Origin of the sequence: Micromonospora sp. URMC 107 (genome assembly GCF_051386315.1) — a bacterium.
Classification (GTDB): domain Bacteria; phylum Actinomycetota; class Actinomycetes; order Mycobacteriales; family Micromonosporaceae; genus Micromonospora.
This window is the reverse complement of sequence record NZ_JBPQTK010000019.1, coordinates 1-56,316: the sequence shown is the minus strand read 5'-3', so window position 1 is coordinate 56,316 and position 56,316 is coordinate 1. Positions and strand designations below refer to the sequence as shown.

At 74.1% G+C, this 56,316-nt stretch carries 57 protein-coding genes and 1 pseudogene (1 of these 58 only partly in view); 40 read left to right on the top strand and 18 right to left on the bottom strand.

Features of this window, described 5'->3' with window-relative positions; genetic code table 11:
* Both ACSNN9_RS07145 and ACSNN9_RS07140 read left to right on the top strand, forming a co-directional pair.
* A protein-coding gene (locus ACSNN9_RS07145; RefSeq protein ID WP_436671961.1) for a transketolase crosses the window boundary here: on the top strand, positions 1-152 show its 3' end. The gene continues 586 nt to the left of window position 1, outside the view; 152 of the gene's 738 nt are visible here — the last part of the coding sequence; the start codon falls outside the window, past its left edge; the stop codon is at positions 150-152.
* Positions 153-154: 2 nt separating this feature from the next.
* The gene (locus ACSNN9_RS07140; RefSeq protein WP_436671960.1) at positions 155-1,057 is read left to right on the top strand and encodes a transketolase family protein; all 903 of its coding nucleotides are present in this window, start codon (positions 155-157) and stop codon (positions 1,055-1,057) included.
* A gap of 65 nt (positions 1,058-1,122) precedes the next feature.
* Here ACSNN9_RS07140 and ACSNN9_RS07135 read toward each other — a convergent pair whose 3' ends face one another.
* Positions 1,123-1,827, bottom strand: coding sequence for a glycosyltransferase family 2 protein (locus ACSNN9_RS07135; protein WP_436671979.1), 705 nt, complete (start codon positions 1,825-1,827; stop codon positions 1,123-1,125).
* 121 nt (positions 1,828-1,948) lie between these two features.
* Between ACSNN9_RS07135 and ACSNN9_RS07130 the strand changes: the two genes are divergently transcribed.
* Together ACSNN9_RS07130 and ACSNN9_RS07125 are read left to right on the top strand one after the other, a co-directional pair.
* Entirely contained in the window at positions 1,949-4,174 is a 2,226-nt protein-coding gene (locus tag ACSNN9_RS07130; protein WP_436671959.1) for a hypothetical protein, read from the top strand.
* A 212-nt stretch (positions 4,175-4,386) separates the two neighbouring features.
* Positions 4,387-5,985 carry a ricin-type beta-trefoil lectin domain protein gene (locus ACSNN9_RS07125; protein ID WP_436671958.1) on the top strand — a complete coding sequence of 533 codons (1,599 nt, stop codon included), beginning with the start codon at positions 4,387-4,389 and terminating at the stop codon, positions 5,983-5,985.
* 52 nt (positions 5,986-6,037) lie between these two features.
* On the opposite strand, the gene ACSNN9_RS07120 is transcribed toward ACSNN9_RS07125, so the two are convergent.
* From ACSNN9_RS07120 to ACSNN9_RS07095, 6 genes are all read right to left on the bottom strand, one after another.
* Positions 6,038-6,628 carry a hypothetical protein gene (locus tag ACSNN9_RS07120; RefSeq protein ID WP_436671956.1) on the bottom strand — a complete coding sequence of 197 codons (591 nt, stop codon included), beginning with the start codon at positions 6,626-6,628 and terminating at the stop codon, positions 6,038-6,040.
* A 55-nt stretch (positions 6,629-6,683) separates the two neighbouring features.
* A complete protein-coding gene (locus ACSNN9_RS07115) occupies positions 6,684-8,105 on the bottom strand; it encodes a sensor histidine kinase (protein ID WP_436671955.1) in 1,422 nt (473 codons plus the stop codon).
* Positions 8,098-8,790 (bottom strand): response regulator transcription factor, encoded by a 693-nt coding sequence (locus ACSNN9_RS07110; RefSeq protein WP_436671954.1) that lies wholly within the window; start codon positions 8,788-8,790, stop codon positions 8,098-8,100. The genes ACSNN9_RS07115 and ACSNN9_RS07110 overlap by 8 nt, the downstream gene beginning before the upstream one ends.
* Positions 8,791-8,857: 67 nt before the next feature.
* Positions 8,858-9,370, bottom strand: coding sequence for a hypothetical protein (locus tag ACSNN9_RS07105; protein WP_358086599.1), 513 nt, complete (start codon positions 9,368-9,370; stop codon positions 8,858-8,860).
* A gap of 138 nt (positions 9,371-9,508) precedes the next feature.
* A complete protein-coding gene (locus tag ACSNN9_RS07100) occupies positions 9,509-10,510 on the bottom strand; it encodes a phosphotransferase (RefSeq protein WP_436671952.1) in 1,002 nt (333 codons plus the stop codon).
* A 52-nt stretch (positions 10,511-10,562) separates the two neighbouring features.
* Positions 10,563-11,735: a thiolase family protein gene (locus ACSNN9_RS07095; protein WP_357875144.1), complete on the bottom strand. Its 1,173-nt coding sequence runs from the start codon at positions 11,733-11,735 to the stop codon at positions 10,563-10,565.
* Between the two features lie 88 nt (positions 11,736-11,823).
* On the opposite strand from ACSNN9_RS07095, the gene ACSNN9_RS07090 reads away from it, so the two are divergent.
* Positions 11,824-12,252, top strand: coding sequence for a PH domain-containing protein (locus ACSNN9_RS07090; protein ID WP_436671949.1), 429 nt, complete (start codon positions 11,824-11,826; stop codon positions 12,250-12,252).
* 57 nt (positions 12,253-12,309) lie between these two features.
* On the opposite strand, the gene ACSNN9_RS07085 is transcribed toward ACSNN9_RS07090, so the two are convergent.
* Positions 12,310-13,224, bottom strand: coding sequence for a rhomboid family intramembrane serine protease (locus ACSNN9_RS07085; protein ID WP_436671947.1), 915 nt, complete (start codon positions 13,222-13,224; stop codon positions 12,310-12,312).
* 94 nt (positions 13,225-13,318) lie between these two features.
* Positions 13,319-13,849 carry a peptidylprolyl isomerase gene (locus ACSNN9_RS07080; protein WP_436671946.1) on the bottom strand — a complete coding sequence of 177 codons (531 nt, stop codon included), beginning with the start codon at positions 13,847-13,849 and terminating at the stop codon, positions 13,319-13,321.
* 84 nt (positions 13,850-13,933) lie between these two features.
* On the opposite strand from ACSNN9_RS07080, the gene ACSNN9_RS07075 reads away from it, so the two are divergent.
* On the top strand, positions 13,934-14,749 hold the full coding sequence (locus ACSNN9_RS07075) for a hypothetical protein (protein WP_436671945.1): 816 nt from the start codon (positions 13,934-13,936) through the stop codon (positions 14,747-14,749).
* 133 nt (positions 14,750-14,882) lie between these two features.
* On the opposite strand, the gene corA is transcribed toward ACSNN9_RS07075, so the two are convergent.
* From corA to ACSNN9_RS07055, 4 genes are all read right to left on the bottom strand, one after another.
* Entirely contained in the window at positions 14,883-16,031 is a 1,149-nt protein-coding gene (corA, locus tag ACSNN9_RS07070) for a magnesium/cobalt transporter CorA (protein ID WP_436671943.1), read from the bottom strand.
* Between the two features lie 354 nt (positions 16,032-16,385).
* Positions 16,386-17,480 carry a PLP-dependent aminotransferase family protein gene (locus tag ACSNN9_RS07065; protein WP_436671942.1) on the bottom strand — a complete coding sequence of 365 codons (1,095 nt, stop codon included), beginning with the start codon at positions 17,478-17,480 and terminating at the stop codon, positions 16,386-16,388.
* A gap of 106 nt (positions 17,481-17,586) precedes the next feature.
* The gene (locus ACSNN9_RS07060) at positions 17,587-18,045 is read right to left on the bottom strand and encodes an ester cyclase (protein ID WP_357875158.1); all 459 of its coding nucleotides are present in this window, start codon (positions 18,043-18,045) and stop codon (positions 17,587-17,589) included.
* Positions 18,046-18,135: 90 nt separating this feature from the next.
* Positions 18,136-18,528, bottom strand: a complete 393-nt coding sequence (locus tag ACSNN9_RS07055; protein WP_436671940.1) for a CBS domain-containing protein — start codon at positions 18,526-18,528, stop codon at positions 18,136-18,138.
* Positions 18,529-18,643: 115 nt separating this feature from the next.
* Between ACSNN9_RS07055 and ACSNN9_RS07050 the strand changes: the two genes are divergently transcribed.
* The 5 genes from ACSNN9_RS07050 to ACSNN9_RS07030 all read left to right on the top strand — a co-directional run bounded on the left by ACSNN9_RS07050 (position 18,644) and on the right by ACSNN9_RS07030 (position 22,423).
* Complete coding sequence (locus ACSNN9_RS07050) at positions 18,644-19,093, top strand: NUDIX domain-containing protein (protein WP_358086615.1); 450 nt, start codon at positions 18,644-18,646, stop codon at positions 19,091-19,093.
* On the top strand, positions 19,090-19,860 hold the full coding sequence (locus ACSNN9_RS07045) for a hypothetical protein (RefSeq protein ID WP_436671939.1): 771 nt from the start codon (positions 19,090-19,092) through the stop codon (positions 19,858-19,860). Before ACSNN9_RS07050 ends, ACSNN9_RS07045 begins: the two co-directional genes overlap by 4 nt.
* Before the next feature lie 79 nt (positions 19,861-19,939).
* Positions 19,940-20,671 (top strand): phosphocholine cytidylyltransferase family protein, encoded by a 732-nt coding sequence (locus tag ACSNN9_RS07040; RefSeq protein ID WP_357875223.1) that lies wholly within the window; start codon positions 19,940-19,942, stop codon positions 20,669-20,671.
* Complete coding sequence (locus ACSNN9_RS07035; protein WP_436671937.1) at positions 20,659-21,726, top strand: iron-containing alcohol dehydrogenase family protein; 1,068 nt, start codon at positions 20,659-20,661, stop codon at positions 21,724-21,726. Before ACSNN9_RS07040 ends, ACSNN9_RS07035 begins: the two co-directional genes overlap by 13 nt.
* Entirely contained in the window at positions 21,701-22,423 is a 723-nt protein-coding gene (locus ACSNN9_RS07030; protein ID WP_436671936.1) for a CDP-alcohol phosphatidyltransferase family protein, read from the top strand. The genes ACSNN9_RS07035 and ACSNN9_RS07030 overlap by 26 nt, the downstream gene beginning before the upstream one ends.
* A gap of 412 nt (positions 22,424-22,835) precedes the next feature.
* On the opposite strand, the gene ACSNN9_RS07025 is transcribed toward ACSNN9_RS07030, so the two are convergent.
* The gene (locus tag ACSNN9_RS07025) at positions 22,836-24,173 is read right to left on the bottom strand and encodes a glycosyltransferase (RefSeq protein WP_436671935.1); all 1,338 of its coding nucleotides are present in this window, start codon (positions 24,171-24,173) and stop codon (positions 22,836-22,838) included.
* A gap of 80 nt (positions 24,174-24,253) precedes the next feature.
* Between ACSNN9_RS07025 and ACSNN9_RS07020 the strand changes: the two genes are divergently transcribed.
* The 5 genes from ACSNN9_RS07020 to ACSNN9_RS07000 all read left to right on the top strand — a co-directional run bounded on the left by ACSNN9_RS07020 (position 24,254) and on the right by ACSNN9_RS07000 (position 29,833).
* Positions 24,254-25,114, top strand: coding sequence for an Fpg/Nei family DNA glycosylase (locus ACSNN9_RS07020; RefSeq protein WP_436671934.1), 861 nt, complete (start codon positions 24,254-24,256; stop codon positions 25,112-25,114).
* A gap of 264 nt (positions 25,115-25,378) precedes the next feature.
* The gene (locus ACSNN9_RS07015) at positions 25,379-26,950 is read left to right on the top strand and encodes a sugar transferase (RefSeq protein ID WP_436671977.1); all 1,572 of its coding nucleotides are present in this window, start codon (positions 25,379-25,381) and stop codon (positions 26,948-26,950) included.
* Between the two features lie 38 nt (positions 26,951-26,988).
* Positions 26,989-28,239: a sensor histidine kinase gene (locus tag ACSNN9_RS07010; RefSeq protein ID WP_436671933.1), complete on the top strand. Its 1,251-nt coding sequence runs from the start codon at positions 26,989-26,991 to the stop codon at positions 28,237-28,239.
* A 67-nt stretch (positions 28,240-28,306) separates the two neighbouring features.
* Entirely contained in the window at positions 28,307-29,068 is a 762-nt protein-coding gene (locus ACSNN9_RS07005) for a LytR/AlgR family response regulator transcription factor (protein ID WP_358086679.1), read from the top strand.
* A gap of 102 nt (positions 29,069-29,170) precedes the next feature.
* Positions 29,171-29,833 carry a DUF5701 family protein gene (locus tag ACSNN9_RS07000; RefSeq protein ID WP_436671931.1) on the top strand — a complete coding sequence of 221 codons (663 nt, stop codon included), beginning with the start codon at positions 29,171-29,173 and terminating at the stop codon, positions 29,831-29,833.
* A 59-nt stretch (positions 29,834-29,892) separates the two neighbouring features.
* Here ACSNN9_RS07000 and ACSNN9_RS06995 read toward each other — a convergent pair whose 3' ends face one another.
* Together ACSNN9_RS06995 and ACSNN9_RS06990 are read right to left on the bottom strand one after the other, a co-directional pair.
* Positions 29,893-31,125 (bottom strand): WD40/YVTN/BNR-like repeat-containing protein, encoded by a 1,233-nt coding sequence (locus tag ACSNN9_RS06995; protein ID WP_436671930.1) that lies wholly within the window; start codon positions 31,123-31,125, stop codon positions 29,893-29,895.
* On the bottom strand, positions 31,112-31,633 hold the full coding sequence (locus tag ACSNN9_RS06990) for an RNA polymerase sigma factor (RefSeq protein WP_436671929.1): 522 nt from the start codon (positions 31,631-31,633) through the stop codon (positions 31,112-31,114). The genes ACSNN9_RS06995 and ACSNN9_RS06990 overlap by 14 nt, the downstream gene beginning before the upstream one ends.
* 208 nt (positions 31,634-31,841) lie before the next feature.
* On the opposite strand from ACSNN9_RS06990, the gene ACSNN9_RS06985 reads away from it, so the two are divergent.
* The 7 genes from ACSNN9_RS06985 to ACSNN9_RS06955 all read left to right on the top strand — a co-directional run bounded on the left by ACSNN9_RS06985 (position 31,842) and on the right by ACSNN9_RS06955 (position 38,904).
* Positions 31,842-32,282, top strand: coding sequence for a hypothetical protein (locus ACSNN9_RS06985; RefSeq protein WP_436671927.1), 441 nt, complete (start codon positions 31,842-31,844; stop codon positions 32,280-32,282).
* A 1-nt stretch (position 32,283) separates the two neighbouring features.
* Complete coding sequence (locus tag ACSNN9_RS06980) at positions 32,284-33,924, top strand: cation acetate symporter (protein ID WP_436671926.1); 1,641 nt, start codon at positions 32,284-32,286, stop codon at positions 33,922-33,924.
* A gap of 73 nt (positions 33,925-33,997) precedes the next feature.
* Positions 33,998-34,762 (top strand): ABC transporter ATP-binding protein, encoded by a 765-nt coding sequence (locus ACSNN9_RS06975; protein WP_436671925.1) that lies wholly within the window; start codon positions 33,998-34,000, stop codon positions 34,760-34,762.
* A complete protein-coding gene (locus tag ACSNN9_RS06970; RefSeq protein WP_436671923.1) occupies positions 34,747-36,447 on the top strand; it encodes an ABC transporter permease in 1,701 nt (566 codons plus the stop codon). Before ACSNN9_RS06975 ends, ACSNN9_RS06970 begins: the two co-directional genes overlap by 16 nt.
* Positions 36,448-36,547: 100 nt before the next feature.
* The gene (locus ACSNN9_RS06965; RefSeq protein WP_357875186.1) at positions 36,548-37,102 is read left to right on the top strand and encodes an RNA polymerase sigma factor; all 555 of its coding nucleotides are present in this window, start codon (positions 36,548-36,550) and stop codon (positions 37,100-37,102) included.
* Positions 37,095-38,318, top strand: a complete 1,224-nt coding sequence (locus ACSNN9_RS06960) for a hypothetical protein (protein WP_436671922.1) — start codon at positions 37,095-37,097, stop codon at positions 38,316-38,318. Before ACSNN9_RS06965 ends, ACSNN9_RS06960 begins: the two co-directional genes overlap by 8 nt.
* 70 nt (positions 38,319-38,388) lie before the next feature.
* Entirely contained in the window at positions 38,389-38,904 is a 516-nt protein-coding gene (locus ACSNN9_RS06955; RefSeq protein ID WP_436671921.1) for an SRPBCC family protein, read from the top strand.
* A gap of 57 nt (positions 38,905-38,961) precedes the next feature.
* Here the strand turns inward: ACSNN9_RS06955 and ACSNN9_RS06950 are convergent, their stop codons facing one another.
* Complete coding sequence (locus tag ACSNN9_RS06950; RefSeq protein ID WP_436671920.1) at positions 38,962-39,216, bottom strand: hypothetical protein; 255 nt, start codon at positions 39,214-39,216, stop codon at positions 38,962-38,964.
* Here ACSNN9_RS06950 and ACSNN9_RS06945 point away from each other — a divergent pair.
* The 12 genes and pseudogenes from ACSNN9_RS06945 to ACSNN9_RS06890 all read left to right on the top strand — a co-directional run bounded on the left by ACSNN9_RS06945 (position 39,208) and on the right by ACSNN9_RS06890 (position 51,164).
* Positions 39,208-39,814 (top strand): annotated as a pseudogene (locus ACSNN9_RS06945) (flavin reductase family protein). The gene ACSNN9_RS06950 and the pseudogene ACSNN9_RS06945 overlap by 9 nt on opposite strands.
* Before the next feature lie 204 nt (positions 39,815-40,018).
* A complete protein-coding gene (locus tag ACSNN9_RS06940) occupies positions 40,019-40,390 on the top strand; it encodes a DUF485 domain-containing protein (RefSeq protein ID WP_436671919.1) in 372 nt (123 codons plus the stop codon).
* Positions 40,368-42,041 carry a solute symporter family protein gene (locus tag ACSNN9_RS06935; protein WP_436671918.1) on the top strand — a complete coding sequence of 558 codons (1,674 nt, stop codon included), beginning with the start codon at positions 40,368-40,370 and terminating at the stop codon, positions 42,039-42,041. The genes ACSNN9_RS06940 and ACSNN9_RS06935 overlap by 23 nt, the downstream gene beginning before the upstream one ends.
* Before the next feature lie 90 nt (positions 42,042-42,131).
* Entirely contained in the window at positions 42,132-43,109 is a 978-nt protein-coding gene (locus ACSNN9_RS06930) for a UDP-glucuronic acid decarboxylase family protein (RefSeq protein ID WP_436671917.1), read from the top strand.
* Positions 43,110-43,186: 77 nt separating this feature from the next.
* Positions 43,187-44,413, top strand: coding sequence for an LCP family protein (locus ACSNN9_RS06925; RefSeq protein WP_436671914.1), 1,227 nt, complete (start codon positions 43,187-43,189; stop codon positions 44,411-44,413).
* 232 nt (positions 44,414-44,645) lie between these two features.
* Positions 44,646-45,860 (top strand): LCP family protein, encoded by a 1,215-nt coding sequence (locus ACSNN9_RS06920; RefSeq protein WP_436671912.1) that lies wholly within the window; start codon positions 44,646-44,648, stop codon positions 45,858-45,860.
* A 213-nt stretch (positions 45,861-46,073) separates the two neighbouring features.
* Positions 46,074-47,012: an LCP family protein gene (locus tag ACSNN9_RS06915; protein WP_436671911.1), complete on the top strand. Its 939-nt coding sequence runs from the start codon at positions 46,074-46,076 to the stop codon at positions 47,010-47,012.
* 53 nt (positions 47,013-47,065) lie between these two features.
* Complete coding sequence (locus ACSNN9_RS06910; RefSeq protein WP_357875205.1) at positions 47,066-47,401, top strand: rhodanese-like domain-containing protein; 336 nt, start codon at positions 47,066-47,068, stop codon at positions 47,399-47,401.
* A gap of 10 nt (positions 47,402-47,411) precedes the next feature.
* Entirely contained in the window at positions 47,412-48,203 is a 792-nt protein-coding gene (locus ACSNN9_RS06905; RefSeq protein ID WP_436671909.1) for a glycerophosphodiester phosphodiesterase, read from the top strand.
* A gap of 73 nt (positions 48,204-48,276) precedes the next feature.
* Complete coding sequence (locus ACSNN9_RS06900; RefSeq protein ID WP_436671908.1) at positions 48,277-49,734, top strand: ATP-binding protein; 1,458 nt, start codon at positions 48,277-48,279, stop codon at positions 49,732-49,734.
* A complete protein-coding gene (locus tag ACSNN9_RS06895) occupies positions 49,731-50,219 on the top strand; it encodes an ATP-binding protein (RefSeq protein ID WP_436671906.1) in 489 nt (162 codons plus the stop codon). The genes ACSNN9_RS06900 and ACSNN9_RS06895 overlap by 4 nt, the downstream gene beginning before the upstream one ends.
* Before the next feature lie 60 nt (positions 50,220-50,279).
* Positions 50,280-51,164: a DUF5926 family protein gene (locus ACSNN9_RS06890; RefSeq protein WP_436671904.1), complete on the top strand. Its 885-nt coding sequence runs from the start codon at positions 50,280-50,282 to the stop codon at positions 51,162-51,164.
* Positions 51,165-51,220: 56 nt separating this feature from the next.
* On the opposite strand, the gene ACSNN9_RS06885 is transcribed toward ACSNN9_RS06890, so the two are convergent.
* The gene (locus ACSNN9_RS06885; RefSeq protein WP_436671901.1) at positions 51,221-52,450 is read right to left on the bottom strand and encodes an arginine deiminase; all 1,230 of its coding nucleotides are present in this window, start codon (positions 52,448-52,450) and stop codon (positions 51,221-51,223) included.
* Between the two features lie 163 nt (positions 52,451-52,613).
* Between ACSNN9_RS06885 and ACSNN9_RS06880 the strand changes: the two genes are divergently transcribed.
* The 5 genes from ACSNN9_RS06880 to pheA all read left to right on the top strand — a co-directional run bounded on the left by ACSNN9_RS06880 (position 52,614) and on the right by pheA (position 56,197).
* Positions 52,614-53,354: a hypothetical protein gene (locus tag ACSNN9_RS06880; RefSeq protein ID WP_357875217.1), complete on the top strand. Its 741-nt coding sequence runs from the start codon at positions 52,614-52,616 to the stop codon at positions 53,352-53,354.
* Between the two features lie 177 nt (positions 53,355-53,531).
* Positions 53,532-53,990, top strand: a complete 459-nt coding sequence (locus ACSNN9_RS06875; protein WP_436671900.1) for a hypothetical protein — start codon at positions 53,532-53,534, stop codon at positions 53,988-53,990.
* A 75-nt stretch (positions 53,991-54,065) separates the two neighbouring features.
* Positions 54,066-54,455 (top strand): ACT domain-containing protein, encoded by a 390-nt coding sequence (locus ACSNN9_RS06870; protein WP_436671898.1) that lies wholly within the window; start codon positions 54,066-54,068, stop codon positions 54,453-54,455.
* A gap of 284 nt (positions 54,456-54,739) precedes the next feature.
* Positions 54,740-55,234: a hypothetical protein gene (locus ACSNN9_RS06865; protein WP_436671976.1), complete on the top strand. Its 495-nt coding sequence runs from the start codon at positions 54,740-54,742 to the stop codon at positions 55,232-55,234.
* Positions 55,235-55,243: 9 nt separating this feature from the next.
* Complete coding sequence (pheA, locus tag ACSNN9_RS06860; protein ID WP_436671897.1) at positions 55,244-56,197, top strand: prephenate dehydratase; 954 nt, start codon at positions 55,244-55,246, stop codon at positions 56,195-56,197.
* Positions 56,198-56,316: the final 119 nt, after the last annotated feature.

Sequence of the window (56,316 nt, the reverse complement as noted above, 5' to 3'; positions counted from 1 at the left end):
GGCCGGGGGGCGCCGCGGCGCGGTTCACCGTCAACGGCTGGACCGCCACCACCGTCGACGGGCACGACCACGAGGCCCTGCACACCGCCCTGACCGGGCACGACAACCACCGGCCGCACGTCGTCGTCGCGGTCGTCGACCAGGGGGAGTGACCGTGCGGAACCGTTTCGTCGACACCACCACCGCGCTGCTGGCGGAGGATCCGCGTACGGCCCTGGTGCTGGCCGACATCTCCGCCGACGCGTTCGCCCCGGCCGCGTACCGGCACCCGGACCGGGTGCTCAACGTCGGGATCCGGGAGCAGCTGATGGTGGGCGTGGCCGGTGGGCTCGCCCTGACCGGGCTCAGGCCGATCGTGCACAGCTACGCCCCGTTCCTCGTCGAGCGGGCGTACGAGCAGCTCAAGCTCGACCTGGACCACCAGGGCGCGAGCGCGGTGCTGGTCAGCATCGGCGCGTCGTACGACCGGGCGGCCGCCGGCCGGACCCACCTGTCCCCGGCCGACGTCTCCCTGATCGACTCCCTGCACGGCTGGACCGTGCACGTTCCCGGCCACCCCGACGAGGTACCGGCGCTGCTGCGGGACGCGGTGGCCGCCGACGGCTCGGCGTACCTGCGGCTGTCAACCCTGCACAATGCCCGGCCGTACGGCGGCGACGGGGCGCTGCGGGTGGTCCGGGACGCGGGGCCGGGCGCGCCGCTGCTGGTCGCGGTCGGGCCGGTGCTCGACGCGGCGCTGGCGGCCGTCGCCGGCCTGGGGGTCACGGTGGCCTACACCCACCGGCCGCGGCCGTTCGACGCGGCGGGCCTAGGGGCGCTGGCCGGCGACGCGGTGATCCTGGTGGAGCCCTACCTGGCCGGCACGTCGGCCCGGGTGGTGTCGGCGGCCCTGGCCGACCGGCCGCACCGGCTGCTGGCCCTCGGTGTGGGACGCGAGGAGCTGCGCCGCTACGGCTCGGCCGAGGACCACACCCGCTGGCACGGGCTGGACGCCGCCGGGCTGCGCCGCTCGGTCGCCGGGTTCCTGGACCCGGCGCTGGTGCCGGCCGGCCGCTGAGTCAGGCCGGACGTCGACGCCCGCCGGCGGCGAGGGGCCGCGCCGGCGGGCGACGCGGGAGGGGGTCAGCGGGTCGGGGCGCTGGTCCGGCGGCGGGTGCGCTCGCGGCCGAGGATCCAGATCGCCTCGACGCCGTCCTTCCAGGTGATCTTCTTGCCCTCTTCGCGACCCCGCGCGCGGTAGCTGATCGGCACCTCGTAGGGACGGATGCGCCGGCGCAGCAGCTTGCCGGTCACCTCGGCCTCCATGCCGAAGCCGCGCGAGCGGATCTCGAGCGAGCGGTAGAGCGCGACCGGCATCAGCTTGAAGCAGGTCTCCAGGTCACCGATGTAGGAGTTGAACAGGACGTTCGCGGCCATCGTGACGCCCTTGTTGCCCATCACGTACCAGAAGCTGTAGGCGCTGTGGCTACCGAAGGTGCGGTTGCCGTAGACCACCGTGGCCCGCCCGTCGAGCACCGGGTCGAGCAGCTTGGGGATGTCCTGCGGGTCGTACTCCAGGTCGGCGTCGAGAATGACCATGTAGTCACCCTCGGCGTTGTCGACCGCCGTCTTGATGGCGGCACCCTTGCCGGCGTTGCGCTGGTGGGTGATGACCCGCAGGCGCGCGTCGTCGGCCCGGCCGAGGATCTCGCCGGTGCCGTCCCGGCTGCCGTCGTCGACCACGACCAGCTCGATCTCGCACGGATAGTCGACTGCCAATGCCTGCTTGAGGGCATCCGCGATGCGTTCTTCCTCGTTGTAGACCGGCATGAGGATCGAGAGCTTCACGGGAATCTCCACGGTGGCGACGGCATGTCGGCCCTAGCCTAACCTGGCTGCCAGCGACGCGTCGCTCAGCACTGCGGGCATTGGGCGCGGCGGCCTCAGGTTCATGGTGTTTACTGCCGCCATGTCGGCAGTCGGCTACCCGTTCGCCCTGGCGCCGGTCGCCGCGATCGGACTGCTCGCGGTCGCGTTCCGCCCGGTCGCGGCCGGGACGACGGCGGGGCTCCGCCTCGCGCTGGTCCGGGCGGCTCTGGCCACCGGCGCGTACGCGGTACTCACGGTGGAACTGCTGGGCACGCTGCGGCTGCTCACCCCGCCGGCGTTCGCCGTGGCCTGGCTGCTGTTCCTCGCCGGCGCGGTCGCCGGCTTCGGCTGGCGACGCCGCCGGGACGCCGAGCGCCGCGCGGCCGGGATCGTCGCCGCGCGCCGCGCGGTCGAGGTCGCCGCCGCGCCGGAGCCGGCGCTGGTCGGCGCGAAGGCCGGCCCGGCCGCCGGTCCCCCGGCTCCGCCGCCGGCGCCGGTGGCCGCCGCGCGGCGCGGCGCGTCCCCCCACGCCGCCGGCTGGCCGACCCGGCTGGCCGACGCCTGGCGTACGGCGGGCCGGGGCGAGCGGCTGCTCGCCGGCACGGTCGGCGGACTGCTGCTGGTCGAGCTGCTCATCGCCCTGCTGGCCGAGCCGAACAACTTCGACTCGCAGACCTACCACCTGCCCAAGGTGGAGCACTGGGTCGCCCAGGGCGGCCTGGACTTCTGGCCCACCGCCATCCACCGGCAGGTGACCATCCCGCCCGGCGCCGAGTACCTGCTGCTGCACCTGCGCCTCTTCACCGGCGGGGACGCGCTGCACAACCTGGTGCAGTGGGCGGCCGGCCTCGGCGTGCTGCTGGCGGCCACCCGGATCACGGCGCAGCTCGGCGGGGGACGGCGGGCCCAGTTGCTGACCGCGTTCGTGCTCGCCACCACCCCCATGGTGGCGCTCCAGGCGACCAGCACCCAGACGGACCTGGTCTGCGCCGCCTGGGTGGCCTGCGCGGGCACGCTGGCGCTGGACGGGCTGCGCCGGCGCGCCGGGCTCGGGGCGGCGCTGGCGCTGGGGGCGGCCACCGGGCTGACCGCCCTGACCAAGACCAGCGGCCTGGCCGCGGTCGGGCCGCTGCTGCTGCTCTGGGGGCTGGCCCAGCTCCGGCTGGCCCGGACCGGCTCCGCGCCGGACCGCGCCGGCCCGGACCCCGACACCCCCGGCCCGCCCCGGACCGGTGACTCCCGGCCGCGGCGGCAGGTGCGCCGGACGGTCGCCGGGTCGGCGCTGATCCTGCTGGTCGCGGTGGTGGTGGTCGGGCCGTTCCTGGCCCGGGTGACCGCCGAGTTCGGGCATCCGCTCGGGCCGCCCCGGCTGCGCGAGTCCATTCCGATGGAACGGCACGACCCGCCGTCGCTGCTGGTCAACGCGCTGCGGATCGCGCACACCGCGTTCGACACGCCGCTCGCGCCGCTGCGCCGGGCCGGTGCCGGGGCGATCATCGGCGGTGCCGGGCTGATCGGGGTGGACCCGCAGGACCGGGCCACCACCTTCGGCCGGGAGCGGTTCCCGGTGCCGTCCTGGTATCCGGACGAGGACCGGGTGGCCTTTCCGCTGGCCGGGGCGCTGGCGGTGATCGGGGCGGCGGCCGCGCTGGCCCGACCCGGCCGGGTCAGCCCGACGCGGGCGGGGCCGCTGCGCGCGTACGCGGTGGTCGTGGTGGCGGCCGTGCTGCTGCACACCGCCATGATCAAGTGGCAGCCGTGGGGCAACCGCCTGCTGCTCTACGCGCTGGCGCTGGCCGTACCGCTGGCGGGGCTCTGGCTGGACGCGCTGTTCCGGCGCCGGGCCGGCGGGGCGGGCGGACGGCGGCCGGTGGCGGCCGGGCTCGCGGTGAGCGTGCTGGCCACCTGCGCGCTGGCCGGGGTGCTGGCGGTGTCGTACGGCTTCCCGCGCCGGCTGGTCGGGGCGGGCTCGGTCTTCACCACCGCCGAGTGGGAGACCCGGTTCCTGCGGCGTCCCCAGTGGGCGGAGGAGTTCCGCTGGGCGGCCGACGCGGTACGCGCGACGGGCGCCCGTCGGATCGGCCTGGTGCAGCAGAACGACAACTGGGAGTACCCCTGGTGGCTGCTGCTGCGGGACGCGGACGGGCGCCCGCCGGAGCTGGTGGCGCTCCAGTCGGTGCTGCCCGAGCGCCCGCCTGCCGATCCGGCCTCGGTGGACGCCGTCGTCTGCACGGGCAGCCGGCCGGCGTGCGCGGCGCTGGCACCGGCGGGCTGGCTCGTGCAGTTCCGGGGCTACGTGGGCTACGCCCTCCCGCCGGGCAGCTGACCCGCCGGGAAGCCGCCGCGCGGTCCCTGCGGTGCCGCCGATCCGCCCGGAGCCCGGCCGATCGCTCCGGTGAGGCCGCGTGATTCACCCGGATCGCCCGGTTCTGCACTCTGCGCGCAACGATTCCGAGACGCATTCACATACCTCGGGGCCGACGCTACCTTCTGGTAACTCGATCGACGTCCCGCGATCGAGCCGAAAGGAGTGCGTCGATGCTTGGTTCCCCTGCCAGGCGCGAACGCGCGACCCGACGACGGGCGCTCACCGTCGTCGCCGCCGCCGCTCTCGTCCTGCCGATGCTCGCCGGAACGGCCTCCCCCGCCACCGCGGCCGACCGTCCGGCCATCCAGCCGCTCCCCGCCAACCTGGAGACGATCCGCGCCGCCGAGGCCACCGCCCTCTACGGCGCGCCCGCCGTCCGCCCCATCGAGCAGCGCCGCACCGCGCTGATCACCATGGGCGACAGCGAGATCTCGGGCGAGGGGGTCGGCAACTACGTCCCCGGCACCCACCAGCCCGGCAACTGGTGCGACCGCTCGTACGACCAGGCGGTGTTCCGCACCGGCATCGCCGCCGACGAGAAGTACAACATCGCCTGCTCCGGGGCGACCCCGTGGAACCTGATCCGGGGCGGGCCGACCCAGCACAACGAGCTGAACCAGGGCGACCACCTCGCCATCAAGGCGCGCAACACGCACATCAAGCTGATCTGGGTGGTGGTCGGCGCCAACGGCGACGGCACGATCCAGTTCGGCCCGGTCGCCACCGACTGCACCGTCCGCCGGGTCCTCCTCCAGGGCCCCTGCTACCCCACCTACACCGACCAGTGGACCGTCCGCACCGACGGCAGCCGGCAGGCGGTCGAGGACGCCCTCGAAGACATCCGGCAGACCATGACCGGCGCCGGCTACCTGCGCTCGGACTACGAGCTGGTGCTCATGTCGTACCCGAGCCCGGGCAGCCCGGACGTGGAGGACAACCCGGACTTCCCCGGCTGGTACGCCGGCGGCTGCCTGCTCTACCTGGCCGACGCCGCGTTCGCCCGGAACAAGGCGGTGCCGATGTTCGAGTCGGCGCTGCGGGCGGCGGCGACCAACACGGGCACCCGCTACCTGGACGCCAGCCGGCTCTTCCACGGCCACGAGGTGTGCACGGACAACACGTCGGTGCGCGGGCTGCACATCGAGCTCGGCATCTGGGACGAGAACGCGGCGCGGCAGTCGTTCCACCCGAACAACCGGGGGCACGGCATGTTCGCCCAGTGCGTCACCCAGTTCTTCAACTCCGGGCGGGAGCGGGCGACCTGTGTGGACCCGGCCAGCACCGGCAACGGCGTGCTCTACGACGGGCTCTTCGAGTTCCGGCAGCTGCGCAACGCCGCCACCGGCACCTGCGTCGACGGCAAGGGCTACGACTCGCGCAACGGCACACCCCAGCAGTCGTACGGCTGTCACGGCGGGCGCAACCAGGGCTTCTGGTACGACCCGACCCGCCAGTCGCTGCACTCGGAGCTCTCCCACGACCGCTGCCTGGACGTCTCGGGCGGGTCGCTGAGCGCCGGCACGGCCGTGAACGTCCACGACTGCCACGGCGGCGCCAACCAGAAGTTCGTCCTCGCCGGCAACCAGCTCAGGACGGCCGGCAACGGCAACCTCTGCGTGGCGTTCGACAACCCGTTGCTGGGCACCCCCCGACTGCGGCTGGCCACCTGCTCCACCAGCACCCGCCAGCAGTGGTCCTTCGAGTCCCGCAACTTCGCCAACCCGGTGGGCTACGGGCACGACGACTTCATCGGCTCCCGCGTCTACTGAGACCGCCCGCGCCGGCCGGGAGTGTGGCCGCCGTCCGACGGGCCACACTCCCCTACCTCTGCCTGGCCGGCACGACGATCAGGCGGGCGACCCCGCCGTCGCCCTCCTTGGCGCCGGCCACGCCGACCGTCGTACCGACCGCGACGTCGGCGGGCCGGATCGTCGTGCGGCGCTCCACGACGCGCAGCTTGTCGCCGAAGGTCCAGGTCATGGTGAAGCCGTCGGCGGACTTCACGGTCATCGAGTCGCCGTCGACCGCGGTCACCTCGCCCCGCTGTACGGCGACGGTCCGCGTACCGCCGTCCTTCGTCCGCACCACGGCCTCCCCGTGCAGGGCGCCCCGGCGCAGCAGCACCCGGGCCTGCCGGCGCTCGCGCCGCTCCTCCGCGCGCTCCCGCCGCCGCTGCCCGGCCGCGCCCGGCGACGCCTCCGGCGAGGCGGGGGCGGCGAGGGCGTCGACGTCCAGGTCGCCGGCGTCGAGGCCCATCGCGGCCAGCGCCTGGCCCTCCGCGCCCAGCGCCGTGGCGACCTCGACGGCGGTCTCCCGGGCCGGCTGACCGGCCGGCGCGGCGGAGCCGCAGCCGCCGACGCCGAGCGCGACCGCCGCGAGCAGCGTGGTGGTGACGATTCCCCAACGTGCCATGAGTCTCCCTCTCGTCCGTGGAGCCCAAGCCTCCCGCCGCCGGGCGAGCGACAGGTCAGGCCGATGTTCGGGTCTGGTAAGGATCCGCCGGCAGCCGGACCGTGAACGCGGCCCCGCCCTCCGGGGCGTGCCCGGCCGCGATCTCCCCGCCGAGCCGGCGGACCAGGCCGGCGGCGAGCGCCAGCCCCAACCCGCTGCCGACCTTGCGCACCCCCCGGTAGCGCTGGTGCAGGGCGCCACGCTCGAAGGCCACCGCCAGGTCGTCGTCGGTGAAGCCCGGTCCGCCGTCGCGGACCTCGACGACGCCGCCCGCCACCGGGTCCGCGCCGGCCGCCCGGACCGCGAGCACGATCGGCGCCCCCGGCGGTACGACCCGCAGCGCGTTCTCCAGCAGCCCGTCCAGCACCTGCCGGATCCGCCCCGGATCGGTGTACGCCGGCACCGGCGCGTCCGGAACATCCGCGCGGAACGGCACCCCCACCGCCGCGCACCGGTCGGCCCAGGTCCGACCCGCGTCGGCGGCCAGCCGGGCGAGGTCCACCGGCACCGGTTCGAGCGGGAAGTCGACGGCCTCCAGCCGGGCCAACGCCAGCAGGTCGCTGACCAGCCGGTCCAGGTGCTGCGCCTCCGCGAGCACGGTACGCCCGGCGCCGGCCGCGTCCGCCGGCCCGATCACCCCGTCGGCCAGCGCCTCGGCGTAGCCCCGGATCGCCGTCAACGGGGTGCGCAGCTCGTGCGAGACGGAGAGCAGGAACTCCCGCTGCCGCCCCTCGCTCGTGGCCAGCGCGGCGGCCAGCCCGTTCAGCGCGTACGCCAGGTCGGCCACCTCGTCGGGTGGCTCCACCGGCACGCGTACCGCCCGGTCCCCGGCGCGCAGCCGGGCGGCGGCGTCGGCGGCGCGCCGGATCGGTCGGGCGAGCCTGCGGGCGAGCAGCAGCCCGGCGACCACCCCGGCGGCGAGTCCCGCCAGCAGCGGCAGCCAGAGGCTGGGCACGACCTGCCGCCACGGCGCCGTGGACCGGGTACGGGTCAGCACCACCCCGTTGCCGCCGGGCAGGGCGCGTCCCTCGATCAGCGTGCGCCGCCCGTCGAGCGGGCGGCGAGTCGACACGTCGCGCCCCTCGGCGACGCGCCGCACCACGCGCGGCGGCAGGCCGGGGCGCTCGGCGACCCCGCCCCGGACCAGGTACGCGTCGACGCCCTGGGCGTTCAACTGCCGGACGAGCCGCTCCTCGTCGGCGGTCCGGCCGGTCTCCAGCCGGGGACGCAGCACCTCGGCCGCGAGCCGGGCCTGGGCGGCCAGCGCCTCCTGGTCGCGCCGTTCCACGCCGCGTACCGCCAGGGGCACCGCGACGATCGCGGTGACCAGCACCGAGACCAGGGCCACCGCGCAGGTGACCAGCACCGCGCGGGAGGTCAGCGTCCGCCCGGGACGGTGTCGCGGCGTTGGCGGCGGCGCGCCGGTCGGCTCAGCCATCGGCGGCGTACCCGACGCCCCGGTGGGTGCGGATCACGCCGGCCGCGCCCAGCTTCGCCCGGACCTGCGCGACGTGCACGTCGACGGTGCGGGTGCCGGCGTGCGCCGCGTACCCCCAGACGCCGGCGAGCAGTTCCTCCCTGGTGAAGACCCGGCCCGGCCGGGCCATCAGGTACGCCAGCAGGTCGAACTCGGTGGAGGTGAGCTGGACCGGGGCGCCCGCGGCGGTCACCGTCCGGCGGGTCGGGTCGAGGGCCACCGAGCCGACGACCCGGGGCAGGCCCGTCGGCTCGGGCGTTCCGGCGCTGCGCCGCAGCACCGCCCGCACCCGGGCGACCAGCTCGCGGGGGCTGAACGGCTTGGTGACGTAGTCGTCCGCCCCCAGCTCCAGCCCGACGACGCGGTCCACCTCGTCGTCGCGGGCGGTGAGGAAGATGACCGGCGTCCAGTCGCCGGCCTCCCGCAGGCGCCGGCAGACCTCGGTGCCGGTCAGGCCGGGCAGCGCGATGTCGAGGACGCAGGCCACCGGGCGCAGCCGGCGGGCGGCGGCCAGCCCGGCCGACCCGTCCCGTTCCAGGTGGACGCCGAAGCCGTCCCGGGTCAGGTAGAGCCGGACCAGGTCGGCGATGGCCGGCTCGTCCTCCACCAGGAGGACGAGCCCGCGGGGCGGGGCGTCGACGGTCACCGGCCCATGATTGCCGACGCGGCGCCGCCGGAGGGGCGGCGGATGTTCGGGTTCGGTAAGAAGCCGGTCAGCGCACCACGGCGGGACGGAACGCGGCGGGCCGCGCGACCGGCGGCGCCTCGCCGATGGTGGCGACGAGCCGCTCCCGGGGGGTCCGCAGCCGGGTCCGGAAGGCGTGGTTGAGCAGCGCGTCGAGCTGCCACACCTGCTTCGGGTGGCGGGTCCGGATGAGGAACCGCTCGCGGATCCCGTCGATCGCGGTGGCGGCCAGCTCGACCGAGTGCAGGCGCGGGTCGGGGCTCCAGGTGACGTTGCTGAGCTCCCGCAGCTCCGTGTTGAGGTGCAGGCGCAGCCGGTGCAGCACGCGGGTCTGCTGGGTGACGACCAGCCGCCGGTGGGTCAGCAGGAGGAGGTACTCGCCGGCCATCGGGCGGTCCGGCCGGGCGCACCGGGTGACGAGGATGGTGGCGTCGCCGGAGCCGACGCAGCGTCGGAAGACCGGCATGTGCCGGGTGACGGTCTGCACCGCCAGCCCGGCCTCGGAGGCGGCCGGGAGGAACGTTCGGGAGAAGACGTCCATGCCCTGCCCAACGAGGCGCGACCTGGGGTGACGTGGGTCACGCGGGAATTTTGGAACTTCCACGCGCACGCGTCGCACCGCCTGTCCGGCTTCGTCGCCGACCGCCGAAGGGCCGCCGGACGGCGTCGCCGCGCCGACTCAGACCGGGTCCGGCGCGAACAGCTCCTGCAACCAGCCGGGCACGGCGGACGCGTACTCCGCCCGGGTCGGGTCGGGGCCGGAGAGGGCGCGGCGCCAGGAGAGCGCCCGGCTGACCCGGGTGACGCGGACGGCCAGGCGGGCCGCCTCGCGCAGCGTCGCCCGGTCGTGCCCGGCCGACCACGGCTCCAGGTAGGCGTCGCGCAGCCGCCCCAGGGCCGGGTCGCCCTCGGGCAGCCCGAACGCGTCTGCGACCGAGTTCAGCGTCACCAGCAGGGTGCCGAACGGGTGGGCCACCGAGGCGTCGCCCCAGTCGAAGAAGCGGTGCCCGTCGCCCGCGACGAAGACGTTGCCGTCGTGCAGGTCGTCGTGCTGGATCGTCGGCGCGACGCCCGACGCGGCCAGCCGCCGGCAGTCCTCGGCGAACGCGGAGCGGTGGGCGCGCAGCCGCTCGTACGCCTCGACGGTGAGCCCGTCCGCCGCCCCGAGCAGCAGCGCCTCCTCGTCGTCGAGCAGCGCCTCGAACAGCCCCGGCAGCGCCTCCGGCCGATGGTCGGGTACGCCGAGGGCGAGCAGCTCGCCGACCCCGGGCGCGACCGCGCGCTGGAGGTCGGCGTACTCCGGCAGGACCCGCTCCCAGCGGGGCAGCAGGCTCCGGTCGCCGCCCAGCGCGTCGCGCAGCGTCCGGCCGCCGTCGGGCAGCAGGGACCAGCCGCGGTCGGCGTCCACGGCGACGGGAGCGAGCACCCGGCCGGGCACGAGCCGGGCCAACGCGGCCAGCAGCGCGGCCTCGTGCCGGGTGCCGGGGTTGTTCGCCTTGAACCACACGTCCCCGGCGTCGGTGGGCACCCGCCAGACCAGCGACCAGGGCCGGACCCGGGGCTCGACCGGCCCGGTGATCCGGCGGCCGTGCCGACCGAGCCGGTCGCCGATCCAGTCGAGCGCGGTGTCCCGCCAGTGCGGGTCGGCCCAGTCGGCGCGGGGCGTGGCGGCGTCGGTCACGCCCGGCAACCTAACCGCCGCCCCGCCACCGGGCCAGGGGTTTTCCCGCCGCCTACAGCAGCTCGACGATGGTCGCGTTGGCCATGCCGCCGCCCTCGCACATCGTCTGGAGGCCGTAGCGGATGTCGTTGTCCCGCATGTGGGCGAGCATGGTGGTCATGATCCGGGCGCCGGAGCCGCCGAGCGGGTGGCCGAGGGCGATCGCGCCGCCGCGCGGGTTGAGCCGCTCCGGGTCCGCCTCGGTCTCCGCCAGCCAGGCCAGCGGCACCGGCGCGAACGCCTCGTTCACCTCGTACACCCCGATCTCCTCGATGCCCAGCCCCGCGCGGCGCAGCGCCTTCGCGGTGGCCGGGATGGGCGCGGTGAGCATGGTGACGGGGTCGTCGGCGGCGACGACGGCGGTGTGCACCCGGGCCAGCGGGCGCAGGCCGTGCCGGCTGGCCCACTCGCTGGTGGTGACGGCGAGCGCCGCCGCGCCGTCGGAGATCTGCGACGCGGAGCCGGCGGTGACGACGCCGTCGGGGCGGAACGGGGTGGCCAGCTCGCCGAGCTTCTCCAGCGAGGTGTCCCGCCGGATGCCCTCGTCGGCGGCGAACTTGCCGCCGTCGGCCAGGGCGACCGGGGCGATCTCGGCGTCGAAGGCGCCGGCGTCCTGCGCGGCGGCGGCCTTCTCGTGGCTGGCGAGGGCGAACTCGTCGAGCTGCGCGCGGGAGAGGCGCCAGCGCTCGGCGATCAGCTCCGCCCCGACGCCCTGGTTGAACGGCAGCGGCGCGTCGTCGGCGAAGCCCTCGACGCCGCGGTAGCGGTCGCGCAGCTGGTCGCTGAAGGGCGACCCGCCGGCCACGCTGGAGCCCATCGCGACCCGGGTCATCGACTCGACGCCGCCGGCGACGACCAGGTCGGCCTGGCCGGAGAGGACGGTGGCCGCGGCGAAGTGCAGGGCCTGCTGGCTGGAGCCGCACTGCCGGTCGAGGGTGGTGCCGGGCACCGACTCGGGCCAGCCGGCGGCGAGCACGCCGTTGCGGGCGACGTTCCACGACTGGTCGCCGACCTGGGAGACGCAACCCCAGACCACGTCGTCGACCAGTGCCGGATCGATGCCGGTGCGCTCGGCGAGGGCGCGCAGCACGTGCGCCGAGAGGTCGACCGGGTGCACGGCCGCCAGGCTGCCCTTGCGCCGCCCCACCGGGGTGCGTACCGCGCCGACGATGACTGCGTCACTCATGACTACTCCCCGGTAACTTGGGCCGGCCCCGATCCTACGTCGTCGGCGGGCCGGGCGTCCTCCCCCGGTGCCCTGGCATGCTGAACGGATGCATCCAGACCCGGCCCCGGCCCGGCAGTGGCGGGTGCCGCCCGCCCTGCCGGCGCTCAAGCTGACCGGCGCGGTCGCGCTGCTCGCGCTGGCCCTGCTCCTCGACGGGGGCGACCGGATCCGGTTGGCGCTGGCCGTGCTCACGGCCGCCGGGCTCGCCGGCTGGGCGGCGCGCGACCTGGTGGCGCCCGTCCGGCTCGCGGTCGACCCGGACGGGATCACGGTCGTCCAGGGCTTCGCGGGGCGCCGGCGGCTGCCCTGGTCGGCGGTCGAGAAGGTGACCGTGGACCGCCGCGCGCGGCGGGGCCTGACCAGCGAGCTGCTGGAGATCGACGCGGGGGAGTCGCTGCACCTCCTCGGCCGCCACGACCTCGGCGCGGATCCCGCCGAGGTCGCCGAGGCCCTGCACGAGGCCCGCCCGCGCTGACCGGCGCCGCGTACCGCGTCGCGGCGCGGCGCCGGAAGGCGGGGACCGGGCGGGAGGTCAGCCGCCGACGATGGCCGCGGTACGGACCAGGGCCAGACCGACCAGCGCCGCCACGATCACCGCCCCGCCCGCGAGCTGCACCAGCGTCCGCCGCGACCGCGGGGCGTACGCGAACACGAGCGCCAGCAGCCCGCCGACCACCAGGCCGCCCAGGTGCCCGGGGATCGAGATGCCCGGCACGGTGAACGTGAAGACCAGGTTGATCACCAGGACGGGGAGCACCTGGGAGATGTCCCGCCCCATCTTGCGTTCGATGACCACCAGCGCGGCGAACAGGCCGAAGATCGACGTGGAGGCGCCGGCGGTGAGCTGGTTCTGCTCGCTGAACAGGTAGGCGGCGACGTTCCCGCCCAGCCCGGCGACCAGGTAGAGCGCCAGGAAACGCAGCGGCCCGAGGCTGGCCTCCAGCGACCGGCCGAGCACCCACAGCGCCCACATGTTCAGCAGCAGGTGGACCACGCCGTAGTGCAGGAACATCGCGGTGACCAGGCGGTACCACTCGCCCTCGGCGATGCCGCCGACCGTGCCGTCCGGGAAGAGCGCGCCGCCGAGCACGGAGCCCCAATCGGTCAGCGGGGTGCTGCCGCCCATCAGGCCACCGAAGCCGGAGCCGCCGACCGCCGCGTCCCCGCCCCGGTCGGAGGCGATGGAGAGCAGCATCATCAGCACGTTGAGCGCGATCAGCGCCTTGGTGACGTAGCCGTGCCGGCCGGCGGCACCGCCACCGAAGGCGGTACGCGCCGGCCGCACGCTACGACGTCCCTCCGCCACGCACTCCGGGCACTGGAACCCGACCGACGCCTCCCGCATGCAGTCCGGGCAGATCGGCCGGTCGCAGCGGGTGCACCGCACGTACGTCTCCCGGCCGGGGTGCCGGTAGCAGACCGGGGTGGTGGGTGGCGGCTCGCTCACCGCGCCCGCCCGCCGTCGCGGATCGCGCGGCCCACCAACCGGTCCCGGCCCTCGGAGCGCTCAGTCATGCCGGCAAAGGTACCTCGCGGACCGTTCAGGCAGCGGTGCGCTCGATCTCGACCCGCTCGATGACGACGTCCTGCAGCGGCCGGTCGTTCGGACCGGTCGGGGTGTTGGCGATCGTGTCGACGACCTTCGCGGACTGCTCGTCGGCCACCTTCCCGAAGATGGTGTGCCGGTTGTTCAGGTGCGGCGTCGGCGAGACGGTGATGAAGAACTGCGAGCCGTTGGTGCCCGGCCCGGCGTTCGCCATCGCCAGCAGGTACGGCTGGTCGAAGCGCAGCTCCGGGTGAAACTCGTCACCGAACTTGTAACCCGGGCCACCGCGGCCGGTGCCGGTCGGGTCGCCCATCTGGATCATGAAGCCACCGATCACCCGGTGCGAGATGGTGCCGTCGTAGTACGGCCCGCTGCCCGGCTGACCCGTACGCGGGTCGGTGTATTCGCGGTTGCCCTCCGCCAGGTCGACGAAGTTCTTGACGGTCTTCGGGGCGTGGTTCTGGAAGAGCTCCAGCCGGATCGGGCCAGCGTTGGTGTGCAAGGTGGCGTAGACAGCCTCGGCCACGGGTACTCCTCACTCGTTGGTCAGTTCCATGCGGATCCTCCCATGTGCCCGATCTGGCAGTGCGGAGGCATCCGAAGGTGGAGGATGACGAAGGAACAACTCCCAGGAGGTGGGACCGTGTTTGGAATCGGGCGGCGTAAGACCCAGGGGCAGCTGGCCAAGGTGGAGCTGAACCAGGGCCTCGGTCACCTGAGGCAGGCCGCGACGTACGCCGCGAAGGGCGCCGGCGCCACCGTCGCCCCGCGGGTCCAGGCGGCTCGGGGCGCCGTCGCGCCGACGGCCGTCATCGTGCGTGACCGCGCGTCCAGCGGCCTCGCGTCCACGGTCGCCGCGCTCGCGCCGCTGGCGCTGGCCGTGCGCAAGGCGCAGGCCGAGGCGGCGGGCAAGGCGGTCACCGGCCGGAAGGCCCTGGCAGCCAAGCAGACCGCGGCCGGCAGGAAGGCCAAGGCGAAGAACATGAAGGCGTCCCGGAAGAAGAGCTCCCGTCGGGGCGGGTCCATGATGACGGGCCTGCTCGCGGCCGGCGCGGTGGCCGGGGTCGCCGCGATGGCGGTGCGGCGGCGCCGGGAGCAGCAGGAATGGGCCGAGTACGACCCGACCCGCAAGCTGGAGCCGATGCGCGACGAGGTGGAGACCATGGAGATCCGTACCCCGGTGACCGACGCGTCGACGACGTCGAGCGGCTCGGGCGTGGCCGGCGGCCCGACCGGCGCCGGTAGCTCGGCGGTGGCCGGCGGCGACAGCGCCTCCACCACCACCCCCGGCAAGCAGCCGACGGTCCACGCGACGGACAAGGTCCCGTCGGTGGCCGAGGGCGCCAAGGACACCTCGGGGCGTCCGGCGGACGACCTGACCGAGGCGCTCGGCAAGGGCGGCGCCAGGACCAACGGCCGCCGCTGACAGCACTGTCGGTCCCGGAAAGCGCCGGCGATGCGGCTTCGGCCGTCCCGCCGGCGCTTCCGCGCCCGACGACTGGAGCTGCGGGGTCAGGCGGCGCCGGGTGCGGCGGGGACTGCGCGGCAGGCTCGGGCCGTCAGAGCCAGCCGTTGCGGCGGAACCAGCGGTAGAGGGCCAGCGAGATCCCGAGCATCAGGGCGAGGACGACGGGATAGCCGTACGTCATCTTCAGCTCCGGCATGACCTCGAAGTTCATCCCGTAGATGCCGGCGATGGCGGTCCAGACGGCGGCGATGGCGGCCCACGCCGCGATCTTGCGCATGTCGTTGTTCTGGTCGACCGTGACCTGGGCCAGCCGCGCCTGGAGGATGGAGTTGAGCAGGTCGTCGTAGGAGTTGACCTGCTCGACGGTGCGGCTCAGGTGGTCCTGCACGTCCCGGAAGTAGCGGCGGATCTCCTTCGGCACGTCGCGGTTCATCTGCGCGGTGAGGGTCAGCAGCGGGCGCTGCAACGGCATCACCGCCCGCTTGAACTCCACCAGCTCCCGCTTCATCTGGTAGATCCGCTGGATCCGGCCGGTGGACTGGCGGTCGAACACGTCGGCCTCCAGCGTGTCGAGGTCGTCCTCCAGCCGGTCGGCGACCTCCAGGTAGATGTCCACCACCCGGTCGGTGACCGCGTACGCCACCGCCCACGGGCCGTGCAGCAGCAGGTCGCGCTTCGTCTCCAGGTCGGCCCGGACGGGTGCGAGTCGGCAGGCGTCCCCGTGCCGGACGCTGATCAGGAAGTTCGGGCCGATGAAGAGCATCACCTGGCCGGTCTCGACGACCTCGGAGTGCTCGGTCAGCTCGGCGTGCTCGCAGTACCGGGCGGTGCGCAGCACCAGGAAGCTGACCTCGCCGAACTGCTCCAGCTTGGGGCGCTGCTGCGCCTTCACCGCGTCCTCGACGGCCAGCTCGTGCAGCCCGTACGTGGCGGCGATGGCGGTCATCTCGGCCAGCTCCGGCTCGTGCAGGCCGAGCCAGACGAAGCCGTGCTCCGCGCGGCGGGCGGCGGCGAGCGCCTCGGCGTACCGCCAGTCGCCGGGCTGCCGGCGGCCGTCGACGTAGAGGGCGCAGTCGACCACCGCGCTGCGCCGCGGGCCGGCCGGCGCGGGGACCTGCTGCGGGGTGTCGGAATTGAGCCGGCGGGTCATCGCCCGCACCGGCGCCACCCAGTCCCGGGGCCTGAGCACCCGTCCGCCGTTCGGCGGGGCCGTCCGCCCCTGCTGCTCCCGGTCCGTCATCCCGCCCCCTCCCACGCGCTGCCGCGGGTGAACAGTACGCCGCCGTCGATGATCACCGCCGGTGACGATCGCCGGGAGGGTGGCGCCGGGCGGGCCGGGTCGTTTCAGGGGGGTGAGGGGACGACCCGGCCCACCCGACGCCCTTGGGGGCGGGGGTTGTGCTGGTCGCGCCGCTCCACGTGCCGCCGGTCGGACCGAGCCGGTCCGGTCGCCGGGCGCGGCGGGGGCCGGCACCGGGCGGTGGGTTCCGCTACACGTGGTGAGTGACGCTCGCAGCATTGTGGGCCGTGGGCCGCCCCGGCGGGAGACCCGGGACGGCCGCGATCGTCCAACTGTCAAAAATCTGACAGAAATTCAGCCCCGTACGGCCGCCATGGCCTCCGCCAGGCGCCGCACGCCCTCGTCGATCCGGTCGGCGGTCACCGCCGAGTACGCCAGCCGCAGGGCGTGCCGCCCACCGTCAACGACGAAGTCGCTGCCCTTGACCACGGCGACCCCGCGCTCGGCGGCGGCCGGCGCGAGCCTGTCGACCTCCACGTCCTCGGGCAGCTCGACCCAGAGGAAGTAGCCGCCGTCCGGCTCCACGAAGCGGGCCTCCGGGATGTGCCGGCGCAGGGACTCGGCCAGCACCCGGGCCCGCTCGCCGAGCGCGGCGCGCACGGTCTCGATGGAGCGCTCGATGTCGCCGGAGACGCAGAACTGGTGCACGATCGCCTCGGAGACCATGCCCGGCGAGATGTAGAGGCTGGTCGCCTTCTTCGCGATGTCGCCGATCAGGTCCGCCGGACCGACCAGGTAGCCGACCCGTACGCCGGGGCAGACCGTCTTGGTGAAGCTGGAGGCGTGCACCACGACGCCGCGGGTGTCCAGCGAGAGCATCGACGGCAGCGCCTCGCCCCGGAACCGGATGTCGGCGTACGGGTCGTCCTCGAAGATCGTGAACTCGTACTCGGCGGCGAGGTCGAGCAGCTCCCGGCGCTTCTCCAGGCTCAGGGTCACGCCCGCCGGGTTCTGGTAGTTCGGGATGACGTGCGCCAGCCGGGGACGCACCCCCGACTCCAGCAGCTTGCGCAGCTCGGCGGTGTCGAGCCCGTCCGGCTGGACGGAGACGCCATGCAGCTCGCCGCCCATCCGCTGGAGGTTGAGCAGCGTCCGGTCGTACGTCGGGCGCTCCACCACCACCGCGTCGCCGGGGCGGACCAGGTGGTCGAAGAGGAAGGCGTCCGCCTGCAACGACCCGTTGGTGATCAGCACCTGGTCGGCGGAGACCCCGTGCTTCTCGGCGATCCACTGCCGCAGCGGAAGGTATCCGACGGAGGTGCCGTAGGCGGTCACCCCGGCGGGATCGGCGTCGAAGGCGCGGACGGCGGCGGCCTTGAGCCCCTCGACATCGACGATGTCCAGCGAGGGAGCGCCACGGGCGAAGGAGATCAGCTGCTCGGCGGTCATGGCTGTTCAGCGTACGGAAGGCGACGGGATGCGCGCGGAAGGCACGGCGATGTCCGCATCCTGAGCCACCGGGACGGGTGACCGGCGTCGGCCGGTCGGCGACAGGTCAGACCGGAAGGCCGAGCGGGTCGTGCTGCGCCTCCCGGGAGAGCCCGTCCACGTGCAGGCCGAGCGCCGCGATCAACTGCCCCCAGTCGAAGTAGGACCGCCAGGCCGCGATGCGACCGCGCCGGACCCGGACGACGTCCACCACGTCCCAGCTCACCAGCCGGCCGGTCGGCGCGACGGTGCCGAACGGGGTGTGCAGCACCCCGGTGTGGGTGCCGGTCAGCCGCTGCTCGACCGCCGCGCCCCCGGCCGTCTGCACGGACCCGATCGGGTCGACCGTCAGGTCCGGGAAGGCCCCGGTCCAGGTGCGCAGCAGGGCGGGCAACTCGATCGGGCGCACCGTGACGCCGGGCATGGAGTAGAAGGCGTCGGCCGCGTAGAGGTCCGGCAGCCGGGCCACGTCCCGCCGCAGGAGCATCGCGTACTGCTGCTCGACCAGCCGATCCGCGCCGCGCATGAGGACCTCCGTCGCGGATCGCGGCCCGTCCGCGCCCGCAGAGGATCCTTACCCGTCGATCGGCCCGCCACACCTCCGCCGAGCGGCGACTCAGGTCGTCTCGACCATCCGGCTGGCCGCCCAGACCCGCATGATGTCCCGAACGGAGATCACCCCGGCCACCTCGCGCCCGTCGAGCACCACGAGGTGCCGGAAGCCGCCCCGGGCCATCGCCGCGGCCGCCTCCTCCACCGTCCACTCCGGCCCGGCGTAGACCACGTCCCAGGTCAGGTGGGCGGCCGTCCGCTCGACGTCGCAGTCCAGGTCGGCGCCGATGGCCCTGAGCACGTCGCGTTCGGTCATGATGCCGACCCCCTCGGAATCCGGGTCGATCACGACCGCCGACCCGACACCGCGGGCCGACATCATCCGGGCCGCCTGGCGGAGCGTGTGCTCCGGGCCGACCACGAGAACCTCGCTGGACATCGCTTCCCGAACCTGCATCACGCATCACCCCTGTGGGACGGTGGCACCCGGTAGGGGACATGGTGCGCCCGAGGGCTGCTCCGGACAAGACCGGGCGTCGCCGGAACACGCCATTGCTCGCTACTGTCGTGGCGTGTCCACCGAGCCTCTGCGCTGCGCCGGCGCGCTGATCGTCGACGACGACGGTCGACTCTTCGTCCAGCGACGGTCGCCCCACCGACGCATCTTTCCCAACTGCTGGGACATCGTCGGCGGCCACCTGGAACCGGGCGAGGACTGGATGGACGCGCTGCGCCGGGAGGTGACCGAGGAGACCGGCTGGACGGTGTCGCACGTGCTCGGCCACGTCGGGGAATACCACTACGTCGCCGACGACGGCCTGGCCCGCATCGAGCGCGACTGGCTGGTCCGGGTCGACGGCGACCTGGCCCGGCCGACGCTCGAGGTGGGCAAGCACACCGAGTTCCGCTGGCTCGCCGCCGACGAGCTGGACCTGCTCGACGAGCACCGCGACGTCAACGACGGCCTCATCCGGCGAATCGCGGACGAAGGTTTCGCCGCCCTGCGTTCGATCGGTCTGTGAACGACACCGTCGAGCTGGCGCCGCACCGGTTCGCCGGCCTGGTCGCCCCGGCGGTCGACCGCGCGTTCGTCGCCGGCATCCTCGCCGGCCGCGACGGCGGCGGCGCCGAGCTGAGCCAGCGGTACGGCGGGCCGGCCGCCACCGGCTTCCTGCTGGAGTTCCGCACCCGCCTCGCGGCGCCGGGCGGGACGGTCGACGAGGCCGGCTTCGCGGCGGTCACCCGCTACCGGGACCCGGTCGACTGCCGGAAGGCCCTGGACAAGCAGGTGGCGTACGGGATGATCCACCGCAGCCCCGACGGCGGGCTCTCCGCCACCGAGCGCGGGCTGGCCTTCCTCGCCGAGATCTGGCAGGTGCACGCGGAGGTCACCGAGGAACTCTGGGCGGGGCACGAGGACCGGGTGCTGCGGCTGGTGGAGGCGTTCGGCCGGGTGCTCACGTGCGCGCTGGTGCTGGCCGACGAGGAGGGCGCCGAGGCGGGTGCGGCGTTCGCCGCGACGGCGCCGCCGTACGAGCCGGACGGCACCCCGCCCGGCGTGCTGCTGCTGAACCGGCTCGGCACGATGCGCTACCACCGGGCCGACGCGCACGCCGCCGCGTGGACCGCCGCCGGGCACAGCGCGGCGAGCGCCGCCGCCCTGCCGCCCGGCCCGGAGCAGCTCGCCATCGAGCTGGAGACCGACCGGCGGGCCGCCGCGCCGTACGCCGTGCTGACCGCCGAGGAGCGGCTCGGGGTGCTGGCGGACCTGGCGGCGCTGCCCGGCTGACCCGGTTGGCCGCAGCGGCACCGCCGCGCGGGGCTATCCTCCAGCGGTGACCGGGAGTCGTACGAGGGAGGACGCCTCAATGATCGGGATGGTGCTCGCAGCCGGGGCGGGGCGTCGGCTGCGCCCGTACACCGACACCCTGCCCAAGGCGCTGGTGCCGGTGGACGGCGACACCACCATCCTGGACATCTCGCTGCGCAACCTGGCCGAGGTGGGGCTCACCGACATCGTGATCGTGGTCGGCTACGCCGCCGACGCGGTCGTCTCCCGCCAGGCGGAGCTGGAGAAGAAGTACGGCGTCACGCTCACCCTGGTGCACAACGACAAGGCCGAGGAGTGGAACAACGCCTACTCGCTCTGGCTGGCCCGGGAGCACTTCGCCCGGGGCGTGCTGCTGGTCAACGGCGACACCGTGCACCCGGTGAGCGTGGAGAAGACCCTGCTGGCCGAGCGCGGCCCCGGCATCCTGCTCGCCGTCGACACCATCAAGCCGCTGGCCGAGGAGGAGATGAAGACCACCTTCGACGCCGCCGGCCAGCTCACCCGGATCACCAAGCTGATGGACCCGGGCGACGCGTACGGGGAGTACATCGGCGCGACGCTGATCGAGCCGCAGGTGGCCGACGCCCTCGCCGACGCGCTGGAGGCGACGTGGCGGCGCGACCCGAACCTCTACTACGAGGACGGCTACCAGGAGTTCGCCGACCGGGGCGGGGAGGTGCGGGCGGCGCCGATCGGCGACGTCTCCTGGGTCGAGGTCGACAACCACGCCGACCTGGCCCGGGCGCGGGAGATCGCGTGCCGCTACTAGCCCGTACGGTCAACACCCCGCTCGTGATCGAGGTCCGGCGGGGCGCGGTGGCCGACCTCGGGCCGCTGCTGGCCGACCGGCGGATCTCGGCCGGCGGGGACGTGGCCGTGGTGGTCGGCCCCGGGCAGGGTGAACGGATCGTCGAGCTGTGCCGGCCGTCGCTCGGCGCGGCCGACGTCTTCACGGTCGTCGGCGGCACCATCGACGCGGCGAACGACCTCGGTGACCGGCTGCGCCGCCGCCACTACGACGCCGTGGTGGGGATCGGCGGCGGCAAGACCATCGACACCGCCAAGTACGCGGCCACCCGCTACGGGATCCCGATGGTGACGGTGGCGACCAGCCTGGCGAACGACGGCATCGCCTCCCCGACCGCCTCGCTCGACCACGAGGGCGGCAAGGGCTCCTACGGGGTGCACATCCCGATCGGCGTCATCGTCGACCTCGACTTCGTGGAGAACGGCCCGGACCGGCAGACCCAGGCCGGCATCGGCGACGCGGTGAGCAACCTGAACGCCTGCGCCGACTGGGAACTGGCCCACGAGGTACGCGGCGAGCCCATCGACGGGCTCGCGGTGACCCTGGCCAGGACGGGCGCCGAGGCGCTGCTCAACCACCCCGGCAAGATCACCGACGACGCCTTCCTCACCACGCTGGCCGAGGCGCTGATCATGGGTGGCATCGCCAGCTCGGTGTGCGGGTCGACGCGCCCCGCCAGCGGCGGCGACCACGAGATCTCGCACGCGATCGACCGGCTCCACCCCGGCACCGCCGCCCACGGGGAGCAGGTGGGGCTCGGTGCCCTCTTCTGCACGTTCCTGCGCGGCGACACCGACCGGTTCGGCCGGCTCGCCCGCTGCCTGCACCGGCACGGTCTCGCCACCACCCCGGCCGACCTGGGCCTGACCGACGAGCAGTTCGTCGATGCCGTGCAGTTCGCGCCCCGGACCCGGCCGGACCGCTACACGATCCTCGAACACCTGGCGATGTCGCCTACCGAGACGCGGGAGCGGCTGGCAGACTACGCCGGTGCAATCCGCGACCACCTTGGCTGAGCCCCGTCCCACCGTCGCCGACTTCCACCGGGTGAACCGGGGCGGCGGCCTGTTCAGCGAATCGATCAGCCAGTGGCTGGGCGCGGTCTTCGCGCTCGTCGCCCAGCGCCTCGGGCTGCGCCCGACCGCGCTGACCATCGCGAACCTGGTGCTCGGCCTGGCCACCTCGGTCACCGTGGTCGCGCTCGCCGGCCGGGTCGCCGCCGGCGACGTGCCGGCCTGGGCGGTGGGCCTGCTCGCCCTGGTCGGCTGGCAGGTCGCGTACTCCCTGGACTGCGCCGACGGCCAGCTCGCCCGGGTGACCGGGCAGGGCAGCCCGGCCGGCGCCCGCGTCGACGTGCTCGCCGATGTCGCCGCCCAGATCGCCCTGGTGGCAGCCCTGGCGGCGACGGCCGTGGCGCAGAAGCCGTCGACGCCGAGCTGGCTGGTCGCGGTGTTCGCCGGCACCTGGATGGTCAACCTGGTCACGTCGGTGATGCAGGCCGGCCCGAACGCCGCCAGCATGGTCACCTCGACCTCGCTGCCCGTACGCCTCGTGAAGCTGGTCCGCGACTACGGCGCGGTGATCTTCGCCGCCGGCCTGGTGCTGGCCTTCGCCCCCGCCCTGATCCTCTGGGTGATGGTCGCGTTCACGATCGTCAACGGCGGCTTCCTCCTCGCCAGCATCGCCTTCTCGGCCCGCGCCTCGCTGCGCTGAGCCCTCGGCGCGGCCCGCGGCCCGTCGACAGCCCGGCTGCGGACTCCTGCCGCCGACCTTCCAGTTGCCGGCCTCCTGACTGCCGACTGCCGACCGCCCTCAGCAGCGTGACCCTCGGTGACCGAGATGGGCGTGTCCCGGGCCGTCCCCGACCACCCGCCCCGACCCCTTTGCTCTGCAGCCATCCGCGCACCAGCTACCGAGGGTGGCTGGTGCGTCGGCGGCTGCAGAGCAAAGGGGCGGGAGGGGCACCCCGAGGGCTGGGGCGCGTGACGACGGAACCGCTGGTCAGCGGCCATCCGGGCGGGAAGGGCGGATCGTCGCGCCGGGTGCCGGACGGCATTGACTACCGTGCGTGAGATATACGTGCTCCGCGCACCTCGTCACGCTGAGTGTCTACGACGGCGTCCGCTCAGCGGCCGACCGGAGTCCCGGCACGCATCACGCCGGCGTAGATGTCAACGAGCTGCCTGGTGACGACGTCGGGGTGGAAGGTCCGCTCGTAGCGCAGCCGGGCGGCCGGCGCGATCGCCGCGGCCCCGGCGGCGGCCACCGGCAGCGCGGCGGCCAGGGCGGCCGCCTCCGGGGGCACCACCCAGCCCGCCTCGCCCGCCACGATCCCGCCGGGCACGGCGGAAACCGGGGGCACGGCGGAAACCGGGGGCACGGCGGAAACCGGGGGCACGGCGGGCGCCGAGGTCCCGTCGCCCCCGGCCACGGCGCTGGCGACGGCGGCCGGGCCGGTGCCGGCCGGCTCGCGGGGCGCGTCGGCGCCGACGAGGTACGGGATGCCGCCGAGGGCGGTGCCGAGCACCGGGCGACCGGCGGCGAGCGCCTCGATGATCACGGTGGGCAGCACGTCGTGCCAGGTGGAGGTGGCGAGCACGACCGCGCTCGCCTCCAGCGCGGCGCGCACCCCGGCCCGGTCCAGCGGGCCGAGGTAGGTCACGTCCGACCGCTGCGCGGCCGCCGCCTCGACCAGCGGGCGCAGCTCACCGTCGCCGGCGATGCGCAGCGGGCCGAGCGCGCCGTCCGGGTGCCGCCGCCAGGCGTCCAGCAGCAGGTCCAGGCCCTTCTCCGGGGAGAGCCGCCCGAGGAAGAGGAACCCCTGGCCCGGCGCGGTGGGGCGGCCCGGGTCGGGGATCGCGTTCGGCTTGACCACGATCCGCTCGGCCGGGATGCCGTAGTCGCGCAGGTGGTCGGCGACCGCCGAGGTGAGCGCGACGAACCGGTCCACCGAGCGCCAGGTGCCCCGGTGCACGGCCAGCGTGGTCGCCATCAGGGCGCTCTGCGCCCGGGATCCCCGGTAGCAGCGGTGCACGATCGCCGGCACCCCCAGGGCCCGGCCCCGGCAGTCCTGACAGATCACCCCGTCCCGGAAGTAGAGCCCCGAGGAGCAGACCTGACGGTAGTTGTGCACCGTCTGCACCACCGGCACGCCGTGCCGGTGCGCGGTCCGCACGATCCAGGGCGAGATCAGGGGGTACGGGTTGTGCAGGTGCAGCACGTCCGGCCGGTGCTCGGCGATGAGCCGGCTCAGCTCCTCCTGCGCGCGGGGCGCCCAGATCGGCGAGATCGGCAGCAGCGCCTTGGCCGTCTTCGACATCGACGGGATCTCGTCCGAGCTGCGGATGAACGGCAGCACCTCCACCCCGGCCGCGGTGAGCTGGGCGATCTCCGCGTCGACGATCGTGTTCTCACCGGAGGGCTGGGCCTGCCGGTACCGGTTGTGCGCCACCACGATTCTCACGCAGCTTGCCTTTCGTTCACGACTGCGGGACTCGCAAGCTCATTCCTCGCGCTCACGGGAAAGAAGGCTACCGTTGGTTGGTGCCCGAACTACCGGAGGTTGAGGCGCTCGCGGGATACCTGCGCGAGCGCGCGGTCCGGCGGCGCGTCGATCGGTTGGAGGTCGCCGCGATCAGCGCCCTGAAGACGTACGACCCGGCGCCGACCGCCGCCGCGGGGCGGACGGTGACGGACGCCCGGCGGCACGGCAAGTTCCTCGACGTGGTGCTCGACGGCGACCTGCACGTGGTGGTCCACCTGGCCCGGGCGGGCTGGCTGCACTACCGGGAGGCGTTCGCCTCCGCCGCCCCGCTGCGCCCCGGCAAGGGTCCGGTCGCGCTGCGGGTACGCCTCGACGACGGCTCCGGCTTCGACCTGACCGAGGCCGGCACCCAGAAGAGCCTCGCCGTCTACCTGGTCACCGACCCTCAGGCGGTGCCCGGGGTGGCCCGGCTGGGCCCGGACGCGCTCGCCGCCGACCTGGCCACCTTCGCCGAGCGGATGCGCAGCCGCAAGGGCCAGGTCAAGGGGGTGCTCACCGACCAGACCGTGCTCTCCGGCGTCGGCAACGCGTACTCCGACGAGATCCTGCACGCGGCGAGGCTGTCCCCGTTCGCGCTGACCCACCGGCTGACCGACGACCAGCTGGCCACCCTGCACGCGGCCACGCGGGAGGTGCTCGGCGACGCGGTGCGCCGGTCGGTCGGGCAGAGGGCGGCCGAGCTGAAGGGCGAGAAGCGCTCGGGGCTGAAGGTGCACGCCCGCACGGGGCATCCCTGCCCGGTCTGCGGGGACACCGTCCGCGAGGTCTCGTTCGCCGATTCGAGCCTCCAGTACTGCCCGACGTGCCAGACCGGCGGGAAGCCGCTCGCTGACCGAAGGTTGTCGCGGCTAGTACGGTGAGTGACGACACTGCCGACTACGGAACGGAATCGGCCATCCCGCGCCGAAGGTCTGAGTTGCGGCTCTACCGGGCCCGTCATCCATCGGTATAGTGGCTCGGTCCCCGGCTTCTGAAATGGCGCGGAGCCGGCCAGACGCCCGGCGGCACCACACCGGCGCGTTGTCCCTCGGGTCAGCGTACGGCTCGGCGACCGCGTGGGAGACTGGGACGGTGGGCGACCGGGCCCTCACGGCGAGTGAGCGGCACGTGTCATGCGGGAGGACATGGGTGAGGTGACGACAAGCCTCCAGCGCCCGGTAACCAACGAAGGCCGGAGCAAACTCGTGCGGCACGTCGACAGCTTCGAGATCCAGCCGCCGGCACCGCCGTCCCACAACGGCGTACCCCGGTCCGCGTGGGCTCGGGCCCGCCGTCGCGTGTCCCGCTGGCACCGTCCCTACATCACCCTCCTGCTGCTGCTCGACTTCGCCGCCGCCGCGGTCGCCAGCCTGATCGCCATCGAGACGTTCGACCAGTCGCGGGCGGGCTTCTACAACGCCGAAGAGGACCCGACGTGGTTCCACACGGTGGCGTTCGTGCTCCTGCCCCTAGGCTGGATCGTCAGTCTCTGGGCCAACCGGGCGTACGACCGGCGCTATCTCGGCCTCGGTCCGGACGAGTACAAGCGCGTGATGCGGGCCGGCGTCGCCGTCGCCGCGACGGTGTCCTTCCTCGCCTTCGCCACCAAGACCGACCTGTCCCGGTACACGGTCGGCACCGCCCTGCTCGCGGCGCTGCTGCTGATCCTGCTGAACCGGATCCTCTGCCGCTTCGTGCTGCACGTGGTCCGGCGCAACATCGGCCAGGCCGGCCACCGGATGGTGCTGATCGGCACCCTGCCGGAGTGCCTGGAGGTCTACACCGCGGTCACCCGCAACCCGGCCGCCGGGCTGATGCCGGTCGCCATCCACATCACCGACGGCTACGCGGCGGCCAAGGGCATCGAGACCCCGGTCCCGGTGTACGCGGGCCGCGACGTCCTCGCCCTGGTGCGCGAGGTCGGCGGCGACACGATCGCGGTCTGCGGCTCGGCGAGCGCCGAGCCGGGCGAGTTGCGCCGGCTTGCCTGGCAGCTGGAGGGCTCCGGCGTCGACCTGGTCGTCGCCCCGCAGCTGACCGACATCGCCGGCCCCCGGGTGCACATCCGGCCGATCGAGGGCCTGCCGCTGCTGCACGTCGAGGAGCCGACCCTCTCCGGGCCGGCGCTGCTGGCCAAGAACCTGATGGACCGGGTGGCCGCCGGGCTCGGCCTGCTGCTGCTGACCCCGGTATTCCTGGCCATCGCGATCGCGATCCGGCTCTCCGACCCCGGCCCGGTCTTCTTCCGCCAGCCCCGGGTCGGCCACGAGGGGCGCACCTTCCGGGTCTGGAAGTTCCGCACCATGTACGTGGACGCGGAGGACCGGCTGGCGAGCCTGGTCGATCGGAACGAGACCGACGGCATGCTGTTCAAGATGAAGCAGGATCCCCGGGTCTTCCCGGTGGGCCGCTTCCTGCGGGCCTCCTCGCTTGACGAGCTGCCGCAGTTGATCAACGTGTTGAAGGGCGAGATGTCGCTGGTCGGGCCGCGCCCGCTGCCCGCCGACGACGGCGACTTCCTCGGCGACGTCCGCCGTCGGCTGCTGGTCCGGCCGGGCATGACCGGGCTGTGGCAGGTCTCTGGCCGCTCCGACCTCTCCTGGGACGAGGCGGTCCGGCTCGACCTCTACTACGTCGACAACTGGTCGCTGGCGTACGACCTGAGCATCCTGTGGCGCACCGTCGGGGTGGTGCTCGCTCGCAAGGGCGCGTACTGACCCTTGGCGTGCGGGCCGGCAGGGGCCAGGATCGCTGCGTGGGTGGCAACCTCTCCGGCGTCCTCGGCGTCGTCTCGCTTGTCGCCGCGCTGGGCGCGGCCCTGTTCGCGGTGGTCCGGCTGCGCGGGCGGCGGGGCATCGCCACGGCCACCCAGCGGGCCACGTACGAGGTGCTGCACACCGCCGGGCTGGCCGCCGAGCCGCTGCGCGCGGGCCTGACCGCCGCGAACGCGGCGAAGGCCGTACGCCATCTGCGGGCGCTGGTGGGGGCGGCCGGGCTGGCGCTGACGGACCGGGAGAGCCTGCTCGCCCTGGACGGCCGGGGCGGGCACCACGACGCGCAACTGGTCGCGGCGGCCCGGCGGGCGGTGGCGACGGGCCGCTCGACCGTCCTCGGCGAGCCGGAGCTGCACTGCGACCGGGTGGACTGCCCGGTGCGCGGCGCGGTCGTCGCCCCGCTGACCGGCGCGGACGGGCGCAGGCTCGGGGCGCTGGTCGCGGTCGCCGACGGCCAGCCCGAGCCGGGCCTGGTGCAGGCCACCCTGGAGACGGCGCACTGGGCCGGCAACCAGCTCGCCCTGGCCGAGCTGGACTCCTCGCGGGAGCGGCTGGCCCGCGCCGAGGTACGCGCACTGCGCGCGCAGATCAGCCCGCACTTCATCTACAACGCGCTGACCGCGATCGGCTCGTTCGTCCGCACCGACCCGGACCGGGCCCGGGAGCTGATCCTGGAGTTCGCCGAGTTCACCCGGTACTCGTTCCGGGCGCACGGCGAGTTCACCACGCTGGCCGAGGAGCTGCGCTCGATCGACCGCTACCTGACCATCGAGCGGGCCCGGTTCGGCGACCGGCTCCAGGTGCGCCTCCAGATCGCCCCCGAGGTGCTGCCCGTGACGCTGCCCTTCCTCTGCCTCCAACCGCTGGTGGAGAACGCCGTCCGGCACGGGTTGTCCCGCAAGCCGGGCACGGGCATGGTGAGCATCGAGGCCCGGGACGCGGGCACCGAGTGTCACATCACCGTGGAGGACGACGGAGTGGGGATGGATCCGACCACGCTGACCGCCGGCATCGCCGAGCTGGCCGGCGCCGCTGGAGACCCGGGCGACGCCGCGCTGGCTGGCGTCGGAGACGACCCGGGCCAGCACGTCGGGCTCTCCAACGTCGACGAGCGGCTCCGGTCGGTCTTCGGCGACGGCTTCGGCCTCGTCGTCGAGACGGGCCTCGGCTCGGGTACGAGGGTCAGCATGCGGGTGCCGAAGTTCCACCCCGGCGTACGGGCCGGCTCGTGAGCGCGCGGAGTGAGCCGGGTCTGCGAGCCCCGCAGCCGCGAACCGGGGTGCTGCCGTGACCGACGGGGTGAGCGCGGCCGGGTTCCTGCGGGTGCTGGCGGTCGACGACGAGCCGCCGGCGCTGGACGAGTTGGCGTACCACCTGCGGGCCGATCCCCGGGTGGCCCGGCTGCACACGGCGGGCGACGCCACCGAGGCGCTGCGGGTGCTCCGCGACGGCGACGTGGACGTGGTCTTCCTCGACATCCGGATGCCCGGACTGGACGGCATGGAGCTGGCCCGGGTGCTGCGCCGCTTCGCCCGGCCGCCGGCGATCGTCTTCGTCACCGCGTACGACGACGGGGCGGTGGACGCGTTCGACCTGGGCGCGACCGACTACGTCCGCAAGCCGGTACGCGCCGAGCGGCTCGCCGAGTCGCTGCGCCGGGTGATCGGCGCGCGGGTGGTGCCGTCGCACCCGGCGGCGCTGGCCCGGGCGGAGGAGGATCCGACCATCCCCATCGAGCTGGCCGGCACCACCCGGATGCTGCCCCGCTCGGCGGTGCGGTGGGTGGAGGCGCAGGGCGACTACGCCCGGCTGCACACCGCCGACGGCTCGCACCTGGTCCGGGTGTCCCTGGCGACCCTCGCGGAACGCTGGGCGGATGCCGGGTTCGTCAGGATCCACCGGTCGTACCTGGTGCAGCTCAAGCTGATCACCGAGCTGCGGCTGGTCAACTCCGGCTACGTGGTGGTGATCGACTCGGCGGAGCTGCCGGTGAGCCGTCGGCACACCCGCGAGCTGAAGGACAGGCTGGTCCGCGCGGCGAAGCAGGACTGGAACCGCTGACCCGACCCGGGCCTGGCTGCGGTGCGGGCCTCGCCCAGTTTTTCCCGCGGGGGTGGGAATACGCGCGCCTCGTCGTACGCTGTACGGTACTCCGTACGACAAATGGAGGCCGCCTTGTTCGACGCCGCGACCGAATTCGACCGCCAGCTCGACCGGCTGGTGGGGCTGGGCTACCCGGCCCTGGCCGAGCTGACCGAGGACGCCTTCCGTGACCTGGTCGCGCCGCTGCGCGCGGCGGCCGTCGCCGGGGCGGCCGACCTGCCCGCCCCGACCGAGGGACGGGCGCCCTTCCTGCTGGTGATCACCCGCGACCTGGTGCCCGTGGAGGAGCGCGTCGCGCTGGCCACGCTGGCCGGCAAGCGGAAGCCGGGGATCGTCGACCGGCACTACGCGGAGGGCGACCTGCCGAAGTTCGACCCGATCAAGGAGCTGGAGGTGCCGGCCGGGCCGGCGTACCTGCTCTTCGACGTCGACCGGGGCGAGGAGACGCTGAACCTGGCGCCCGCCGCCGCCATGGAGGTGATCACCGGCCAGGACCGGCTGCCGCTCACCATCGACGAGGGCCTCGCCTTCGTCACCCTGTACCCGGAGGCGCTGGCGAAGAACAAGTGCTTCTCGCTGGTCGGCTCCCGCTGCGGCGACAAGCGGGTGCCGGCGATCTGGATCAGCCAGGGCGCGCCGAAGCTCGGCTGGTGCTGGTACGGCAACCCGCACACCTGGCTCGGTTCCGCCTCGGCCCGCCCGGAGCGCGTCGGGCTGGAGTGACGTCGAGGGGCGGCCGGAACGCGAGTCCCGGCCGCCCCGCCGCGACGCCTCGCCGCCTGTCACCGAGGCAGCGGCAGCCGGCTCCACGTCTCGCCGTCGGCGCTCACCTGGACGTGCGCCGTCTCGGGCAGGTTCATGACGTCACGCCCGCCGAGCCAGACCAGACCCCGCGCCACTCCGACGGTCCCCTCGGTGCCGGACCGCTCGCTCCGGACGAAGTGGCGCCCGCCGTCCCGGCTCACCCAGACGTACGCGGTGGCGCCGCCCACGAAGGGTTCGCCGACCAGGAGGGCCCCGTCCCGTCCGATCGTGAACGACCTCAGCGTGGAACTGGCGGGAAGATCGGTGCCGACGTCGACCCAGGACCTGCCGGCGTCCGTCGTGTGCAGCAGCCGGGACAGGCCGGACGGCGGATCCTTCTCGCCCGTCGGATGGGGCTCGGTCAACAGGTACGCCTCCTGCCCGCTGACCGCCGCGAGCGCCACGGCCGTGACGCCCGCCGGCACCTGCGAGGTACGCCAGGTGGCACCCCGGTCGACGCTGCGCGCGACGCTGGGGGCACCTCCGAACTCGGGGGACGCCTGCACGAACCAGAGCGCGCCGTCGTCGCTCCGGTCCAGGCTGACCCGCGCGTGGGTCGCCGGCAGACCCGCCAGCCGATAGACCTTGCCGGTGCCGGGCTCGACCGCTAGCGGCCGCTTTATCGCACCGCATCCGTCCTGGCAAATCACCGGCCGCGCCCGCCCCGGGAACGCCGGCACGTCGGTCACCGCGGACTCGGCGTCGCGCCAGGTTCGGCCGCCGTCCGTCGAGAGGATCGCCCGGCCGTCGACGCTGACCAGGTACGTCCGCTCGTCCAGCACGCTGTACCGGACGTCGGACACGCCGAACCCCTCCGCGTCGGGGGTGGTGGTGCAGGGGCCGTCGTACTCGGCCGTCCGCCACTGCGACCAACTCCGGCCGGCGTCCTCGGTAGCCGTGAAGCTGACCCGGCAGGGGTCGGCCTCCCCGACGCCGACCGCGACGCGGTCGGTGAGCAGGACCAGCCTGCTCACCACGTGCCCGGTCGGCGGGTCGGACGGATCCGGGCCCGCCCAGTCCACCCCGCCCGGTTCGTCGGCGAACGGGACGAGGAACGACCCGGCCAGCGCGACCACCACGGCCAGCCCGGCCCCGACCGCCCGCCGGCGCCGCCGGAGCCGGGCCGCCAGGCGGAGGTCGCCGAGCGGCGGCTGACGGACGGCCTCGGCGACGGTCTCGACACTGAACCCGGCGAACTCACGATCGGACATCGGCCCTCCCGGACTGCGTGCTGTCGGTGGCGTCGGAGTCGGTGAGCAGCGCCGCCAGCGCCTGCCGGCCGCGCGACAGCCGGGACTTCACCGTGCCGGCGGAGACGCCGAGCGTCGCCGCCACCTCGTCCACCGGCAGGTCGACCAGGTAGTGCAGGGCGAGCGCGTGCCGCTGCCCGTCCGGCAGCCCGCGCAGCGCGGCCAGCAGCGCGAGGTGCTCCGGCGCACGGTCGGCGACGACCGGCGGCGGGCCGATCCGGCGCAGCAGCCCGTCGAGGACCCGTCGCCGACGGTGCCGGCTGCGGGCCACGTTGACCGCGACCCGCCGCAACCACGCCTCCGGGTTCTCCAGTTGGGCGAAGCGCCGGGGCGCGGCCAGCGCCCTGGTGAACGCCTCCTGGACCGCCTCCTGCGCCTCGCTCAGGTCGCCGGTCACCGCGTAGAGCTGGACCACCAGCCGGCGGAAACAACCGGCGTAGACCTCCGAGATCGGATCACCGTCGGACACCGTCACCTCCCTTCTCCACCTCTCCCACTCGCCGGCGGGGCAGAAGGTTCCGGCGACGGCGGTTTCCACGGAGTTATCCACAGGGGCGAGGCGTTCTCCACAGGTTGTCCACAACCCGGTGTGGACGGCTCGCCCCGAGCCGGCCGGCGGCGGGCGCGACGCCCACGGGAGCCCTTGACAATCGCGACGATCGGGCGAGACTGCCGGGGTGGCCGCTGCCGACGATCCCGTCCCGGCGCCCCGGACTCCCCGGCCCGGGGGGTCGGAGCAGACCCCGGTCGTTCAGCCCAGGGCGCGGATCGTGCTGGCCGAGGTGTCCCGCCGGGAGGACCGGGCCGAGCGCACCCGCGCCGAGCTGGCCCAGCAGACCCGGGTCGGCGACGCGCTCGTCCGGGGGCTGGTCCGCGCCCAGTTCGCGCTGGCCCTGCGACTCTCCCTGGTGGTGGCGATCGGGCTCGGCGGGCTGCCGTGGCTCTTCGCCGTCGCGCCCGCCGTCGGCCGGGTCACGGTGCTCGGCGTGAACCTGCCCTGGCTGCTGCTCGGGGTGGTGTCGTTCCCGTTCCTGATCGCCGTCGGCTGGGCGTACGTGCGGCTGGCCGAACGCAACGAGCAGGACTTCACCGACCTGGTCCAACGGCCGGAGCGCTGAGGTGGGCAACGGCTTCGTCGTCCCGGCGATCGTGGCGGTCACCCTGGTCACCGTCGGCATCGGCTTCTACGGGCTGCGGCTGGCGCGTACCACCTCCGACTTCCTGGTCGCCTCGCGGGCGATCAGCCCGACCTGGAACGCCGCCGCGATCGGCGGGGAGTACCTGTCGGCGGCGAGCTTCCTGGGGGTCGCCGGGCTGATCCTCAAGTACGGCGTCGACGTGCTCTGGTACCCCGTCGGCTTCGCCGCCGGCTACCTGGCCCTGCTGCTGTTCGTGGCCGCGCCGCTGCGCCGCTCCGGCGCGTTCACCCTGCCGGACTTCTGCGAGCTGCGGCTCGGGTCGCGTCGGCTGCGCACCCTGGCCACCGTCTTCGTGATCTTCATCGGCTGGCTCTACCTCGTGCCGCAGCTCCAGGGGGCGGGGCTGACGCTGGCCACGGTGACCGGCTCGCCGTACCCGTTGGGGGCCCTGCTGGTGGCCGTGGTGGTCACCGCGAACGTCGCGCTCGGCGGCATGCGCGCGATCACCTTCGTCCAGGCCTTCCAGTACTGGCTGAAGCTGACCGCGCTCGCCGTACCGGCGGTCTTCCTGGCGTTGCAGTGGCAGGCCGACGCCCGGCCGGCGGTGACCCCGCCCGACGGGCCGACGTTCCGGACCGCGACCACCGTCGTGGTCGAGCACCGCGCGACCCTCACCCTCCCCGACGGCCGGATCGTCGAGGTACGCCCGGGCGACGAGCTCTCCTTCGCCGCCGGCGACCCGGTGCCGGAGGTGTCCGGGGTGGCCACAGACGCGGCCGACTGGCTGCTGCCCAGCGCCGCCGGGGACGACGACCGGGGCCTGTTCGCCACCTACTCGCTGATCCTGGCGACGTTCCTCGGCACCATGGGGCTGCCGCACGTGCTGGTCCGCTTCTACACCAACCCCGACGGCGCCGCCGCCCGCCGCACCACGCTGGTGGTGCTCGCCCTGGTCGGGGCGTTCTACCTGCTGCCCACCATCTACGGGGTGCTCGGCCGGATCTACACCCCGCAGCTGCTGGTGACCGGGCAGACCGACGCGGTGGTGGTGCTGCTGCCCGGCGCCGCGCTCGGCGACGGCACCACCGGCCGGCTGCTCGCCGCGCTGGTCGCGGCCGGCGCGTTCGCCGCCTTCCTCTCCACCTCGTCGGGGCTGCTCACCAGCGTCGCGGGGGTGATCTCCACGGACGTGCTGGGGCGCGGCTCGGTACGCGGCTTCCGGCTCGCCACGGTGATCGCCGGGGCCGTGCCGGCGGTGCTCGCGCTCAACCTCGCCGGCCTGGACGTGTCGCAGGTGGTCGGGCTGGCCTTCGCGGTCGCCGCGTCCAGCTTCTGCCCCCTGCTGGTGCTCGGCATCTGGTGGCGGGGCCTGACCGACCTCGGCGCCGCCGCCGGGATCCTCGTCGGCGGCGGCGCCGCGGTCGGGGCCGTCCTGATCACGGTGCTCGGCCCACCGCTGTCCGGCTGGCCGGCCACGCTCACCGCGCAGCCGGCCGCCTGGACGGTGCCGCTCGCCTTCACCGTGATGGTGGCGGTCTCGGTGGCGACCCGCCGCCGGGCACCGGCCGACGTCGGGGCCACCATGCTCCGCCTGCACGCCCCGGAGGCGCTGCGGCTGTAGTACGCCTCGGGGATGACCGGGGATCATCCTGCGGCCGGACCGACCGCCGGCCAACGCCGGATACGGTCGACGCATGACTGCTGAGCACCCGGCCCTCTCCCTGCGTGGCCTGGCGAAACACTTCGACGGCAAGGTCGCGGTGTCCGGTGTCGACCTGGACGTCCCGGCGGGCTCCTTCTACGGCCTGCTCGGCCCGAACGGCGCGGGGAAGACCACCACCCTGTCGATGGCGGTGGGCCTGCTCCGGCCGGACGCCGGCGGGGCCCGGGTGCTCGGTCACGACGTCTGGGCCGATCCGGTGGGCGCGAAGCAGCTGCTCGGCGTGATGCCCGACGGCGTACGGCTCTTCGACCGGCTCAGCGGCGCGGAGCTGCTCGCGTACCACGGCCTGCTGCGGGGGATGGACCCGGCGGTGGTCGACCAGCGCGCGGCGGAGCTGCTGGACGTGCTCGCGCTCGGCGACGCCGGCCGGACCCTGGTGGTCGACTACTCGGCGGGCATGAAGAAGAAGATCGGCCTGGCCTGCGCGTTGCTGCACGGGCCCCGGCTGCTGGTCCTGGACGAGCCCTTCGAGGCGGTCGACCCGGTCTCGGCCGCGCTGATCCGGGACATCCTGCACCGGTACGTGACGGGGGGCGGCACCGTCGTCTTCTCCAGCCACGTCATGGAGGTCGTCGAGCGGCTCTGCTCGCACGTGGCGATCATGGCGGCGGGCACCATCAAGCGGGTCGGCCCCATCGCCGAGGTGCGCGGCGGCCGCTCGCTGGAGCAGGTCTTCGTCGAGGTGGTCGGCGGCCGTACGGCGACCGGCGAGGAGTTGGCGTGGCTGTCGCGGTGAGCGGACCGACCGTCTCCACCCAACCCGCCCGGCGGGTCTCCGCCCGGCACTTCGTGCGGCTCAAGCTGCGGGTGATGGGCAACAACTTCCGGGGCCAGGGCTGGCGGGTCGCCCTCTTCGTGGGCGGCGCGGTGGCCGGGCTCTGGTTCGCCGGCACCGGCTTCTTCCTCTTCGCCGCGCCCGGCCTGGCCGACGAGGGCCGCTACGCGCTGATGGTCGCCGCCTTCGGTGGCGGCCTGACGGTGCTCGGCTGGCTGCTGCTGCCGCTGGTCTTCTTCGGGGTGGACGAGACGCTGGACCCGGCCCGGTTCGCGCTGCTGCCGCTGCCTCGCCGCACCCTCGTCACCGGGCTGTTCGCCGCCGCCCTCGTCAGCGTCCCCACGATCGCGGTGCTGCTGGCCCTGTGCGGGCTGGTGGTCACCGCCGGGGCGTTGGGTGGCTGGTCGGCCGCCGCGGTCGCCGTCGTCGGGGTGGTCGCCGGGCTGCTGCTCTGCGTCGCGGCGGCCCGGGCGGTGACCAGCGCCTTCGCCACCGCGCTGCGCTCCCGCCGGGTCCGCGACCTGGCCGCCGTGCTGCTCGCCGTGCTCGCCGCGCTGCTCGGTCCGTTGCAGCTCCTGGGCGTCGCCGCTCTCTCCGACGCCGACTGGGACCGGCTCGACGGGGTGGCCGAGGTGGTCGGCTGGACCCCGTTCGGCGCCCCCTGGACGGCCGGCATCGACGTGGCCGAGGGCCGCCTCTGGGCCGCGCCGGTGAAGCTGCTGATCACGGCGGCGACGATCGTCGCGTTGCTCGCCTGGTGGTCCCGTTCGCTCGAGTCCGCGATGGTGGGCGCGGCCAGTGCCGGGCCGGCCCGCGCCCCGCGCGGCGTGACCGGCGGAGCCGTCGCCCAGCTCTTCCCCCGGGTCGTCGGCTGGGCGCGGCGGGACCGGTTCGGCGCCCTCGTCGCCCGGGAGGCCCGCTACTGGTGGCGGGACGCCCGCCGCCGGGCCAACCTGATCACCGTCGCGGTCGTCGGTCTCTTCGTGCCGGTCATGGTCAACCTGGGTGGCTCGGGCTTCACCATCGACAGCGCGCAGGGGTTCACGGCCAGTCCCGACTCGTCCCCGCTGGTGTCCAGCCTCTCGATGCTCTTCGTCGGGCTGCTCGCCGCCGTCACCGTGGCCAACCAGTTCGGCTTCGACGGCAGCGCGTACGCGGCGAACGTCATCGCGGGCGTCTCCGGCCAGCAGGAGCTGCGCGCCCGGATGGCCGCGTTCTCGATCTACGTCCTGCCGATGCTGGCGGTGATCTCCGTGGTCGTCGCGGTGGTCATCGGCGAACCCGGCTGGATCGGGCTGATGGCGGGCACCCTGCTCGCCACCTACGGCGCGGGGCTGGCGGTGAACGGCTTCGTCTCGGTGCTCGGGGCGTACTCGCTGCCGGAGACGAGCAACCCGTTCGCGCTGAACACCGGCGCCGGGATCGCGAAGAGCTTCCTCACCCTGCTGGCGATGCTCGCCACGGCGGTGGCGGCGGTGCCGATGGTGGTGGCCGTCCGACTGCTCGGCGACGTCTGGCTCTGGCTGGCCCTGCCGGTCGGGGCGGCGTACGGCGTGGGGGCGGCGCTGCTCGGCGCGTACCTGGCCGGCGACGTGCTGGACCGCCGGATGCCGGAGCTGGTCGCCACGGTGACCCCCCGCCGCTGAGAACGGACCCCGTCACGCCGCAACCTCCCGTACGGGCATGGGGTGTGCTGGTCAGACGTCGCACCGGTCAGGGCGGCGGACCAGCAGGGGAGGCGCCACGGTGGGGGTGCGGCAGCACGACCCCGGCGATGTCCGGGGAGGGGCGTCTCCCACGGCCGCGGGGGTCGTGGGAGACAGCTTCGAGGAGTTCTACGCGGCCAATTTCCAGCCGCTGATGCTCCAGTTGTACGCCTACACGTCGGACGTCGGCCAGGCGCAGGACGCGGTCCAGGAGGCGTTCAGCCGCGCCTGGGCCCGGTGGGACGGGTTGGTCCACTACGAGCGCCCGGCGGCCTGGGTCCGCACGGTCGCGATGAACGTGGTGCGCAACCGTTGGCGCCGACTGCGGGCCGCCCGCGCCCACGCGAGGTTCCGCCGCGAAGAGGTGGTCGAGGGGCCCGGGCCGGACCGGGTCGCGCTCGCCCGCGCCCTCGCCACCCTGCCGGAGACCCAGCGGCGGGCCGTCGTGCTCTTCTACGTCGCCGACCTCAGCATCGCCGAGATCGCCGACCAGGAAAACGTGGCGCCCGGCACGGTGAAGTCCTGGCTGCACAGGGGCCGGGCCGCGCTCGCCGCCCAACTCTCCGACCCGAGGACGGAGGACCACCGTGTCTGACCACGACACTTCACCCGAGCTGGCCGACGCCTTCGCCGCCTTCCGGTCCGGGGGCCCGCTGGTGGTGCCCGCGGGGGCCTGGGCAGCCCGGAAGGTGGCCCGACGCCGCCGCACGAACCGGTTGGTGGCGACCGGCGTGGCCGCCGCCGTGTTGGTTGCCGTGCCGGTCCTGGCCAACGCCGGCGGCGACCCGGATCCACCGGTGCCGCCGGCCCAGACCGTGTCCCCGTCGCCTACCGTGCCCACGACCACCGTCCCCGCCACGCCGCCGTCGGCCACGTCGCCCTCTGCCGCGCCACCGCCGGACGGCCGGATCCACGAGAAGACCCTCGCCAACGCCACCCTCGACCTGCCGGCCTGGCCCGGGAACCTCGCGGACGAGTGCCCGTCCGGCCGGGTCCGGTTCTCGGACGGCCGTGCGCAGCGTTCGGCGGGCGCGGAACTCCGGGCCAGCATCGTCCAGGTCGTCCACGCCGACCTCGATCGGGACGGGACGCAGGAGACGGCGGCGTTGCTCGACTGCAGCGGCCTGGAGATGGGTGAGGCACGGGTACTGGCCTTCGACCGGGATCCGGCCGGAGCCATCATCACCATGGGCGTCGTAATCGGAGAGACCGGCGACATCGGGGGAATCCGCCGGATCCGGGGTGAGGACCGGTCGATCGCGGCGGAGGTGACCGACCGATCCGGCGACGGCAGTCCCGACAGTCTCGCGCAGCGCCAGTGGCGGATCTACTCCCGGTCAGGCGGAAGGTTCGTCCAGACGGGCGGACCGGATGCGTTCCCGCCCAACCCGCGGATCACGGACCTCTCGGTCACCGGCAGCGAGCTCCGGCTCGCGCCCGACGGGGACCGGACGACCGGCACGTTGCGGCTGACCGTACGGAATGCCGGCCCTCAGCCGGCGGCCACCCCGCGGGTCCAGGTGAACGTCCCGAAGGGGTTCGAGGTGAGGCCCCTGCCCTCGACCTGTACGCGGTTCGTCTCCAGCCAGCGCATCAGCTACCGGTGCGAACTGAATGCGCTGGCCGTGGACGGCAGAGCCACCTTCGAACTGCCGATCTCGGTCGTACGCTCGCAGGTCGGCACGGGCGTCGTCGGCGAGTACTCGGCCGCGGTGTGGTGGAGCAGGACCGCGGAGGACGTGCCCTATCCCGAACCGGCCGGCGCGACGAAGGACAACTCGACCAGCGGGGACATCGTGGTCACCGGCTGATCCCGGGGAGCGCCCGGCATCCCTCCACCGGTCTTGTCGGGCGCCCGCCGGTCGGCGGCACAATGGCCTGATGCCCGTCGTCGAAGCCGTGGTCACCGTGCCGGTCCCGCCCGAGCTGGCCTTCGCGGTCTCCCAGACCACCGCGCCCGTGCGCTACCGGTGGGACCCGTTCGTCCGGGAGCAGCACTTCACCGACGGCGCGACCCGGCCCGGCAAGGGGGTGCGGACCTTCACCCGGTCGCGGCACGGCCTGGCGATGGTCAGCGAGTACGTCTCCTGGGCGCCGCCGAGCCACGTCGGGATGAAGATGGTGCGCGGGCCGTGGTTCTTCGAGATGTTCGCCGGAGGCTGGCGGTTCGCCCCCGCCCCGGAGCCCGGCCACGCGATCGCCACCTGGCGATACAGCTTCCGCTGCCGGCCCGCGTTCCTCCGCCCGGTCGCGGACCGGATCGGGGCCTGGCTGCTCGGCCGCGACATCCGCCGCCGGATCGCCGGGTACGCCGCCGGCTGCACGGACCCGGCGGTGCTGGCCGCCGCCCGCCGCGCCCTCGCCGACGACGACCGGGACGGTCGGGGCGCGGGCTGAGCCGGTCGCCCCGTGTCCGGCGGCCCGGGCCGTCGCCGCCGTCCGGGGTGCCCGGTCTCAGCGGAGGCGGATGAAGGCGTACAGCTGGCTGCTGCCGCTCGCCGCGGTCACGTTGACCAGTTCCCACCCGTACTGCGAGAGGTACTCGACGGCCGCCAGCAGCTGGGGGACGGGGCTGTCCGCGAACCCGGCCCGGGCGACCAGGGCGAGGTGCCGGTAGGGGTAGCCGCGGAAGTCGACCTCGTTGCGCAGCACGGCGTCGGCGCCGACGGCACGGGCCTGGGCGAGCTGCTGCGGCGTCACGTGAGCCATGTCCGGCACGATAGGCCCGGAGGGCCACATCAGGTACGCCCGCCGGGCGCGGGCCCGGGGCGGCACAATGTTTCACGTGAATCATGAGCCGGGCGCCGAGATCCACCACACCGACCCGTTCGCCGTGCCCGCCGAGCTCCGCTCCCCCGTACGCCGGCTGCGAGGTCGGCTGGCGTCGCCGGTGACGCTCTGGACGGCGCCCGAGCCGGCGGGCCTGACGGTGTCCTCGACGCTGGTCGCGGAGGGCGAGCCGGACCGGCTGCTCGGCCTGGTCGACCCGGAGTCCGACCTGTGGGCGGCGGTCGAGTCCGCCGGCCGCTTCGCGGTGACCCCGCTGAACCCGTCGCACCGGCAGCTCGCCGACCGGTTCGCGGGCCTCCTCCCGTCTCCCGGCGGCCTGTTCGCCACCGGCGCGTGGACCGACACCCCCTACGGCCCGGTGCCGGCCGATGCCGGCGGCTGGGTGGGATGCCGGCTCGACACCGCCCGCGAGTACGGCTGGGGCCTGCTGGTGGAGGCCACCATCGAGGCCGTCGAGCTGACCGGGGAGACGGACCCGCTGCTGCACTACCGGGGCCGGTACCGCGAGCTGACCTGACTACCCGCCGGCCGGCCGCGCCGACCCGCCGACCGGCCGGCCCGCGACGGCGACCGCTCAACGGAGTGAGCTGGGTCACTCGGCGCAGCCACCGCGCCGTTCGGCGCAGCCACCGACCGGCGTCGATCTCGCCCTTCCCGGGCGGGGAGCGCGCTTTCTACCGTGCGCGAAACTCCCCACGCCTGTGAAGGTGGTGATCCAGAAATGTCCACGGACACACCCGCGTCCACGCCGTCGGCCTCGGCGGCGGACCGGTACCTCGCCGTACAGCGGTCGGACGAGTTCGCCGGGTTGCGGCGCACGCTGCGCGGCTTCATCTTCCCGATGACCGTCGCGTTCTTCCTGTGGTACGCGCTCTACGTGATCCTGTCCGCGTACGCGCGGGACTTCATGGGCACGAAGCTCTTCGGCAGCAACATCAACGTCGCCCTCGTCTTCGGCCTGCTCCAGTTCGTCTCCACGTTCCTCATCGCCTGGCTCTACGCGAGGTTCGCCGACCGGAGGATCGACCCGGTCGCCGACCGGATCCGCGCCGAAATGGGGGAGGTGGGCCATGAACACGGTCCTCGCGGCTGAGGCGGGCGACACCACCGCCCGCAACCTCACCATCGCCCTGTTCCTGGTCTTCGTGGCGGTGACCCTGGTCATCACCATCTGGGCCAGCCGGCAGACCAAGACGGCCACCGACTTCTACGCCGGCGGGCGTTCCTTCTCCGGGTTCCAGAACGGCATGGCGATCGGCGGCGACTACATGTCGGCCGCGTCGTTCCTCGGCATCGCCGGCATGATCGCCCTGTACGGCTACGACGGCTTCCTCTACTCCATCGGCTTCCTGGTCGCCTGGCTGGTCGCGCTGCTGCTCGTCGCCGAACTGCTGCGCAACTCCGGCCGCTACACGATGGCCGACGTGCTGGCCTTCCGGATGCGCCAGCGCCCGGTGCGGACCGCCGCGGCCGTCTCCACCATCACCGTGTCGATCTTCTACCTGCTGGCGCAGATGGTCGGCGCGGGCGCGCTGGTCGCGCTGCTGCTCGGCATCAAGCCGGGCACCACGTTCCTCGGCATGGACGCCGACACCGCGAAGGTCGCCACCATCATCATGGTGGGCGCCCTGATGATCATCTACGTCACGGTGGGCGGCATGAAGGGCACCACCTACGTGCAGATCGTCAAGGCGTTCCTGCTGATGGGTGGCGCGCTGGTGATGACCCTGCTGGTGCTCGCGAAGTACAAGTTCAACCTCTCGTCGCTGCTCGGCGACGCCGCCGCCTCCTCCGGCAAGGGAGACGCCTTCCTCGAACCTTGTCTGCGTTACTGCCAGGAGGTGGCCGGCAACCCGACGCAGACCTTCTACAACAAGATGGACCTGCTGTCGCTCGGCATCGCGCTGGTGCTCGGCACCGCCGGCCTGCCGCACATCCTGATCCGCTTCTACACCGTCCCGACGGCGAAGGCGGCCCGCAAGAGCGTGCTCTGGGCGATCGGCATCATCGGCACCTTCTACCTGCTCACCCTGGCCCTGGGCTTCGGCGCGGCGGCGCTGGTCGGCAGCGAGGCGATCACCGCGCAGGACAAGGCGGGCAACACGGCCGCGCCGCAGCTCGCCGAGGCGCTCGGCATCGACTTCCTCGGCGGCGACCTGGGCGGGGCCACCCTGCTCGCGATCATCGCGGCGGTCGCCTTCGCCACGATCCTGGCCGTGGTGGCCGGCCTGACCCTGGCCTCCTCGTCCAGCCTGGCGCACGACTTCTACGCCAACGTCATCAAGAACGGGAGTGCGTCCGAGCGGCAGGAGGTCCGGGTCGCCCGGGTCTCCGCCCTGGTGATCGGCGCGATCTCGATCGTGCTGTCGATCTTCGCGCAGAACCTGAACGTGGCCTTCCTGGTGGCGCTGGCCTTCGCGGTGGCCGCCTCGGGGAACCTGCCGGCGATCCTCTACAGCCTGTTCTGGCGGCGGTTCAACACCTCGGGTGCGGTGTGGGCCATCTACGGCGGCCTGCTCTCCGCCGTCCTGCTGGTGTTCTTCTCGCCGGTGGTCTCCGGCGCGCCCACCTCGATGTTCCCCGAGCAGGACTGGCAGTGGTTCCCGCTGTCCAACCCGGGCATCCTGTCGATCCCGTTCGGCTTCCTGTGCGGGTGGATCGGGACCGTGATCTCCAAGGAGCACGACGAGGAGAAGTACGCGGAGCTGGAGGTGCGTGCCGTCACCGGCGCCGGCGCCCACTGACGGATCTACGGCCCCCTGTCGTCGCCGGGCGGCGACAGGGGGCCCTTCCTTGCGAGGGGGCGGCCCGGGGCAGTGGGTAGGCTGACCGGCATGAACGCTGCTGCCCGCTTCGGACCCGGTCACCGCATCCTCGTCACGGGCGGCGCCGGCTTCGTACCGTCGCACCTGGTGGACGCCCTGATCGCCCGCGGCTGCACGGTGGTCGCGCTCGACAACTTCGTCACCGGATCGAAGGAGAACGTCGCCCACCTGCTGGACGAGCCGAACTTCACCCTGGTCGAGGCCGACATCTCCGACGGCCTGCCGACCGGCCACCCGGCGCTGGCCGAGCGGTTCGACGCCATCCTGCACATGGCCTCGCCGGCGAGCCCGACCGACTTCGAGAAGCTGCCGGTGGAGATCCTCCGCGTCGGCTCGGTGGGCACCCTGCACCTGCTGGAGCGCGCGGTCACGGACGGCGCCCGCTTCCTGATGGCCTCCACCTCCGAGGCGTACGGGGACCCGAAGGAGCACCCGCAGCGCGAGTCGTACTGGGGCAACGTCAACCCGATCGGCATCCGCAGCGTCTACGACGAGGCGAAGCGCTTCTCGGAGGCGGCCACCATGGCCTACCACCGCAGCCGAGGGCTGGACACGGCCATCGTCCGCATCTTCAACACGTACGGCCCACGGATGCGCCCGGACGACGGCCGGGCCATCCCGACCTTCATCTCCCAGGCGCTGCGTGGCGAGCCGATCACCGTGCACGGCACCGGCAACCAGACCCGTTCGATCTGCTACGTGTCCGACCTGGTGCGCGGCATCCTGCTGCTGCTCGACTCGCACGAGACGGGGCCGATCAACTGCGGCACCGAGCACGAGATGACGATGCGGCAGCTGGCCGAGACGATCGTGTCGCTCAGCGGCAGCAGCTCCGAGGTGACGTACATCACCCGCAGCGCCGACGATCCGGAGATGCGTCGCCCGGACCTGACCCTCGCCCGCGAACTGCTCGGATACGAGCCGACCGTCGCGCCCGAGGACGGCCTCCGACGCACCATCGAGTACTTCCGCGAGCGGCTGGTCTGACGACCGCCCCCGCCGCCGGCGCACACGTCGGCGGCGCTTCAGGGCGATGGTGGCCGCACGTACGTACCCTGAGTTACATGTCAGCGACCACGCCCGCCGGAGTTCCACTCCCGCACCTGCACCGCCGCGCCGGGCGCGCCTCGGTGCCCGGCCCCGGCCGGGACGCCGGGCGCACCCGGCCTGCCGAGGCCCGCTGGTCCCCGTCGCCGGACGAGCCACGGGCCGGCGGGCCGGGCGGTCCCGCCGGGCCGGATGGACCGGCCGGCCCGGGCGGACCCGACCGGCCGGGCCGGCGCGGCGTACGCCCCCGGTGGGGCCGGATCGCCCTGGTGGCCGGCGTGGCCGTGCTGGTGCTCGCGCTGCTCGGCGGTGCCGGCGCCTGGTTCTACGCCCGCGGCCTCAACGACGACCTGGCACGCACCGACCCGTTCTCCGAGATCACCGGGGGCCGCCCGGCGAAGGCCGTGGACGGCGCGCTGAACATCCTGCTGGTCGGCAGCGACTCCCGGGACCCGGACGCCCCGGTGGACAAGTCCAGCAAGTGGCGGGCCGACACGATCATCGTGATGCACATCCCGTCCGACCACCAGAAGGCCTACCTGGTCTCCATCCCCCGCGACCTCTACGTGCCGATCCCGGAGGGCGCCAACGCGGACTGCGGCAGCGGGCAGCGGGGAAAGATCAACGCCGCCTTCGCCTTCGGCGGGCTGCCGCTGGCCGTCCGGACGGTCGAGTGCTTCACCGACGTGCGGCTCGACCACGTGATGGCGATCGACTTCGCCGGCTTCAAGCAGGTCACCGACGCCCTCGGCGGCGTCGACCTGAAGGTCGAGCGGACCATCACCTCGATCCACAAGCCGTACCGGACGTTCACCAAGGGCACCAACCACATGGACGGCGCCGAGGCGCTGGACTGGATCCGGCAGCGCAAGCAGTTCCCGGACGGCGACTTCGCCCGGATGCGGCACCAGCAGGACTTCCTCCGCGCCCTGATGGACAAGGCGGCGAGCACGGGCACGCTGACCAATCCGAAGAAGATGAACGACTTCCTCAAGTCGGTCACCGCCGCGGTCACCGTCGACGAGGGTTTCTCGCTGGTCGACATGGCGGTCCAGTTCCGCAACCTGCGCGGCGAGAACCTCACCTTCGTGACCAGCCCGCACGTCGGCAGCCAGACCATCGACGGGGAGTCGGTGGTGGTGTCGGACAAGGAGAAGGCGCTGGCCATGTACAAGGCCATGTCGGCCGACACCATGACGGCCTGGGTCGAGGCCAACCAGAAGAAGGACGACACCGGAAACTGACCCGCCGCCGCCGGCCGGCCCTTCCGTGATCGACGAGCGTCATCACGATTCGGAGGGCCGGCCGGCCGCTTCCTGTGAGCCAACCGCCGAGCGGCCGTATCGATCTGCCCGTTCGGTCAGTTTCCCTGGATGACGGCCACGCGAACGGTATTTGGCGGCCGGACGACCTCGCCAGGACGGGAAAGCGTCCGTAAAGTGATCCCGCCCCCTGACAACGCGAGCTGGAGCACGCATGCCGGTTCAGACCAGCCGTCGCCCTCCGGCGCTGGAGTCCCCCCGTGGCCCGGTCCGGGCCTCCACGAGCATCCCCAAGCAGCCCGTCAAGGGCGGTAGGCCCGGTGGCGGATCCGCGAAGAAGCGGGCCCGCCGCAAGGACCCGCTCTGGGCCCGACTCACCCTGATCTTCGGCGCCGTGCTGATGGTGGCCAGCGGTGCGGCCATCGTCGGCAGCAAGGCGCTGATCAGCAGCGCCACCGGCAACATCGCCCAGCGCAACCTGCTCGGCGACGCGGGCAAGACCGACGCCGAGGGTGGCGCCAGCCTGGACGGCCCGATCGACATGCTGCTGCTCGGTGTGGACGCCCGGGAGCGGTGGGCCGCCGACGACGTGCGGGCGGACAGCATCATCGTGCTGCACATCCCGGCGACGCACGACCAGGCCTACCTGATCTCGATCCCCCGGGACACCGAGGCCCAGATCCCGGCCTTCGAGAAGAGCGGCTACAAGGGCGGCACCGACAAGATCAACGCGGCGTTCCAGGCCGGCGCCCGCAACGGCGGCGGCTGGGAGGGCGGCGCCCAGCTGATGGCGCAGACGATCAAGAAGATGACCGGGATCAGCTTCGACGGCGCGGCGATCATCAACTTCGGCGGATTCAAGAACGTCATCGAGGCCCTCGGCACGGTCCGCATCTGCGTCAAGCAGGAGGTCGAGTCGATCCACATGTCGTACGTCGACGGCAAGCCCATGTGGAACGCCGACGCGAAGAAGACCGGCAAGCGGATGACGCCCGTGGTGCACAAGAAGGGCTGCCGCGAGATGGAGGGCTGGGCGGCGCTGGACTACTCCCGGCAGCGCAAGAGCCTCAAGAACGGCGACTACGACCGGCAGCAGAACCAGCAGCAGCTGATCAAGGCGATGGCGAAGAAGGCCACCCAGGACGGGACGCTGACCAACCCGATCAAGCTGAACAAGCTGATCGAGGCGGCCGGCAAGGCGTTCATCCTCGACACCGCCGGCGTGCCGGTCCCCGACTTCGTCTTCACCATGCGCGGGGTGACCGGCAACGACCTGGTGATGTTGAAGACGAACGGCGGCACCTTCCACAGCGACGGCACCCGCGAGACGCTCAGCGCCCAGACGCTGGACATGTTCCGCGCGGTGAAACAGGACAAGCTGGCCGAATTCGTCTTCGCCAACCCCGAGGTGGTCTCCAGCCGCGAGTAGCGCCGGCACCACGGGGCAATGTCGGCGAAGCGGCCCGGACCGCCGGGGGCGACTCGTAGCCTGACGTGAGAAGGATTCACGTACGGGTCGCGGGGAGGCGTCACGTCCAGATCGACGGGCGACGGTCCGGGCCGGTTCGGGGCCGACGCCCGGGCCGCCCGGCCGCGCCGTGTCCGCTGGCCCCGGCTGCTGCTCGGCCTGGGCCTGACCCTGGTGCTGCTGGCCGCGCTCGCCGTGGTGGGCCTCCGTTCGCTGACTGACCGGTACGAGCGCAGCGTCGTGCGGGAGCAGCTGCTCGACCCCAGCGCCCGCCGGGAGCGCACCGACCCCGACGGGCCGCTGAACTACCTGCTGGTGGGGACCGACCGGTGGCAGAGCAGCAGCGCGGCGGGCCGCCGGTCGGACACCATCCTCATCGTGCACGTCCCCGCCGGCGGGCGTGAGGCGTACCTGGTCTCCGTGCCCCGGGACCTGCTCGTCGCCATCCCCGCCGGCAACGGCTACGGCGGCGGCCAGGACAAGATCAACGCGGCGTACGAGCACGGCGGCGGCGGACAGCCGGGCACCCGGCTGCTCTCGGCCACCCTGTCCCGGCTGACCGGCATCCGCTTCGACGGCGCCGCCCTGATCGACTTCTCCGGCTTCCGCAAGGTCATCGACCTGCTCGGCGGCGTACGCATGTGCGTGGACACCGAGGTCCGCTCGATCCACACCGACCGCGTCTTCCAGCCCGGTTGTCAGCAGATGGACGGCGGCGAGGCGCTGGACTACGTCCGCCAGCGCTACGACCTGCCGCGCGGCGACTACGACCGGCAGACCCACCAGCAGCAACTGCTCCGGGCCGTGCTGGAGCGCACCAGTGAGACGTCGCTGCGGACCAACCCGGTCAAGCTGGACCAGGTGATCCGCGCCGTGGGCGGCTCGTTGACCGTGGACACCAACGGCGTACCGCTGGAGGACCTCGTCCTCGCGCTGCGCGACCTGCCGGCCGACGCGCTGCGCGGCGTCCAGGTCCCCTCCCACCCCCAGACCATCGACCAGGTGTCGTACGTGGTCCTCGACGACGGTGGGGGCGGCCTGTTCGAGGCGGTACGCGGCACCCGCGTGCCGGACTGGGCGCGGGCCAACCCGCACTGGGTCACCCGACTGTGACGCCGGGGACCGGCCCGGCACCGGCCGCCCGGGCGAGGATCTAGGCTTGGCCCGTGTTCGGATCCCAGGTTCCCACCGTGACCGTGACCGAGATCGCCGACGACGCGTACCTGCTCGACGTCCGGGAGGACGACGAGTGGAACGCCGGCCACGCCCCCGGCGCGCACCACCTGCCGATGACGGAGCTGCCGGCCCGGATCGCCGAGGTGCCGGCCGACCGCGACGTCGCCGTCATCTGCCGCTCCGGCGGACGCTCCGCGCAGGTCGTCACCTACCTGATGCGCAACGGCTGGGACCAGGTGCGCAACGTCCAGGGCGGGATGGGCGAGTGGGCCGCCGCCGGGCGGCCGGTCGTCGGCGCGGACGGGCAGCCGGGCCGGGTCCTCTAGGACGGGCGGAATGGGCGACCCCCTCGTCTTCGCGCACCGCGGCTCCTCCCACGACCTGCCCGAGCACACCCTCGCGGCCTACCTGCGGGCCCTCGACGAGGGCGCGGACGGGCTGGAGTGCGACGTCCGGCTGACCCGGGACGGGCACCTGGTCTGCGTGCACGACCGCCGGCTCGACCGGACCAGCAACGGCCACGGGCTGGTCAGCGCCCGCACCCTCGCGGAGCTGGACGCGCTGGACTTCGGCTCCTGGCACCCCGGCTGCGTGCCCGCCGACGGGGACGAGGTGCTGGACGAGTCGCACACCCGGCTGCTCACCCTCGAGCGGCTGCTGGACGCGGTGCTGGCCGCGGGCAGGCCGGTGCGGCTGCTGGTCGAGACCAAGCACCCCTCCCGCTACGGCGGGAACGTCGAGCGCCGACTCGTCGCGCTGCTGCGCCGCTACGGCCTGACCGAGCCCGGACCGGACGATCCGGTCCGCGTCACGGTCATGTCGTTCTCCCCGCTGGCCGTACGCCGGATCCGGGAACTGGCCCCCGCGCTGCCCACCGTGCTGCTGCTGGAGGTGCTGCCGCGCTGGCTGCCGCTGGGGCGGCTGCCGTTCGGCACCCGGATCGCCGGCCCCGGCGTCGCCCTGGTGCGGGCCCGCCCGCAGCTGGTGCCCGCGCTGCGGGCGGCGGGCAACCAGGTCTACGTGTGGACCGTCAACGAGCCGGCCGACCTGGACCTCGTCCTGGCCGCCGGGGTGGACGGCGTCATCACCGACCGGCCGGCGCACGCGCTGGCCCGCCTGGGCCGCTGACCGGGGTGGCGCCGACCGGAGACCCGGGCGGGCAGGGGTGTCCCGGAACCGGCCGGCGGGGCACACTCGGAGCATGCCGGAGCGCACCGACCTCTCCGCTCTCATCGCCGGCCAGACCGCGGTGGTCGAAATGATCAACTCGGGCGGCGCGGGCCTGCCGGTGCTCACCCACCTGCTCCACGTGGCGCGCTCGGCGCTCGGCGCGGCGGGCGTGGCGTTCGTCGAGTTCGCGCCGACGGGCGGCCGGGTGATCGCCGCCACCGGCGCCGCCGAGTGGGCCGTCGGTCATCCCGTGCCGGCCGACGACCCCGCCACCGTCTGCCTGCTCTCCGGCGCCCGCGTGCGCCAGGTCCGCACGGACGAGCTCACCGGCGGGCTCTGCGCCGAGCTGGCCGAGCGGGGTTTGCTCCGGATGGTGGTCGCCCGCGCGGAGATCGGCGGGCTGACGGTGGGCAGTCTGCACGTGCTCCATCCGGACTCAGACGACCCGCTGGACGCCGAGCAGCACGCCATCGTGGGCTACCTGGCCGCCTGCATCGCCCACATGTACGGCGACCAGGCCGGGCTGCCGGTGCACGGCGACGGGCCGGTGGTGGCGGCGCTGGCGGACGGGCTGGCCGTGGTCGACCGGGACGGTCACGTCCGGCTCTGGAACCCGGCCGCCGCCCGGGTAACCGGCCGTTCCACGGCCCAGGCGCTCAACCAGCCCCTGCCCTTCCCACTGCCTCCGTGCGGGCGGGTGCTCGACCACCGGCTGCCGGACGGCCGCTGGCTCAAGATCACCTCCGGCGAGCTGCCCGGTCCCGGCGCCCTGCGGGTGGTCACCTTCCGGGACATCACCGACCAGCAGCGCCGCGACCACGACCGGGATCTCTTCGTCGCGGTCACCAGCCACGAGCTGCGTACGCCGGTGACCGTCATCAAGGGTTACGCGGACACGCTCACCGACCACTGGGGGTCGCTGACCGAGACCGACCGACGGCATGCCGCCCGGGTGATCGGGCAGCGCGCCAACGAGCTGGCCCGGCTGGTGGACCGGCTGCTCTCCTCCGCCGCCGAGGCGGGACCTGGCGACGACCCGCCCGCCCCGTACGACCTCGGTGACGCGCTGCGCACGGCGGCGGTCGACCTGCCGGCGGAGCTGCGGCAGCGGCTCGTCCTCCGCCTCCCCGCCGACCTGCCCAAGGCGCTCGGCCACCGGCCGAGCGTGGCCACCATGCTCACCGAGCTGTGCACGAACGCCGGCAAGTACTCCGCGCCGGACTCACCCATCGAGATCACCGCCGGGGCGGACGGGTCGACGGTCTCCTTCCAGGTCCGCGACCGGGGCGTCGGCATCCGGCCGGAGCACGCGGAGCGGGCCTTCGACCGGTTCTGGCAGGGCGAGTCGGGCGACCGTCGCCGCTATCCCGGGGCCGGACTCGGCCTCTATCTCGTCCGCCGGATCGTTGAACAGCAGAATGGATGGGTATCCCTACGGCCGAGGGCCGGTGGCGGTACGGTCGCAGAGGTGCGGCTGCCCCGCGGGTGACCGGCGACGGGCAACGGGGGCGTGAAGGGACGAAGGTGTCGACGGGAGCTGCCGATCGGGCATGGTGCGTGGTGGTTCCCCACCACGCCGTCGGGGCACGGCTGGCGCGGCGGCGCCTCGCCGAGGAGCTGACCGGCGTCGTACCCCCGCCGCTCCTGGCGGACCTCGTCGCGGTCCTGGCCGAGCTGGTCGGCAACGCGGTGCGGCACGCCGACCCGCTGCCCGGCGGAGTGGTCCGGGTGGCCTGGCGGCTGCGCGACTCGGCCCGCGGCCAGCAGGTGCAGCTCCGGGTGACCGACGGCGGCGCCGCGGCGGGCCCCACGATGCGGGTCGCCGACCTCGATGCCGTCGACGGCCGGGGGCTGCACATCATCTCGGGGCTGGCCGACCGCTGGGGCGTCGAGCGGGACGGCCTGGGCCAGAGCGTGTGGGCCGAGTTCGACCCGGCCGAGGTCACCCGGTCGGACCTCGCCGTCGCCGGCTGACCGACCGCGAGGGCGGGTCCCGCCCCCGCCGGGCGGCCGGGACCTCTAGGCTGTGTCGCCGTGAGCAAGCGTCGAAAGAGCCAGCGGGCCGCCGAAGCCACCCCGAAGCGGGAGAAGGTACGGGACGTCTTCGTGCCCCGACCGTTCGAGGGGCTGACCGACGAGCCGGAGTGGATCGCCCTGCGGGAACTGGTGCCGGCCGCCTCGGCCCCGCTGCGGCTGGCCCCCGCCCTCGTCGAGGAGTTCGGCGAGCGGGAGGTCACCCTCGCCAGCGTGCTGCCGATGGCCGCCCCGGCCATGACCAAGCCGGACGGGCGGGTCCTCATCGGGCTCCAGCGCCACCAGCAGTCCGGTGACGTCTCCCGCGACCTGGCCGAGGCGCTGCTCTGCGCGCTGCGGGCCGAGCCGGGCCGCCCGGTGTCCGTGCCGCCGCTGCCCGGCCCCGGCCCCCGGTTGCAGGACGTCCTGGTCGACGGCCCGCTGGAGGTCAGCATGCACGACGGGTTCGAGTTCTGGCTCGACCCGGGAGCGGGCGACGACCCGAACGTGCAGGCGTCCCTGGAACGGGCGAACGCCGCGATCTACCCGACCGTCCGGCTCGCCGCCGCCCGGGCCGCCTACTGGTGCCAGGTGCCGGAGAAGGCGCACGTGCGCTGGGTGCTGCCCGACGACGAGGACGCCGCGCTGGACGCGCTGGCCCGCCTGAGCGTGGCCGGCACGCTGGTCCTCGGCGAGAACACCCGGTTCGCGGGCATGTTCCGGGCCCACGGCCGGCTGGTGCCGGTCTGGGACCTGCCGGAGGACGTCCCGGCCGCCGACTGGGAGCAGCCGGTCGCCGACTTCGCCAAGCGGTACGCGGAGGCGCTCGCCGACCCCGCCCCGCTCGACGCCGCCGGCCGGCGGGCCCGCCACGGCCTGCTCGGCCGCCAGCTCACCCTGCGCTGAGCCGGTTGCCCCCGCCGCCACCCGGCGGGGGCACCTCGGCCTCCCGCGGGGAGGCGTCAGGCAGGGGCCCTGCCCTGACGGCCCAGCGGCTCCCGGACCAGGGGGCAGGACATGCAGCGTGGCCCGCCCCGGCCCGAGCCCAGCTCCGAGCCGGCGATCTGGATCACCTCGATGCCGGCCCGCTCCAGTTGGGCGTTGGTCTCCGTGTTGCGCTCGTAGCCCACGCAGAGCCGGGGCGCGAGGGCGAGGGTGTTGTTGCCGTCGTCCCACTGCTCGCGTTCCGCGGTGACCGGGTCCAGCCCGGTGTCGATCACCCGGAGCTGGGCCAGGTCCATCGCGTCGGCGGCGGCCCGCAGGAACGGCGCCGGGCCGTCCACCCGCGGGTCCTCGCCGTCCGCCCCGGCGATGACCGTGTACGCCGAGAGCGTGTGGGCGATGTTCGGGTACATCAGCACGGCGTCGACGTCCACCATCGTGCAGACGGTGTCCAGGTGCATGGTCGCCCGCTCCTGGGCGATCGGGACGACGAGGATGGTGTGCGCGAGCCCGGCGGCGAAGACCTGCCGGGCGAGGCGCTCCGCGCCGGCGGGGGTGGTCCGCTCGCCCACCCCGACGGCCAGCACCCCCGGCGCGAGGAGCAGCACGTCGCCGCCCTCCAGGTGCTCCAGGCCGGGCTGGTAGACGAGCTCGGTGCCGGCGAAGCGCGGGTGGTGCCGGTAGATGGCGTCGGTCAGCGTGGTCTCCCGCCGCCGCGCCGGCATCGCCAGGCTGGTCACCCCGACCCGGTCACCGACCCAGAACGAGGAGTCCCGCGTGAACAGCAGGTTGGGCAGCGGGTCGATGACGAAGTCGTGCCGGTCCATCAGGGTGTAGACGAGGCCGCCCGGCCGCTCCCGGCTGACCCGCAGCTCCTCGTGGGCCAGGCCGGCGATGAGCACGTCGGCGAGCGCGACGGGGTCGAGGTACGCGAGGTGGTCGGCGACCCGGGCGCGCAGCGAGTCGCCGAGCCGGGGCGAGCGGAGCACCTCGTCGGTGAGCTCGGCCCGCGCGTCGGCGACGGCGAGCGTCTCGGCCAGGAGGGTGGCGAGGTAGAGCACCTCGACCCCACGCTCGCGCAGGGCGGCGGCGAAGGCGTCGTGCTCCTCCTGGGCGCGTCCGACCCAGGGGATGGCGTCGAAGAGGAGCGAGTCGTTGTTGCGAGGGGTGAGCCGGGCGAGCTCGGGGCCGGGGCGGTGCAGGAGTACCGTCCCGAGCCGACCGACTTCGCTGTCCACGTAGTGGGTCACCCTCGCAGCGTAGGGCAGGGTTTGGCGGCATCCGATAAAACAGGGGTGGATGAATATGGCATTCATCCGCACTCACTCCGGCGTTCCAACTTGCCGACACGGGGGACTGGCAACGTAGGGTAGTGAGGACATAACTTCGAGGGACCTTTTGCCGGAGGTCGCGATGACTGTCTTTCCCGCTCGTCGAGCCGTACCGTCCGCCCGGGCACTGCCGCCCGCGGCGGTGCCACACCCCCGCGTGGAGTCGCCGGGGGTGCTCGCACCCGTTCGTCCGTCCCCGTTGGAGTGGGCCCGCCGCCGCCGCGCGGAGCGGGGCGCCCGGCGGCTGGAGGCGGCCGGGGCACGTGCGCTCGGTCGGCTCGACCATCTCGGGCCCGCGTGGCACGTCATCGAGTGGCCCCGCACGGACGCCTCCGATCTCCTGCTCGACCACGAACGCGACGAACGCGCCGGATTCCTCGCCATCGGGCCGAGCGGGCTCTTCGCGGTCACCATCGCCGACCACGGCCGGGCCCGGGTCCTGGTGGCCGGCGACGTGGTCCAGATCAACGGCAAGCGACCGCCCTACGTGGCCGAGGCCCGCCGCGACGCCAAGCGCGCCAGCAAGGCCCTCTCCGACGCGGTGGGGCTGCCGATCCCGGTGACGCCGGTGCTGACCTTCGTCGGCTCCGGCGTCATCAGCGTCTACGGCCTGCCGAAGGACTGCCTGATGGCCACCCACCGCGAGCTGGACCGCCTGCTCGTCGCCGGGGGCAGCCGGATCAGCCCGGCCACGGCCGAGAAGCTCTCCCGGGTGGCGCAGCACCCGGAGACCTGGATGAACGGCGCGTACCGTCCGGCCGCCGACTACCGGTGGTACGAGGGCGGCCGAACGGCCGCTGACAAGCCGGCCAACCGACGGTAACGTCACCGGCGACGCCACGCACCCGGGCGCCGGTCGGCACCCGTCGGTCGCGCCGTCGCCGGCCGCCTGGTCAGGGCACTCCCTCACCCCACCGGCGGCCCGGCGACCACGCGCGGTCGGCGTCACCCGCGACGACCGGCTAGCGTGGACGGACCGTCGGTGTACATAGGAGGCGCGGTGGCCCACGTCGAACTCTCGCTCTCTGACGTGTTCGTGCCGGCGGCGGGAGCATCGACAGAGCAGGAGTTCGACAATCTCGGTCGGTGGTCGTCGACCGTCTCCCACGCCGACGAGCCGTGCCTGCTGATCGACGCCGGGACGAGGGTCGTCGCCGTCTCCGCCGCCGGTTGCGCACTGCTCTACCTGGGCGATCCGGAGGACGTGACCGGGCTGCCGCTGCTCGACGGCGGGCTGCGGCTGCTCGACTTCACGGCCAACCGCTGCGAGCTGACCGAGCCCGAGATCGACAAGATCCCGCCGCTGCTGGCCATCTCCTCCGGGCGCCTGGCCCGAGGGCTGCTGCGGGTCCAGGGGGCGTCGGCCGACGCGCCGGACTCGACCGTCGACGCGATCTCCACCCCGGTGTTCACCAGCGGGACCGTCGCCGGTTCCCTCACGTTCTTCTCCCCGGTCTGACCAGCGGCGGGATGTGGCGTTCGCCGCACGCGGCGAATCTGGGGCGGGCCCGCACCGAGGCCGTAAGGTGCCCTCATGCTCGATATCGCTCTGCTGCCGGGGAAGTACGCCGTGTGCCGCCTGGCCCCCGGCTCCGCCCTGCCGCCCGAGTTGTCGGGCGGGCTGAGCGACGGCGACGTCGTCACGGTGAGCTGGACGGCGGACGGGATCTCGCTGATCTGTCCCGCCGACCGGGCACCCGAGCAGGCCGTCGGCGAGACCGCCTGGCGCTGCCTGCGGGTCGGTGAGCCGCTCGACCTGGCCGTCAGCGGCACCCTCGCCGCGCTGGTGGACCCGCTCGCCGCGGCCCGGGTCAGCGTGGTCGCCTTCTCCACCTACGACACCGACTACCTGCTGGTTCCCGCCGTGCGGCTCCGCGAGGCGACCGCCGCGCTGGAGCGTGCCGGCCATCGCGTCCTCGGCTGATCTTCACCCGGCCGCCGGTTCCTCCTAGGATGGGCTCGGCCTCCCGGCCGCAGTGACGCTCCCCGATGTCCCGAGGATCGGCCGTGCCGCCCACCCCCTCGCGCCACGACACCTCCGCCCGACCGTCCGGCCCCGCCGCCGGGCCCGGCGCGGGTCGACCGCGCGCCCGCACCGGCCCGCCCCGGCCGGTCGTCGGCGCGGCGCGCCCGGCCCCGCCGGCACGGGGGGGCGGCCCCGCCGGGCCACGGCCAGCGTCGTACGCCCGCCGGCTCGCAGCCGTCGTACTGCTGGCCGCGCTGCCCCTGGCCGGCTGCGGCACCCCGCCGGAGCTGCGCCGTCCCGCCCCGACCGCCGCCCCGACCCGCACCGCCGTCCCCGTCACGCCCGGCGCCACGCCGACGCCCCCGCCCGCCACCGGCCTGCCCGGCGGCGGGGCGGTCACCCCCACGGTCGACCCGGGCCTGGTCGCGGTCCCCTGCCCGGACGGCCCCTCGGGGGCACGGATCGTCGACCTGGTGCGGGGCCGGGGTGGCGTGCTGCCGAACGGCGTCCGGGTCCGGGTGCGGACCGGGCCGCTCTGCGCCGGTGAGTGGCACTACACGGTCCTCGACGTGACCGGGCACGAGACACTCCAGGTGGTCACGCAGGGTCGGCCGGGCGCCCCGCGGCTGGTCACCGCCGGCACCGACGTCTGCACCGCCGAGGTCCGCGCCGCCGGGCCGCCCGGCATCCGGACGCGCGTCTGCGACGCCGGGTCGCTCGGCGTACCGGGTGCGTAGGCTGTCGCCATGCCGGGAACACCGCCGACGCGCTTCGTCTACCTCGGGCCGGAGGGCACCTTCGCCGAGCAGGCGTTGAACAGCATCCCCGCCGCCGAGCGGGGCAGCCGCACGCCGGCCCGCAGCGTGCCGGAGGCGCTGGAGAGCGTACGAACCGGGGAGGCGGACGCGGCCCTGGTGCCGCTGGAGAACTCGATCGGCGGCGCGGTCGGGGTGACCCTGGACGAACTCGCCGAGGGCGCCCCCCTCGTGATCACCCGCGAGGTGATCCTGCCGGTCGAGTTCGTGCTCGCCGCGCGGCCCGGCACGACGCTCCCGCACGTCGGCAGCGTCGCCGCCCACCCGCAGGCGTCCACGCAGTGCCGGGGCTGGCTGCGCGCGCACCTGCCCGACGCGGTCGTGGTCGACGTGCTCTCCAACGGCGCGGCCGCCGCCGGAGCCGCCGCCGGCGAGTACGACGCCGCGATCTGCGCCCCGATCGGCGCCGGGCGGCACCGGCTCGACGTGCTCGCCGACAAGATCGCCGACCACCCGGACGCGGTGACCCGTTTCGCGCTGGTGTCCCGCCCCGGGCCGCCCCCGCCGCCGACCGGCGACGACGTGACGTCCCTGGCGGTCTACATCGCGCACGACCGGGTGGGCGCGCTGCTGTCGGTGCTCATGGAGCTGGCCGTCCGTGGGGTCAACATGACCCGGATCGAGTCCCGCCCGACCGGGGAGGCGCTCGGCCGGTACGTCTTCTTCCTCGACTGCACGGGGCACGTGGCGGACGTGCGGCTCGGCGAGGCCTTGCAGGGGCTGCGCCGCGTCTGCGCCGACGTGCGTTTCCTGGGCTCGTACCCCCGGCACCGCTTCCCCGGGTCGGGCGACCGTCCGATCCCGGCCCCCGCCGGCCTCTCGGACGCCGACTACGCCGACGCCGCCGCCTGGCTGGCCCGCCTCCGCGCCGGCGACCTCAGCTGACGCCGGCACCGCACCGCCCCCGAGGCTGACACCGGCCCCGCACCCCCTGTGCGGCTGACCGCGGCCCCGGAACGGCACCGCCCCCGACCGGCACCGGATCCGGCGGGGCCGGTGTCAGC

Coding starts and splice junctions, on each gene's coding strand:
- ACSNN9_RS07130 (WP_436671959.1), top strand. CDS start 1,949: ATGTCGGCAGTCGGCTACCCGTTCGCCCTGGCGCCGGTCGCCGCGATC.
- ACSNN9_RS07125 (WP_436671958.1), top strand. CDS start 4,387: ATGCTTGGTTCCCCTGCCAGGCGCGAACGCGCGACCCGACGACGGGCG.
- ACSNN9_RS07120 (WP_436671956.1), bottom strand. CDS start 6,628: ATGGCACGTTGGGGAATCGTCACCACCACGCTGCTCGCGGCGGTCGCG.
- ACSNN9_RS07115 (WP_436671955.1), bottom strand. CDS start 8,105: ATGGCTGAGCCGACCGGCGCGCCGCCGCCAACGCCGCGACACCGTCCC.
- ACSNN9_RS07105 (WP_358086599.1), bottom strand. CDS start 9,370: ATGGACGTCTTCTCCCGAACGTTCCTCCCGGCCGCCTCCGAGGCCGGG.
- ACSNN9_RS07095 (WP_357875144.1), bottom strand. CDS start 11,735: ATGAGTGACGCAGTCATCGTCGGCGCGGTACGCACCCCGGTGGGGCGG.
- ACSNN9_RS07090 (WP_436671949.1), top strand. CDS start 11,824: ATGCATCCAGACCCGGCCCCGGCCCGGCAGTGGCGGGTGCCGCCCGCC.
- ACSNN9_RS07075 (WP_436671945.1), top strand. CDS start 13,934: ATGACGAAGGAACAACTCCCAGGAGGTGGGACCGTGTTTGGAATCGGG.
- corA (WP_436671943.1), bottom strand. CDS start 16,031: ATGACGGACCGGGAGCAGCAGGGGCGGACGGCCCCGCCGAACGGCGGA.
- ACSNN9_RS07065 (WP_436671942.1), bottom strand. CDS start 17,480: ATGACCGCCGAGCAGCTGATCTCCTTCGCCCGTGGCGCTCCCTCGCTG.
- ACSNN9_RS07060 (WP_357875158.1), bottom strand. CDS start 18,045: ATGCGCGGCGCGGATCGGCTGGTCGAGCAGCAGTACGCGATGCTCCTG.
- ACSNN9_RS07055 (WP_436671940.1), bottom strand. CDS start 18,528: ATGCAGGTTCGGGAAGCGATGTCCAGCGAGGTTCTCGTGGTCGGCCCG.
- ACSNN9_RS07040 (WP_357875223.1), top strand. CDS start 19,940: ATGATCGGGATGGTGCTCGCAGCCGGGGCGGGGCGTCGGCTGCGCCCG.
- ACSNN9_RS07015 (WP_436671977.1), top strand. CDS start 25,379: ATGGGTGAGGTGACGACAAGCCTCCAGCGCCCGGTAACCAACGAAGGC.
- ACSNN9_RS07000 (WP_436671931.1), top strand. CDS start 29,171: ATGGAGGCCGCCTTGTTCGACGCCGCGACCGAATTCGACCGCCAGCTC.
- ACSNN9_RS06995 (WP_436671930.1), bottom strand. CDS start 31,125: ATGTCCGATCGTGAGTTCGCCGGGTTCAGTGTCGAGACCGTCGCCGAG.
- ACSNN9_RS06975 (WP_436671925.1), top strand. CDS start 33,998: ATGACTGCTGAGCACCCGGCCCTCTCCCTGCGTGGCCTGGCGAAACAC.
- ACSNN9_RS06955 (WP_436671921.1), top strand. CDS start 38,389: ATGCCCGTCGTCGAAGCCGTGGTCACCGTGCCGGTCCCGCCCGAGCTG.
- ACSNN9_RS06950 (WP_436671920.1), bottom strand. CDS start 39,216: ATGGCTCACGTGACGCCGCAGCAGCTCGCCCAGGCCCGTGCCGTCGGC.
- ACSNN9_RS06940 (WP_436671919.1), top strand. CDS start 40,019: ATGTCCACGGACACACCCGCGTCCACGCCGTCGGCCTCGGCGGCGGAC.
- ACSNN9_RS06935 (WP_436671918.1), top strand. CDS start 40,368: ATGAACACGGTCCTCGCGGCTGAGGCGGGCGACACCACCGCCCGCAAC.
- ACSNN9_RS06930 (WP_436671917.1), top strand. CDS start 42,132: ATGAACGCTGCTGCCCGCTTCGGACCCGGTCACCGCATCCTCGTCACG.
- ACSNN9_RS06925 (WP_436671914.1), top strand. CDS start 43,187: ATGTCAGCGACCACGCCCGCCGGAGTTCCACTCCCGCACCTGCACCGC.
- ACSNN9_RS06920 (WP_436671912.1), top strand. CDS start 44,646: ATGCCGGTTCAGACCAGCCGTCGCCCTCCGGCGCTGGAGTCCCCCCGT.
- ACSNN9_RS06905 (WP_436671909.1), top strand. CDS start 47,412: ATGGGCGACCCCCTCGTCTTCGCGCACCGCGGCTCCTCCCACGACCTG.
- ACSNN9_RS06900 (WP_436671908.1), top strand. CDS start 48,277: ATGCCGGAGCGCACCGACCTCTCCGCTCTCATCGCCGGCCAGACCGCG.
- ACSNN9_RS06880 (WP_357875217.1), top strand. CDS start 52,614: ATGACTGTCTTTCCCGCTCGTCGAGCCGTACCGTCCGCCCGGGCACTG.
- ACSNN9_RS06870 (WP_436671898.1), top strand. CDS start 54,066: ATGCTCGATATCGCTCTGCTGCCGGGGAAGTACGCCGTGTGCCGCCTG.
- pheA (WP_436671897.1), top strand. CDS start 55,244: ATGCCGGGAACACCGCCGACGCGCTTCGTCTACCTCGGGCCGGAGGGC.